Annotated in this window: 52 protein-coding genes; 29 read left to right on the top strand and 23 right to left on the bottom strand. The window is 64.2% G+C overall.

What is annotated here, in order from left to right; genetic code table 11:
- Positions 1-299: 299 nt before the first annotated feature.
- Positions 300-1,070 (top strand): response regulator transcription factor, encoded by a 771-nt coding sequence (locus tag B0G81_RS12995; RefSeq protein WP_134136009.1) that lies wholly within the window; start codon positions 300-302, stop codon positions 1,068-1,070.
- Between the two features lie 108 nt (positions 1,071-1,178).
- On the opposite strand, the gene B0G81_RS13000 is transcribed toward B0G81_RS12995, so the two are convergent.
- A complete protein-coding gene (locus tag B0G81_RS13000; RefSeq protein WP_134143096.1) occupies positions 1,179-3,158 on the bottom strand; it encodes a hybrid sensor histidine kinase/response regulator in 1,980 nt (659 codons plus the stop codon).
- A gap of 366 nt (positions 3,159-3,524) precedes the next feature.
- Here B0G81_RS13000 and B0G81_RS13005 point away from each other — a divergent pair, with 366 nt between their 5' ends.
- Together B0G81_RS13005 and B0G81_RS13010 are read left to right on the top strand one after the other, a co-directional pair.
- Entirely contained in the window at positions 3,525-4,316 is a 792-nt protein-coding gene (locus tag B0G81_RS13005) for a hypothetical protein (RefSeq protein WP_116121283.1), read from the top strand.
- Between the two features lie 204 nt (positions 4,317-4,520).
- Positions 4,521-7,979, top strand: coding sequence for an alpha/beta fold hydrolase (locus B0G81_RS13010; protein ID WP_134136011.1), 3,459 nt, complete (start codon positions 4,521-4,523; stop codon positions 7,977-7,979).
- A gap of 65 nt (positions 7,980-8,044) precedes the next feature.
- On the opposite strand, the gene B0G81_RS13015 is transcribed toward B0G81_RS13010, so the two are convergent.
- Positions 8,045-9,457 carry an FAD-binding oxidoreductase gene (locus B0G81_RS13015; RefSeq protein WP_134136013.1) on the bottom strand — a complete coding sequence of 471 codons (1,413 nt, stop codon included), beginning with the start codon at positions 9,455-9,457 and terminating at the stop codon, positions 8,045-8,047.
- Positions 9,454-10,443, bottom strand: a complete 990-nt coding sequence (locus tag B0G81_RS13020; protein ID WP_134136015.1) for a 2-oxoglutarate and iron-dependent oxygenase domain-containing protein — start codon at positions 10,441-10,443, stop codon at positions 9,454-9,456. The genes B0G81_RS13015 and B0G81_RS13020 overlap by 4 nt, the downstream gene beginning before the upstream one ends.
- Positions 10,444-10,749: 306 nt before the next feature.
- Here B0G81_RS13020 and B0G81_RS13025 point away from each other — a divergent pair, with 306 nt between their 5' ends.
- The 5 genes from B0G81_RS13025 to hutC (B0G81_RS13045) all read left to right on the top strand — a co-directional run bounded on the left by B0G81_RS13025 (position 10,750) and on the right by hutC (B0G81_RS13045) (position 14,755).
- On the top strand, positions 10,750-11,577 hold the full coding sequence (locus B0G81_RS13025; RefSeq protein WP_116144084.1) for a transporter substrate-binding domain-containing protein: 828 nt from the start codon (positions 10,750-10,752) through the stop codon (positions 11,575-11,577).
- A gap of 96 nt (positions 11,578-11,673) precedes the next feature.
- The gene (locus B0G81_RS13030; RefSeq protein ID WP_134136017.1) at positions 11,674-12,324 is read left to right on the top strand and encodes an amino acid ABC transporter permease; all 651 of its coding nucleotides are present in this window, start codon (positions 11,674-11,676) and stop codon (positions 12,322-12,324) included.
- 21 nt (positions 12,325-12,345) lie between these two features.
- Positions 12,346-13,008, top strand: a complete 663-nt coding sequence (locus B0G81_RS13035) for an amino acid ABC transporter permease (protein ID WP_106280542.1) — start codon at positions 12,346-12,348, stop codon at positions 13,006-13,008.
- Between the two features lie 19 nt (positions 13,009-13,027).
- Positions 13,028-13,897, top strand: coding sequence for an amino acid ABC transporter ATP-binding protein (locus B0G81_RS13040; RefSeq protein ID WP_134136019.1), 870 nt, complete (start codon positions 13,028-13,030; stop codon positions 13,895-13,897).
- A gap of 54 nt (positions 13,898-13,951) precedes the next feature.
- Positions 13,952-14,755, top strand: a complete 804-nt coding sequence (gene hutC, locus B0G81_RS13045) for a histidine utilization repressor (protein ID WP_134136021.1) — start codon at positions 13,952-13,954, stop codon at positions 14,753-14,755.
- Between the two features lie 23 nt (positions 14,756-14,778).
- Here hutC (B0G81_RS13045) and hutC (B0G81_RS13050) read toward each other — a convergent pair whose 3' ends face one another.
- The 8 genes from hutC (B0G81_RS13050) to B0G81_RS13085 all read right to left on the bottom strand — a co-directional run bounded on the left by hutC (B0G81_RS13050) (position 14,779) and on the right by B0G81_RS13085 (position 22,420).
- Complete coding sequence (gene hutC / locus B0G81_RS13050; protein WP_181196532.1) at positions 14,779-15,507, bottom strand: histidine utilization repressor; 729 nt, start codon at positions 15,505-15,507, stop codon at positions 14,779-14,781.
- A 124-nt stretch (positions 15,508-15,631) separates the two neighbouring features.
- Positions 15,632-17,281, bottom strand: a complete 1,650-nt coding sequence (gene hutH / locus B0G81_RS13055) for a histidine ammonia-lyase (RefSeq protein ID WP_134136023.1) — start codon at positions 17,279-17,281, stop codon at positions 15,632-15,634.
- Positions 17,282-17,319: 38 nt separating this feature from the next.
- The gene (locus B0G81_RS13060; RefSeq protein WP_012426714.1) at positions 17,320-18,111 is read right to left on the bottom strand and encodes an ATP-binding cassette domain-containing protein; all 792 of its coding nucleotides are present in this window, start codon (positions 18,109-18,111) and stop codon (positions 17,320-17,322) included.
- 35 nt (positions 18,112-18,146) lie between these two features.
- Positions 18,147-18,902 carry an ABC transporter permease subunit gene (locus tag B0G81_RS13065; RefSeq protein ID WP_106280534.1) on the bottom strand — a complete coding sequence of 252 codons (756 nt, stop codon included), beginning with the start codon at positions 18,900-18,902 and terminating at the stop codon, positions 18,147-18,149.
- A gap of 14 nt (positions 18,903-18,916) precedes the next feature.
- Positions 18,917-19,639 carry an ABC transporter permease subunit gene (locus tag B0G81_RS13070; protein ID WP_106280532.1) on the bottom strand — a complete coding sequence of 241 codons (723 nt, stop codon included), beginning with the start codon at positions 19,637-19,639 and terminating at the stop codon, positions 18,917-18,919.
- 95 nt (positions 19,640-19,734) lie between these two features.
- On the bottom strand, positions 19,735-20,595 hold the full coding sequence (locus B0G81_RS13075) for a transporter substrate-binding domain-containing protein (protein ID WP_106280530.1): 861 nt from the start codon (positions 20,593-20,595) through the stop codon (positions 19,735-19,737).
- 294 nt (positions 20,596-20,889) lie between these two features.
- The gene (locus B0G81_RS13080) at positions 20,890-21,570 is read right to left on the bottom strand and encodes an isoprenylcysteine carboxylmethyltransferase family protein (protein WP_134136025.1); all 681 of its coding nucleotides are present in this window, start codon (positions 21,568-21,570) and stop codon (positions 20,890-20,892) included.
- A 13-nt stretch (positions 21,571-21,583) separates the two neighbouring features.
- Positions 21,584-22,420 (bottom strand): arylamine N-acetyltransferase, encoded by an 837-nt coding sequence (locus tag B0G81_RS13085; protein ID WP_134136027.1) that lies wholly within the window; start codon positions 22,418-22,420, stop codon positions 21,584-21,586.
- A gap of 479 nt (positions 22,421-22,899) precedes the next feature.
- Between B0G81_RS13085 and B0G81_RS13090 the strand changes: the two genes are divergently transcribed.
- From B0G81_RS13090 to B0G81_RS13115, 6 genes are all read left to right on the top strand, one after another.
- Entirely contained in the window at positions 22,900-24,423 is a 1,524-nt protein-coding gene (locus B0G81_RS13090) for a carbohydrate porin (protein ID WP_134136029.1), read from the top strand.
- 101 nt (positions 24,424-24,524) lie between these two features.
- Positions 24,525-25,688 (top strand): hypothetical protein, encoded by a 1,164-nt coding sequence (locus tag B0G81_RS13095; protein ID WP_134136031.1) that lies wholly within the window; start codon positions 24,525-24,527, stop codon positions 25,686-25,688.
- 37 nt (positions 25,689-25,725) lie between these two features.
- Entirely contained in the window at positions 25,726-27,033 is a 1,308-nt protein-coding gene (gene efeB / locus B0G81_RS13100; protein ID WP_134136033.1) for an iron uptake transporter deferrochelatase/peroxidase subunit, read from the top strand.
- 57 nt (positions 27,034-27,090) lie between these two features.
- Positions 27,091-28,134, top strand: coding sequence for an iron ABC transporter substrate-binding protein (locus B0G81_RS13105; protein WP_134136035.1), 1,044 nt, complete (start codon positions 27,091-27,093; stop codon positions 28,132-28,134).
- Entirely contained in the window at positions 28,134-29,738 is a 1,605-nt protein-coding gene (locus B0G81_RS13110) for an iron ABC transporter permease (protein WP_134136037.1), read from the top strand. Before B0G81_RS13105 ends, B0G81_RS13110 begins: the two co-directional genes overlap by 1 nt.
- Positions 29,739-29,766: 28 nt before the next feature.
- Positions 29,767-30,825, top strand: a complete 1,059-nt coding sequence (locus B0G81_RS13115) for an ABC transporter ATP-binding protein (protein WP_134136039.1) — start codon at positions 29,767-29,769, stop codon at positions 30,823-30,825.
- Here B0G81_RS13115 and B0G81_RS13120 read toward each other — a convergent pair.
- A complete protein-coding gene (locus B0G81_RS13120; RefSeq protein ID WP_116121266.1) occupies positions 30,810-31,688 on the bottom strand; it encodes a LysR substrate-binding domain-containing protein in 879 nt (292 codons plus the stop codon). The two genes, B0G81_RS13115 and B0G81_RS13120, sit on opposite strands and share 16 nt — an antisense overlap.
- Positions 31,689-31,802: 114 nt before the next feature.
- Between B0G81_RS13120 and B0G81_RS13125 the strand changes: the two genes are divergently transcribed.
- Positions 31,803-32,723, top strand: a complete 921-nt coding sequence (locus B0G81_RS13125) for a DMT family transporter (protein WP_134136041.1) — start codon at positions 31,803-31,805, stop codon at positions 32,721-32,723.
- 66 nt (positions 32,724-32,789) lie between these two features.
- Here B0G81_RS13125 and B0G81_RS13130 read toward each other — a convergent pair whose 3' ends face one another.
- The 3 genes from B0G81_RS13130 to B0G81_RS13140 form a co-directional block, all read right to left on the bottom strand.
- Positions 32,790-33,041 (bottom strand): Txe/YoeB family addiction module toxin, encoded by a 252-nt coding sequence (locus B0G81_RS13130; RefSeq protein ID WP_116121265.1) that lies wholly within the window; start codon positions 33,039-33,041, stop codon positions 32,790-32,792.
- A gap of 10 nt (positions 33,042-33,051) precedes the next feature.
- Positions 33,052-33,345: a type II toxin-antitoxin system prevent-host-death family antitoxin gene (locus B0G81_RS13135; protein WP_106280509.1), complete on the bottom strand. Its 294-nt coding sequence runs from the start codon at positions 33,343-33,345 to the stop codon at positions 33,052-33,054.
- A gap of 261 nt (positions 33,346-33,606) precedes the next feature.
- The gene (locus B0G81_RS13140; RefSeq protein WP_208328608.1) at positions 33,607-34,905 is read right to left on the bottom strand and encodes an MFS transporter; all 1,299 of its coding nucleotides are present in this window, start codon (positions 34,903-34,905) and stop codon (positions 33,607-33,609) included.
- A 177-nt stretch (positions 34,906-35,082) separates the two neighbouring features.
- Here B0G81_RS13140 and B0G81_RS13145 point away from each other — a divergent pair, with 177 nt between their 5' ends.
- From B0G81_RS13145 to mdcH, 8 genes are read left to right on the top strand one after another with little or no spacing between them, the layout of a single operon-like run.
- The gene (locus B0G81_RS13145) at positions 35,083-35,856 is read left to right on the top strand and encodes a GntR family transcriptional regulator (RefSeq protein ID WP_134136045.1); all 774 of its coding nucleotides are present in this window, start codon (positions 35,083-35,085) and stop codon (positions 35,854-35,856) included.
- A gap of 8 nt (positions 35,857-35,864) precedes the next feature.
- The gene (mdcA, locus tag B0G81_RS13150) at positions 35,865-37,547 is read left to right on the top strand and encodes a malonate decarboxylase subunit alpha (RefSeq protein ID WP_134136047.1); all 1,683 of its coding nucleotides are present in this window, start codon (positions 35,865-35,867) and stop codon (positions 37,545-37,547) included.
- Between the two features lie 2 nt (positions 37,548-37,549).
- The gene (locus B0G81_RS13155) at positions 37,550-38,473 is read left to right on the top strand and encodes a triphosphoribosyl-dephospho-CoA synthase (RefSeq protein WP_134136049.1); all 924 of its coding nucleotides are present in this window, start codon (positions 37,550-37,552) and stop codon (positions 38,471-38,473) included.
- The gene (locus B0G81_RS13160) at positions 38,461-38,784 is read left to right on the top strand and encodes a malonate decarboxylase subunit delta (RefSeq protein WP_116144048.1); all 324 of its coding nucleotides are present in this window, start codon (positions 38,461-38,463) and stop codon (positions 38,782-38,784) included. The genes B0G81_RS13155 and B0G81_RS13160 overlap by 13 nt, the downstream gene beginning before the upstream one ends.
- Complete coding sequence (locus tag B0G81_RS13165) at positions 38,781-39,665, top strand: biotin-independent malonate decarboxylase subunit beta (RefSeq protein WP_134136050.1); 885 nt, start codon at positions 38,781-38,783, stop codon at positions 39,663-39,665. Before B0G81_RS13160 ends, B0G81_RS13165 begins: the two co-directional genes overlap by 4 nt.
- Positions 39,662-40,480 (top strand): biotin-independent malonate decarboxylase subunit gamma, encoded by an 819-nt coding sequence (gene mdcE, locus B0G81_RS13170; protein ID WP_134136052.1) that lies wholly within the window; start codon positions 39,662-39,664, stop codon positions 40,478-40,480. Before B0G81_RS13165 ends, mdcE begins: the two co-directional genes overlap by 4 nt.
- Positions 40,480-41,178, top strand: coding sequence for a malonate decarboxylase holo-ACP synthase (locus B0G81_RS13175; protein WP_134136054.1), 699 nt, complete (start codon positions 40,480-40,482; stop codon positions 41,176-41,178). The genes mdcE and B0G81_RS13175 overlap by 1 nt, the downstream gene beginning before the upstream one ends.
- Positions 41,178-42,110, top strand: coding sequence for a malonate decarboxylase subunit epsilon (gene mdcH, locus B0G81_RS13180; protein ID WP_134136056.1), 933 nt, complete (start codon positions 41,178-41,180; stop codon positions 42,108-42,110). Before B0G81_RS13175 ends, mdcH begins: the two co-directional genes overlap by 1 nt.
- A gap of 30 nt (positions 42,111-42,140) precedes the next feature.
- Here the strand turns inward: mdcH and B0G81_RS13185 are convergent, their stop codons facing one another.
- Positions 42,141-43,079, bottom strand: a complete 939-nt coding sequence (locus tag B0G81_RS13185) for a LysR family transcriptional regulator (protein WP_134136058.1) — start codon at positions 43,077-43,079, stop codon at positions 42,141-42,143.
- 185 nt (positions 43,080-43,264) lie between these two features.
- Between B0G81_RS13185 and B0G81_RS13190 the strand changes: the two genes are divergently transcribed.
- The gene (locus tag B0G81_RS13190; protein WP_134136060.1) at positions 43,265-44,044 is read left to right on the top strand and encodes a putative hydro-lyase; all 780 of its coding nucleotides are present in this window, start codon (positions 43,265-43,267) and stop codon (positions 44,042-44,044) included.
- A gap of 65 nt (positions 44,045-44,109) precedes the next feature.
- On the top strand, positions 44,110-45,411 hold the full coding sequence (locus tag B0G81_RS13195) for an MFS transporter (protein WP_134136062.1): 1,302 nt from the start codon (positions 44,110-44,112) through the stop codon (positions 45,409-45,411).
- 23 nt (positions 45,412-45,434) lie between these two features.
- On the opposite strand, the gene yjfF is transcribed toward B0G81_RS13195, so the two are convergent.
- The 5 genes from yjfF to B0G81_RS13220 all read right to left on the bottom strand — a co-directional run bounded on the left by yjfF (position 45,435) and on the right by B0G81_RS13220 (position 51,311).
- Complete coding sequence (gene yjfF, locus B0G81_RS13200) at positions 45,435-46,538, bottom strand: galactofuranose ABC transporter, permease protein YjfF (protein WP_134136064.1); 1,104 nt, start codon at positions 46,536-46,538, stop codon at positions 45,435-45,437.
- Positions 46,535-47,566 carry an ABC transporter permease gene (locus tag B0G81_RS13205; protein ID WP_134136066.1) on the bottom strand — a complete coding sequence of 344 codons (1,032 nt, stop codon included), beginning with the start codon at positions 47,564-47,566 and terminating at the stop codon, positions 46,535-46,537. The genes yjfF and B0G81_RS13205 overlap by 4 nt, the downstream gene beginning before the upstream one ends.
- Positions 47,563-49,170 (bottom strand): sugar ABC transporter ATP-binding protein, encoded by a 1,608-nt coding sequence (locus B0G81_RS13210; RefSeq protein WP_134136068.1) that lies wholly within the window; start codon positions 49,168-49,170, stop codon positions 47,563-47,565. Before B0G81_RS13210 ends, B0G81_RS13205 begins: the two co-directional genes overlap by 4 nt.
- Before the next feature lie 211 nt (positions 49,171-49,381).
- Positions 49,382-50,368, bottom strand: coding sequence for an ABC transporter substrate-binding protein (locus B0G81_RS13215; RefSeq protein ID WP_116121252.1), 987 nt, complete (start codon positions 50,366-50,368; stop codon positions 49,382-49,384).
- A 331-nt stretch (positions 50,369-50,699) separates the two neighbouring features.
- Positions 50,700-51,311: an alpha-ketoglutarate-dependent dioxygenase AlkB gene (locus B0G81_RS13220; protein ID WP_134136070.1), complete on the bottom strand. Its 612-nt coding sequence runs from the start codon at positions 51,309-51,311 to the stop codon at positions 50,700-50,702.
- Between the two features lie 156 nt (positions 51,312-51,467).
- Between B0G81_RS13220 and B0G81_RS13225 the strand changes: the two genes are divergently transcribed.
- The gene (locus tag B0G81_RS13225) at positions 51,468-52,052 is read left to right on the top strand and encodes a malonic semialdehyde reductase (RefSeq protein WP_134136072.1); all 585 of its coding nucleotides are present in this window, start codon (positions 51,468-51,470) and stop codon (positions 52,050-52,052) included.
- Positions 52,053-52,081: 29 nt separating this feature from the next.
- Here B0G81_RS13225 and B0G81_RS13230 read toward each other — a convergent pair whose 3' ends face one another.
- A complete protein-coding gene (locus B0G81_RS13230; RefSeq protein WP_121310224.1) occupies positions 52,082-52,402 on the bottom strand; it encodes a hypothetical protein in 321 nt (106 codons plus the stop codon).
- Positions 52,403-52,792: 390 nt separating this feature from the next.
- On the opposite strand from B0G81_RS13230, the gene B0G81_RS13235 reads away from it, so the two are divergent.
- Positions 52,793-53,956: a metallophosphoesterase gene (locus B0G81_RS13235; RefSeq protein ID WP_134143097.1), complete on the top strand. Its 1,164-nt coding sequence runs from the start codon at positions 52,793-52,795 to the stop codon at positions 53,954-53,956.
- A 28-nt stretch (positions 53,957-53,984) separates the two neighbouring features.
- Here B0G81_RS13235 and B0G81_RS13240 read toward each other — a convergent pair whose 3' ends face one another.
- Complete coding sequence (locus B0G81_RS13240) at positions 53,985-54,509, bottom strand: hypothetical protein (RefSeq protein WP_121310990.1); 525 nt, start codon at positions 54,507-54,509, stop codon at positions 53,985-53,987.
- Between the two features lie 662 nt (positions 54,510-55,171).
- Here B0G81_RS13240 and B0G81_RS13245 point away from each other — a divergent pair.
- Both B0G81_RS13245 and B0G81_RS13250 read left to right on the top strand, forming a co-directional pair.
- Positions 55,172-55,879: an MgtC/SapB family protein gene (locus B0G81_RS13245; protein WP_106280470.1), complete on the top strand. Its 708-nt coding sequence runs from the start codon at positions 55,172-55,174 to the stop codon at positions 55,877-55,879.
- 161 nt (positions 55,880-56,040) lie between these two features.
- Positions 56,041-56,295 (top strand): GlsB/YeaQ/YmgE family stress response membrane protein, encoded by a 255-nt coding sequence (locus B0G81_RS13250; RefSeq protein ID WP_007176844.1) that lies wholly within the window; start codon positions 56,041-56,043, stop codon positions 56,293-56,295.
- Positions 56,296-56,321: the final 26 nt, after the last annotated feature.

A 56,321-nucleotide genomic window follows, 5' to 3' on the forward strand; every position in this document is an offset into this window, starting at 1 on the left:
GCATAACCTTCGGAATCCTTGATGGATGCCTTCAAAAAAGGGCCGTTCCGCTCGTCTACCATGCAAGCCGGAACCTATGCGCGGGAGACCTGCCTTACAGATCATGCGGCGCATCGGACCAATCGGCGATTTAACGAATACACGGTTATATAAGCGGCCGCCGGAAGGTGCGCCGCGCCACCGATCAGGCATATGATCGCGGGGTGGGCGGCAATGATGCGATTCACGAGGCTAGAAGTAAAACGAGACCCTATAACGGCGGTAGCCCACATCGGGCAGGCCCGACTCGCGGAGACATCATGAAGTTTCTTGTAGCCGACGACCATGAACTGATCCGGCAAGGTGTCAAAGGCATGCTGCGCGGCCTCGATCCCGACGCCCAGTTCGACGAAGCCGATAACTGGGAGACGCTTGCCCTGCTCGCGCGTCCCGACGCCGATCACGATCTCGCCATTGTCGATCTGCATATGCCGGGCATGAGCGGCGCTTCATCGCTCGAAGTGCTGTTGAAGGCGAATCCCGCGTTGCCGCTCGTCGTTCTCTCCGCCGAAGAATCGCCCGACGAAATGCGCGCCGTGCTGGCCGCCGGCGCGCTCGGTTTCGTGCCGAAGCGCCAGCCCGCCAGCGTCATGCTCAAGGCGATCGAGCTGGTGCTCTCAGGCGGCGCCTATGTGCCGATGGAAGCGCTCAGCCTGCTGGGCTCGCGCGACGCGCAGGCCGCGCCCGCGCGTGCCGAAGCGCTCGCCGAACCGGCGCCGCAGCATGTGGCTCCGGTCGGCGCGCACTCGCCCAGCCAGGGCGGCGCCACGCTTACCGAACCCCTTACGCAGATCCAGGCGTTGCAGCCGCACCAGCAGCATTTGCTGGAGAATCTGTCGCCGCGTCAGCAGGACATCATGCGGCTCGTGCATCGTGGCTGGACCAACAAGATGATCGCGCGCGACCTGGGCGTCGCGGAAGGCACGGTGAAAGTGCATCTGTCGGTGATCTTCCGGGCGCTCGGCGTGCATAACCGGTCGACGGCGATCGCCGTCATCAACGGCTGGCTGGAAGCCGGGAAAACCCTGTAGCACGAGATCGGCGGCGGAAGGCGTGCGCGCCGCCCTGTGCAGCAGGCGCGCCTTTACTTTTGCGGTTCGCCCGTCCTTTTGCCCCGGCCTCTCCTTCCCGATTCGCCTCTACTTCTGCGGTTCGCTTTGCGACTGGATGCTTTGGGTTAGAGTGCTTTGCGGCTCGCTCTTCGATCCCAGTCTCGCGTCCCCTTGCGCCGCGCTCCCAGCAGCCGCCATCGCGCCATGCATCACCTGGCCGCTCGCTTCATTTCCCGCTTCATGTCCCGTTTCATCTACCGTTTGACCCACGCGTAATGCCAGCGCGGCGGCTGCCCGCCCCTTGTCCAGTTCTGCCTGCTGCCACAGCATCTCCAGCGTGCGCCGCAAGCGCGCCGGCGTGACCGGTTTATGAAGTACCGGAATCCCCTGCAAGGCGAGCGCCGCCAGTTCGGCCGACGCCATGTCGCCCGTGATCAGCAGCGTCACCACATTGTCGTGCCCCGCGCGCGCGAGCACGTTGCGCACGGCCGTGAGCGCCTGCGCACCGGTCCGGTGATTCGCCAACTGGTAGTCGCACAGCACGGCATCCGGCACGAAGCCGCCTTCGAGCGCCGCGAGCGCATTGGCTTCGTCGCGCGCGCCGAGCACGCTGCAACCCCAGCGGCCCAGCAGACTGACAAGGCCTTCGAGTATCGACGGATCGTCGTCGATGCACAGCACGTGCCGCCCTTGGGCCGACGGACCGCCGGCTACGGCTTCGTTCAGGCTCGCCACGATGCCGCCGGGGTCGCCCGCCTGCACCGGAAAGCGGAACACCGACCCGCGGCCCGGCGCCGAGCGCAGTTGCAACTCGCCGCCGAGCATCTCGACCAGCCGCTTCACCGTCGGCAAGCCGAGGCCGTGCCCCTGGCGCGCGTCGCGTTGCGGATTGGCGACCTGATAGAACTCCTCGAAGATGCGCGCGTGCTCCTCCGCGGGAATGCCGATGCCCGAGTCGCGCACTTCGATAAAGCCGCCCGTCTGCCGCCCGGCGCGGCGCAAGCCCAGCCAGATCGCGCCGTCTTCGGTGTAGCGCACCGCGTTCGACAGCAGATTGCTCAGCACGCGTTCGAGCAGCACCGGGTCGTCGTGCACCACCATCGCGGTCGGCGCGATGCGCAACGCCAGCCCTTTCGCGGCCGCCTGCGGACGGTACTGGCTGCCGACCCGCTCGAACAGTTCGGACAGCCGGAAATGCAGCCGGATCACCTGGGTCACACCGCTTTCGAGCCGCGCCAGATCGAGCACCTGGTTGAACAACTGGTTCAATGCCTCGACGTTATAGACGATGTGTTCGGCGGTTTTCGCGTGCTGCACGGGCGTCGCCGCCGCGTCGTTCAGCGAGGCCGCGAGCAGGCCGATCGCATGCAGCGGCTGGCGCAAGTCGTGGCTGGCGGCCGCAAAAAAGCGCGTCTTGGCGAGACTCGCTTCTTCGGCGACCCGTTTTTGCGCGGCCAGCGATTCCGCCAGATACTGCTGATCGACACGCGCCTGCACGACCTGCTGGAACAGCTTGCGATAACTCAGCGCATAGACGTTGATCGCGCAGAAGAAAAACGCGAGGACAATGGCGAGCAGCGTGCGGTCGAACGTATGCGTGCCGAAATGCATGACGATCGATGGAAACAGCAGAAACGGAATCGAGGTCGAGAAATTCAGCAGGTCGAAGCCGTTCGACATGAACACGCCGGCGGCCAGCGTGACGAGCATGACCGTGTGCAGCAGCGGCAGGTCGGACTGCGGGCTCTGGAACGCGAACCACACCGCGATGCCCGGCCCGCTGTAGAGCAGCATGCCGCGCACCGCGTGAAGCACGATCCAGCCGCGCGGCGAGACGAGCTGCGGGTAACGGCGGTTGACGAGCCACAGCGCGAGGCTCGCGCAATTGGCCGCGGCATAGAAACCGAAGCACGCGATAAAGAGCGGCGGCGACGGTATGTTCGGCCAGTAAATCGACACCAGCACCGCGATCGAAAACCAGTGCGAAAAGAAAGCAATCGGATCTTGCGCGTACAGCACACGCACCAGGTCTTCGTCGATGGCACGCTGGATCGGGTCGGCCCGCATCACGCGGTCTCCTCGGACTCGGCAAATTCGGTTATGTGGATCGAAGCGCGGCGACGCAAGCGGCGCAAACCGCATCGGACTCTTCGGATACGGCGTGGCTCTACGTCTGCGATGCAACTGCGTAGCCGCAGTGCGATGCAATTTTCCGGTGCAAGCCCGTTTTACTTCAGACGAATAAGATGCGCTTTGCCGGATGGTTTACCCGGCAGTTTACCCATCAGCTACCACTTAATCCATATAGGCGAAGCCGCCGCTGGAAACCATACTGGCTTCACATTCCAGCGCGGCCTCAAAGCTTCAACATCCACACCCCGCCTGCAGTTCAGGCTCACCGCGCTCCTTGCCTTTCCCCTTATGGAGGTTTTCATGGGCGCAGTTCCGAGCCACGAGTTCGTCCGCAATCTCGACGATGCAATCCTGCCGGATTTGTGGCGCCGGCGCACCCGGTTGTCCGGCGACGAAATGGTGTCGATGGTCGAACTGGTCAAGCGGGCTTTGCGGACCTATCACCCGCTCGAACTGCAGGCGCTCGGCGAGGACAAGGAAGAACTGGTCGCCCAGTTCATCTACGCGAAGGTGCTGCGTCTCGCGCCCGGCCACACCGAAACCCACGCCTGCGCCGACAGCGCGCCGTCCAACGGCTACGCATTGTGCGCGTATTTCCGCCGCTATCTGATCGACTGCCTGCGCAGCGCCGGCCATCAGCGCAACGTATCGATGGAAAACGACGGCATGGCGCAGGAAATCGATCTGCACGCGCAGGCGCTGGAAGATCCGGTGGAAAGCGTGCTGCTGCAATACGGCCTCGACGAACAGCGCGTGCGGTTCTCGGCGCGCGCCTTTATCGAAAGCCTCGACGAACCGGAGCGGATCGTGCTGGCCGGCAGCCTCGGCTGGTGCTCGGAAGGCAAAGGCGGTTTGTCGGCAGTCGCAGCGCAGCATCGTGTGCCCTCGTATCACTATCGCGCCGTCAAGCTCGGCGTCACCATGAAGAAGACGGCTGGCGCGGAGGATTTTTCGAACACGAAGATCGGCCGCTGGCTCACGGACGCGCTCGGCATCGAGATCGACGTCGACAATCGCCCGGCGATCCTGCTCGCGCTGAACCTGCTCGCCGCCGAATCGAGCGACAGCGAAATGAATGAAGCGGCCGCGTAATAGCACGCGGCCATGCGCCCGCTGGGCCTCGGCACCCTCTCACGACGTCCCGGACGCGGCACAGCCGACCCGCGCGCCACCTACGATGCGCCTTTTTTTGTGAGCGCGCACCGCCTAGGATAAAAAAGCTGTCGCCGCACGCCGTCTTGCTTCCGAAGTCCTGGTTGTCTTTCCCCGCATTCCATTCCAGACGAGGTGGTCGTGATGAACCGCTTATCGAGCGTCGTGACTGCAATCCAATCGCATTACGACGTGGTTGTGGTGGGTTCCGGCTATGGCGGCGGGATCGCCGCAAGCCGTATGGCGCGTGCCGGGCGCCGCGTGTGCGTGCTCGAACGCGGACGCGAATTCATGGCCGGCGAATTTCCCCGCACGCCGTTTCAGGGCACCGAAGAAGTGCAATACAACACGGCGCTGGCGCATATCGGCTCACCGCTGGCGCTGCTCGAAGTGCATGTGAACGACGATGTGAACGCGGTAGTGGGCTGCGGTCTCGGCGGCACCTCGCTGATCAACGCGAACGTCGCGCTCGAAGCCGACCCGCGCCTGTGGGACGACCCGCGCTGGCCGGCCGCGTTGCGCGCCGACAAGGCTGGACGCGACAAAGGGTATGCGGACGCGCGAGCGATGCTGCAACCGTCGCCGGTGCCGCTGAGCTATCCGGCCTTGCCGAAACTGCAGGCTCTCGAAAAGTCGGCGCAGGCGCTCGGCATGGAAGACCAGTTCTCGCGTCCGGAGATCACCGTCACCTTCGAGGACCGCACGAATGCCGCGGGCGTCGAGCAGAAGGCTTGCGTCGGCTGCGGCGACTGCAATTCCGGCTGCAATTACCACGCGAAGAATTCGACGCACATGAACTATCTGCCCGACGCCGTCGCGCACGGCGCGCAGATTTTCACGGGCACCGCCGTCCATTCGGTGCTGCGCGACGCGGCCACGGGGAAATGGATCGTGGGTTATCAGCTGGTGAGCCTCGGCCGCGAAAGCTTTAGCGCGCCCGATCTGTTCGTGAGCGCCGATATCGTCATCGTGTCGGCCGGCACGATCGGCTCGACCGCCTTGCTGCTGCGCTCGCGCAAGCAGGGCTTGAGCGTCTCCAACATGCTCGGCAAACACTTTACCGGCAATGGCGACGTGCTCGCCTTCGCCTACAACACCGAGCCGGTAATCAACGGCGTCGGCTGGGGTGCGCATGAAAAGGGCGAGATTCCTCCGGTCGGGCCGACGATCACCGGCCTCATCGATCATCGCGGCACGCCCAACGTCAGAGACGGCTACGTGATCGAAGAAGGCTCGCTCGCCGGTCCGGTGGGCGCGGCGCTGGTCGGCCTGCTCGGCGCCGCCGCGCCGATAGAAGGCGTGGATGTCGCGCCGCGCTCTTTCGAGGAACAACTTGCCTACGACGCCCGCGTGGCCACCAGCTTTCTGCGCGGCCCGTATCACGGCGCGCTGCATCACACGCAAAGCTATCTCGTCATGGCGCACGACGACGAAAACGGCGAGATCGATGTGGACGACAAAGGCCAGCCGCGCATCGTGTGGGAGAACGCGGGCAAGCAGCCGATCTTCCAGGCGGTCGAAGAGGTGCTCAAGCAGGCGACGGTGCCGCTTGGCGGCAAATACATGCGCAATCCGATTTCCACCGATATTCTCGGCAACCGCACCGTCACCGTGCACCCCCTCGGCGGCTGCGGCATGGGCGAAGATGCGGAGCACGGCGTGGTCGATCACATGGGCCGCGTGTTCAGCGGCGCCACGGGCAACGCGGTGCACGACGGCCTGTACGTGATGGACGGCGCCGTCATGCCGATGTCGCTCGGCGTCAATCCGCTTCTGACGATTTCCGCGCTGGCCGAACGCAATTGCGAGTTGCTGCTCGCCACGCATCCGCTGAACGCCGCGCCGGCAGAAGGCGCGGCCGCTACGCCGACCTTGCCGCCTCCGCCGACGCCCGAGGCCGCGTCCTCGTCATTGACGCCCTCCTCGCCGCAGAAGATCGGCCTGCACTTCACCGAGACGATGGTCGGCACCTATACGCCGGTCGTGGCGGGCGAAGCGGCCACGAGCCCGATGGAGTTCACGCTGACCGTCGAATCGGAAGACCTCGCCGATATGATCAGCAATCCGCAGCATCTGGCGCAAACGGCCGGCACGCTGACCTGCCCCGCGCTCTCCGCGCAGCCAATGACGATCTCCAACGGCACCTTCAATCTGTTCGTGGTCAACGAGTCGGATGTGGATGAGCGCAACATGAATTACCGCATGACGCTCAACGCCACCGAAGGCAAGACGTACTTCCTGAGCGGCAAGAAGATCATCACGCGCACTTCGCCGATCAATCTGTGGGAGCAGACCAACACCCTCTATGCGGAGGTCCGCGAGTCGGCGCAAGCCGATGCGCCGCTGCTCGGCAAGGCGACGTTGATCATCACGCCGGAAAATTTCCTCAAGCAGCAGCGCACGCTCGAAGTCACCCACGCACCCGATCTGAAGACGCGTCTCGAATGGACCCTGAAGTTCGGCAAGTTTTTCGCGGGCGTGCTGTTCACCGAATACGGCGGCGTAGCGGCACCCTTGCAGTATTTCGACCCGAAAGCGGAGCCGCGTCTGAAGCGCGCATTACGCGCGCCGGCGCCGCAAATCGTTTTCTTCGATACGCCCGACGGCACGAAGCTCAGGCTCACCCGCTATCACGACCCCGCGCGCAAAGCGGCGCGTCCGGTGCTGCTGATTCACGGCTCGGGCGTATCGAGCCGCATCTATTCCACCGACCTGATTGCGACCAATATGGTCGAGTACCTGTTCGCCGCCGGCTACGACGTGTGGCTCGTGGATCTGCGCGTCAGCATCGAAATGCCGAGCGTGTTCGTGCCGACCAACGTCGACAAGGTGGCGCGCGAGGACATTCCGTCCGCGGTCGCCAAGATCCGCGAATTGACCGGCGTGCCGGAGATTCAGGCGCTCGGGCATTGCATGGGCGGCGTGGCGCTGACCATGTCGCTGCTGTACGGACTCGAAGGCGTGCGCTCGGTATTCATTTCGCAGGTGTCGGCGCATCCGGTGCCGGGCACGCTGGAGAAGATCAAGGCCGGCCTGCATATTCCCGACTTCATGGAACATCTCGGCCTGCTCGACGTCACCGCCTATACGGAACACAAGTCGTGGCCGCAGAACCTTCTCGACGAAGCGCTCAAGTTCTACCCGCTCAATCACAAGGAAGGTTGCGGCAATCCGATCTGCCATCGCGCCACCTTCCTGTATGGCCTGCTCTACGAACATGAGCAGTTGAACCAGACGCTGCACTCGAACCTGCAGGAAATTCTCGGTGTGCACGACGTCGGCGTATTCAAGCATCTGGCCACGATGGTGAGAGCACACAAGGTGGTCGATGCCGAAGGCAAGGATGTCTATCTCGCCGGCACCGACGGCATGAAAGGACTGGAGGGCATGCGCCGGCCGATCGGGTTCATCCACGGCGATAAAAACGAAACCTATCTGCCGATCAGTACGCAACTCACCTATGACATGCTGGTCAAGCAATTTCCCGAGCAGCCGTACGAGCGGACCATCATTCCCGGCTATGGGCATATCGACTGCATCTTCGGGAAGAATGCCGCGGTGGACGTCTACCCCGTGATCGTGAAGTACCTGGACGCGCATTGACGCGGCACGTTTTGGCGGTACATGAAAGGCGCGCGCAGGCTTTGCGCGCCTTCCTTTCGTGTCGCTCAGAACAGCTTGCCCGGATTCAGAATGCCGTGCGGGTCGAGCGCATGTTTGATCGCGGCCATTGCCGCCAATTCCGCCGGCGAGCGCGAGATCGGCAGGAACTCGCGCTTGAGCAAACCAATACCGTGTTCCGCCGACACCGAACCGTGCAGCGGTCCCAGCATGTCATAGACAAACGCGTACACCGCATGATGATCGACGCCGGGAATCGAATGGCCGTCCACGGTGACATGCAGATTCGAATCGCCGATATGCCCGAAGAAATACGACGCGTTGCCCGGCCAGCGCTGATCGAGCGCCGCACGGCAGCGGTCCACGAAGACGCCGATCTCGCCGATCGGCAGGCTCACGTCGAAGTTGATCGCATCGAGCCGCACCGGAAACTCCGCGGTGCATTCGCGAATCGCCCAAAGCGCGCGCACGTCGGCCACTGACTGCGCGATCACCGCGTCGCGGATCGCACCCGCGTCGAGCGCTTCGGTCAGCGCGGCGGAGAAACGCTCGCCGTCGTCGGTCGAATCGAAGCTGGCGTGTTCGATCAGCGCATAGAGCGGATGCGCGTCGGCGAATGGCGAGCGCGTGCCGGTCAGCTTCACGCCGAAGTCGTAGAAGTCCGGCCACATGATTTCGAACGCGCCGATATCGTTGCCGAAGCGTGTCGTCAAACGGCGCAGCAGGCTCACGGCGGCATCGTAGCCGTCGAGCGCGACCAGCGCCGTATGACGCGCGGCGCGTTGCGGATGCAGTCGCAGCACCGCGCGCGTGATTACGCCGAGCGTGCCCTCCGAGCCGATGAACCAGTGCTTCAGGTCATAGCCGGTATTGTTCTTGACCATCTTGCCGAGCGACGTCAGCACGTCGCCATTGGCGAGCACGACTTCGAGACCGAGCACCTGATCGCGTGCGGTGCCCGACTGGATCACCCGGTTGCCGCCCGCGTTGGTCGCGAGATTGCCGCCGATCTGGCAGGACCCGCGCGCGCCGAGATCGAGCGCGAGTTCGAAGCCGGCCTCAGCGGCGGCTTCCTGCGCGGTTTGCAACGTGGTGCCGGCGCGCACGGTCAGCGTGGCCGACGCACTATCGACCTCCTCGACACCGGCGAGCCGTTCGAGCGACAACGCAATATCCGTGGCGCGCGCAATCGCGCCGCCTGCGAGGCCGGTCATGCCCCCTTGCGGCACCACCGGCTGATGAGCCGCGTGGCAAATAGCGAGCGCGCGCGAGACCTCTTCCGTGGTGCGCGGCAGCAGCAAGGCGGCGGGTCGCGTCGGTTGATGGCGCGTCCAGTCCGTCATGGCGTGTTCGCCGATCTGCTCGCCCACGCGTACGCTGTCTTCACCGAGCACGGCACGCAATGCGTCGAGTGTCGCCGAAAGCGGCGCGGCTTGATTCGCCGTGCTGTTGTCTGTCATGCGGTGGTTCCTTGCGCGCCTTGAACGGCGTGTTTCTTCCGATAACCCATCGAGTCGTTGATACGCCCGAGAATATAGTCACCCGCGGCGACCGGCTGATACTTGAGATCGGCGTCGCTGGTACCGAGATCACGCGGATCGACCAGTGCGCCGTAAGTCGGATCATAAAACGTCGCGATCGAATAGCGCTCGCGCCCCGATGCATTGATCACACGATGCAAGGTGGAGCGGAAGCGGTCGTTGGTCCAGCGCGCCAGCAGATCGCCGACGTTGACCACGAAGCTGCCATCGACCGGCGGCGCCTCCACCCACGTATCGTTGGCGATCTCCCGCACCTGCAGGCCGCCCACCTGATCCTGCCACAACAGCGTGATGCAGCCGTAGTCGGTATGCGGCGCGACGCCGAACTGGTCTTCATCCGATTGGGGCGGCTGCGGCGGATAGTAGACCATCTGGGTGCGCTGCATCCGTTTGGTGTAACGCGGCGCGAAGAAGTGTTCGTCGACGCCGAGGCTCACCGCCACCGCGCGCAGCAGATCGGCGCCGCATGCCGCGACCGCCTCGTAGTAGCCATACAGCGCGGGACGCAGCTCCGGCATGAAGTCCGGCCAGTTGTTCGGCCCGCGCAGCGCCTGGCCGGCCAGCACGTCGGGGTCGTCTTCCGGCAATTCGAGGCCGATGCTGAAGAACTCCTTGTAGTCGGGACGTTTGGCCTGATACATGGTCGCGTCGCCGAGCGCATTGAAACCGCGATGCCGCTGATTCACCGCCGCGCGCCGCTTGGTATCCACCGGAAACGCGAAGAAGCGCCGCGCCGCTTGCGCGGCGGCATCGATCGAGGCTTGCGGCACGCCGTGATTGACGATGTAGAAGAAGCCGATCGTCGTGCACGCTTCACGGATTTCTTGCGCCACGCGCTGCAAAGCTTGCGGGTCGCCCGCGCGAACGCCGGCGAGATCGATGATCGGAATGCGGGTCACGGGCATCGTGCTGCTCCTGGGTGGGCGGCTCAATCGGCTCAATCGGCCGAATCGGCTGATGAAAATGGCGGTTCAAGCGTCTGCGTGAAGACGCCTTCCCGTCTCGTGCATTGCAGTTGTATATACCGCCAAAAGCACACCTGCAAGGTGCTTCGCAGCGCTTTGCGTAAGGGCTTCTCTCTACTCGCCTGTTTATTTATTTCGTGCGAAAACTGCGGTATATACTGCCTCGCATGACTCGCGCCGAGTTCGCACTGGACTCGTTTCATGCAGCACTTTCGCGCGACACCGCTTTGCCAACCGGAGAATCTCATGAGCATCCTTGCAGGCTGGAAGTGCCGTTTGGTCATGCTGGCGTTGTGCGCGGCAAGCGTCACCGCCCACGCGGAAGACCAGCTCGCCAAAGTGAAGAAAGCCGGCGAACTGGTGGTCGGCACCGAGATGCAGTTCGCGCCCTTCGACTTCCTCGAAAACGGTCAGCAGGCAGGCTTCAACAAGGACCTGTTCGCCGAAGTCGGCAAGGAAATGGGCGTAAAGGTGCGCTTTATCGACTTGCCGTGGCCGAGCGTGCTGCCGGGTCTCGAAGCCGGCAAGTTCGACATGGTGGGCGGCCCGCTCACCGTCACCAAGGCGCGCATGGAGCGCTATACGTACACGCTGCCCGTCGCGGACGCCACCGACGCGCTGCTCAAACGCGCGAACGATACCTCCGTGAAACAATCGTCGGATATCGCGGGCAAGACGGTCGGCGCGGGCAAGGGCTCGGCGCAACTCGACCAGTTGAAAGCCTATGTCGCCACGCTGCCGAAGCCCCCTGAAATCCGCGAATACGTCGACAACAATCAGGCTTACGCCGATCTTGCCGCCGGCCGGATCGCGGCGGTCGCGAACTCCATGACGAACATCGCGTACGTGGCCAAGCAGCGCCCGGAAACCTTCGCCGTGGTGCAGCCGCCGTTCGGCGCGAAGGTGTACTTCGCCTACTGTCTGCGTAAAGACGCGGACAGCAAACCGCTCGCCGATGCGTTCAACGCCGCGCTCGTGAAAATGCACAACGACGGACGTCTCGCCACGTTGCAGAAGAAATGGTTCGGCGTCGCGATGGATGCGCCGACCACCATGCCCACGCCGAACTATTGATCGGCGCTCTGATGTCGATGCACATGTCCTGATGCACGCGATGCGGGCGTCTCAACGGCCCGCATCGCCCTCCCCGTTCCAGCGAGTGCGACGCTTATGTTCAGCACGACCGTCTTTCTCCAGGGCATGCCGCTGCTGCTGCACGCGGCGCTCGCCACCATCGGCATTTCGCTGACGGGCCTCCTGATCGGCTTCTTCGTCGCGATCGGCGTGTGCGCGGCGCGCCTCTCGCCGAACCGCGCCGCGCGCATGTTCGGCGGCACCTATGTATTTTTCTTTCGCGGCGTGCCGATGCTGGTGCAGCTGCTGCTCGTGTATTACCTGTTGCCGTTTGCGGGCATCAACGTGTCGCCGATCGTGGCGGCGCTCAGCGCTGTGTCGTTATGCTCCGCCTCGTATATCGCCGAGATCCTGCGCGGCGGTTTTCTCAGCGTTCCGCCGGGTCACCTCGAAGCCGCGCGCATGCTCGGGCTTTCACCGTTCGACATGCTGCGCCGCATTCTCGTGCCGCAAGCGTTCCGTTTGACGCTGCCGTCGCTCGTCAATGAAATGGTGCTGCTCATCAAGGCTTCGTCGCTGATCTCGGTGGTGGGCGTGGCCGAGTTGACGCGCACCGCGCAGAACATTGCGGCCAGCACGTATCGTCCACTCGAAGCGTACGTCGCGGCCGGGCTGATCTACTTCGTGATCTGCGGCGCGCTCGCGCTCGTCGCGCACGCCGCCGAATACCGCTTGCAGCACGCCTGAGCCCGACATCGACATCACGCCATGCAAACGCTCGATCCCGCCGTCATTACCCACAACCTGCAGCCGATAGCCGCAGGCCTCGCCACGACGCTCGGCACGTGGGCGGCGGGTGTCGCGATCGGCATCCTGATCGGCTTTCTGATCGCCGTGCTGCAACTCTTTTGCGGACGCTGGGTGCGCGGCGTGTTGCGCGTCTATATCGAACTGTTTCGCGGTACGCCGTTTCTCGTGCAACTCTTTTTGCTGTATTACGGCGGCCCGTCTTTCGGCCTCACGCTCGAACCGATGACCGCCGGCGTGCTCGGTTTGGGCCTCTACGGCAGCGCGTATTTCGCCGAAGCCTTTCGCTCCGGCTTTCAATCGGTGCCGCCGGGTCATCTCGAAGCGGCCTCGTGTCTTGGCCTCACGCGCTGGCAAGCGGTCCTGCGCATTCAGGTGCCGCAAATGCTCGTGCTGATCGTGCCCGCGCTGACCAATCTGATTATCGTGTTGAGCAAGGAAACGGCCGTGTTGTCCATCGTCACCGTGCCCGAACTCACGTTCGTGCTGACCGGCATCGGCTCGGCCACGTTTGCTTTCGTCGAAACGCTGCTGGTGCTGTGCGTGTGCTATCTCGCGCTGGTCGAACTGACTTCGCGCGCGGGCATGTGGGCCGAAACCCGCATCGCGCGCTTCATGGCATAAACGGAAAGAGGACTCTCTTATGAACGCTATCGCCGACATGCCCTCCTCCGCGTCCTCCACCAGCGTCGGACTTTCGTCCGGCGCGCCGCTGATCGAAGTGCGCGACCTGCGCAAACGCTTCGGCGAAGTCGAAGTGCTGCGCGGCGTCGATCTCGAGATTGCGCGCTCGGAAGTGGTGTGCATCATCGGGCCATCGGGCTCAGGCAAGAGCACGCTGCTGCGCTGTCTCGCCGCGCTCGAAACCTACGATCAGGGCGACGTGCGCATCGAAGGCGAACTGCTCGGCTACAGCGAGCGCAACGGCAAACGCGTGCGCGCGTCGCAAAGCGAAATCAATCGCGTGCGGCGCAACGTCGGCATGGTGTTTCAGCAGTTCAACTTGTGGCCGCATATGACGGCGCTCGGCAACGTGATGGAATCGCTGCTGCGTGTGCGCCATCTGTCGCGCGACGAAGCACGCCGCCGCGCCAACGCGATGCTCGAAACAGTCGGCCTTGCGCACAAGGGCGACGCGTATCCGGCCAAGCTTTCCGGCGGCCAGCAGCAGCGCGTGGCGATCGCACGAGCCCTGGCAATGGAGCCGCACATCATGCTATTCGACGAGCCCACTTCGGCGCTCGATCCGGAACTGGTCGGCGAAGTGCTGCAAGTCATGAAGCAGCTCGCGCGCGACGGCATGACGATGGCGGTGGTCACACACGAAATGGGCTTCGCCGCGCAGGTCGCGGACAAAGTCATGTTCATCGATCAAGGCCGGATCGCCGTGCAAGGCAAACCGCGCGATGTCTTTCACGACGCGGGACAACCGCGCTTGCGGCAGTTCCTGCAAAACTACTTCGACCGCAACGCATTCTGGACGCGTGGTCCCAACGACGCACAGCCGCTATGAACGCGCGCCGCCGGCTTCTTCCTGCCTTATGCGGACACTGACGCAAGAGCCGCCATGTCCTCCACAGCCCGCAGCCGCGCCCACGACAAGCCGCTTTCCGCGCCGGCGCTGAAAGCGGCGCGCGCCGCGGCCGACGCGCCGGCGGCGCGCTACGAACAGGTCAAGAGCCATATCCGGCAGATCATCGAGTCGGGCGAGCGCCGCGCGGGCGACCGTCTGCCGTCGGAACTCGATCTGGTTGCGACGCTTGGCGTGTCGCGCATGACGGTCAATCGCGCGCTGCGCGAACTTGCCGAAGAAGGACTCGTGACGCGCGTCTCGGGCGTCGGCACTTTCGTCGCGCAAAGCAAGCCGCAATCCACGCTGCTGATGATCGCCCATATCGGCGACGAGATCCGCTCGCGAGGCCACGAATACCGCTGCGACACGGTCCTGTCGCAACGCGAAACGGCGTCCGTGATGGTGTCGAATGCGTTAGGCCTCGCGCCGGGCGCTTCGGTATTTCATGTGATTTGCGTGCATCGCGAGAACGGCTTGCCGGTGCAGCTCGAAGATCGCTATGTGAATCCGGCCATCGCGCCGGATTTTCTGCTGCAGGATTTTTCGGCGATGCGGCCGTCGGAATATCTGTTCGAGATCGTACCGGCGCACGACGTCGAGCACGTGGTCGACGCCGGCCTGCCCACCCGCGCCGAAGCGGAACTGCTCGAAATTCGCGCGGAGGAACCCTGTCTCACGCTGATGCGCCGCACGTGGACGAGCGGCGTGGCGGTCACGTTCGCGCGTTTCGTGCACCCTGGGTCGCGCTACCGGCTCGGCTGCCGCTTCTCGCCGGAGTTGTCGCAACGCCAGGGGTGAAACGCGTTGCGTGTCGAATCGCGTTAGACGTTCCCCGCCAAATGAAAACGCGACGCCGGATGCCACAACTGCACCGACGTCGCCACGTCGTCGCCCACCCACGTGCGGCGCCAGAGTTGCAGACACGGCTCGCCGATATCCATCAGCAGATGCCGGCGCACATAGGCGTCAGGCTTCTGCGCATAGATGCGAAACTCGGCGCGCTGAATCGGCGCGAGCCGCACCATGTAGTGATTCGGCGTCTCGATCGTGAAATCCTGGTTCAGATAATCCGGGAACACCTTCGGGTTGACGTAGCGATCCTCGTACTGGATCGGCTCGCCCTCCTCGCTGTGCACGATGCATGAATGAAAGGCCGGGCCGCTGGCGAGACCGAGCGCTTCCAGCGCCTGCGGGTCGTCGCTCGGTTCGAGCGTCAGCACGCGTGCCGAATGGCGATGGCCGCGCGCGGCGATTTCGTCGGCGATATTGCGGATTTCCAGCACCGTCGATTCGTAGCGCTGCGGCGCGACGAACGTGCCGGAACCTTGCACGCGTGTGAGCACGCGTTCGGTAGTCAATTCGCGCAACGCGCGCGACACCGTCATGCGTGCGACGCCGAACTCCTTCACCAGTTCAGTCTCAGAGGGAATCAGTCCGCCGGGTTTCCAGTCCCCTTCGCTGATGCGCCTGATTACATAGCGCTTGATCTGCTCATAGGCCGGCATGGCTTTCGCCGGTGTCTCCTGGCTGCGATCAGGGCGGCCCTGCATCTCCGCGGTTCGCGTGCTTGTAGTTGTGTTCACTCCGACCTCGTGGGTGGTACGCCGGTTGTACCTGGTTGGTACACCATGGCCGGCTTGCCGGCGGATAGCCCGCTCACCGGCATCGTCTGCGTCATGCGATGTGCGCGGCAGCCTGGCCGTCGTTGACGGCGACGCCCGCCGCCGCACGCACGTGACCCGCGGCCGCCAGATTCACTAGCGTGCCAGGTGTCGCCAGATCCGCGCCGTCGGCGGACCTGAGCGGCCGGGGGCCAATCTTACCAGGGTTCGGCAACGGTGGCGGCGCCTCGTCGGCGATCATGCGAAAGGCCACGCTCATGTCGTCCGCGAGCGGACGGTCGTCGCGGTAAGTCGGCACGACGCGGCGCACGCGCTGCCAGAGCGCGCCGGTGTGCGGCGCGCGTGGCGCGTCGATACTTTGCAGGTCGTAGGCTTGCGCGGCCGCCAGCAATTCGATCGCGACGATGCGCCCGGCGTTGTCGATGATTTCCAGCGCCTTCAACGCGGCGGGCGTGGCATGGCAGAGGTGATCTTCCTGCAAGGCCGAGGTGATGCCGCCGTCGAGACTCGCGGGCAGCGCGAGCCGCCGGTTCTGCGCGACCAGCGACGCCGCCGTGTACTGCGCGATCATGAAGCCGGAACAGGTGCCGCCCGGCTCGGCGAGAAACGCCGGCAAGCCGCTCACCAACGGATTGACAAGACGGTCGAGGCGCCGCTCGGCCATCGCGGCGACTTGTGCGATCGCGGTGGCGAGGCTGTCCATGGCCAGCGCGATCGAGGCGCCCACTGCGTGCGCCTGCGAATAGACGCGCGGCTCCTCCGGCGTGCCGGCGACGATCGGGTTGTCGGTGATCGACGCGAGTTCGCGATTGACCACGTCGGAGGTCGCAATGAGCACGTCGCGCGCCGCGCCGTGCACGTGCGGAATGGTCCGCATGCTCAGCGGGTCTTGCGTGCGTTGACCGACTACCGCCGCGAGAATGCCGCTGTCGGCCAGCGCGGCGCGCATCCGTCCGCCGACCAGGTTCAGGCCCGGCGAGATACGCAAGGCCAGCGACTCTTCATCGAAAGCGGCAAGCTGACCACGCAGATTCTCGAAGCTCATCGAGGCGACCATATCGGTCCAATCGAGCAGGCGTTCGGCGCGCGCAAGCGCCAACGCGGCGAGGCCCGTGACGCACGGCGTGCCGTTGACGAGACTCAGTCCTTCCTTGGCTTCGAGCACGAGCGGTTCGAGTCCGAGGCGCTGCAGCGCGTCGCGTCCTTTGATCCGCTCGCCGCGATAGCGCGCGTAGCCCTCGCCGATGCAAACGAGCGCGATATGCGCCATATGGCTCAGATACCCGACCGAGCCGAACGCCGGCACTTCCGGCAGGCAATCCGCGTTGAGCAGCGCCACCAGTTGGTCCGCGACTTCGAGGCGAATCCCCGAATGTCCGTGCGCGAAGTTGTTGACGGCCGCGGCCATGACCGCGCGCGTTTCGGCGGCGCCGAGCGGCGCGCCGACGCCGACCGCGTGGCTCATCAGAATGTTGCGCGACAGCGTGCGCTGCTCGCCCGGCGAGACGACGACATCGCACAGCGCGCCGACGCCGGTATTCACGCCATACGCGCGAATCCCGCGCTCGACGATCTGTTCGACCAGCACGCGCGCCGCCGCGATGCGCGCGCGGGCGTCGGCGGAAAGTTCGAGCGGCTCGCCGGCGGCAACCGCTGCCACCTGAGCCCAGTCGAGAGGACGATTGGAACGGATTACGGCCATGTCAGTGCTCTGCTTGGTAGATTACCTGGTGATGCTGATCAGTTGGTGGTGCGGTCCTGATGGCTCGAAACGAATTGCCGGAAGCGATCGGACTTGCATTCGACGAACACTTCGTCGGGTGTGCCGTCGGCTTCCACTTGCCCCTGATGCAGGAACATCACACGATTCGATACATGGCGCGCGAAACCCATCTCGTGCGTCACCACCAGCATGGTGCGGCCCTCTTCGGCCAGCGAGCGCATCACGCGCAGCACTTCGCCCACCAGTTCGGGGTCGAGCGCCGAGGTCGGCTCGTCGAACAGCATCACTTTCGGATGCATGGCCAACGCGCGCGCAATCGCCACGCGTTGCTGCTGACCGCCCGACAGATGCGCCGGATAGTGGCCGCGTTTTTCCGCGAGGCCGACTTTCGCCAGCAGCGCTTCCGCCTCTTCCACCGATTCGGCACGGCTGCGCTTTTGCACACGCATCGGCCCTTCGATCAGATTTTCCAGCACGGTCATGTGCGACCAGAGATTGAAGTTCTGAAACACCATGCCGAGTTGCGAGCGCACCCGGTCCACCTGGCGACGGTCGCTCGGTTGCAGTTTGCCGTCGCCGCGACGCTTCATTTTCAGCTCTTCGCCGGCGAGCGAGACCGAACCATCGTCCGGTGTTTCGAGCAGATTCAGACAGCGCAGGAACGTGCTCTTGCCCGAACCGCTCGCGCCGAGAATCGAGATCACGTCGCCCTGATGGGCGTCGAGCGAAATGCCTTTGAGCACGTGGTGATCGCCGAACGATTTGTGAATGTTCTTGACCGACAGTGCAACGGGTGCCGTAGCGTTCATGGGATTCTCCAGATTCATCCAGGATGGGTGGCCGTTCAAGGCGCGGCGCGGCGTGCTTCGGTGGTGGCGGAAACCGGGCGGTTCGCCGCGGCCTGCGGACGCGCCGCGCGAAGATGGCGCGACAGACGCGTTTCGAGCATGCCGAGCAGCCGCACGATGACGAAATTCAGGAACAGATAGATCAGCGCGGCGCAGATGAAGACTTCCGTCGTGCGATAGGTTTGCTGAATGATCTGCTGCGCGACGCCGGTGACTTCCCACACGGTGACGAGGCTCGCGAGCGCCGTCGATTTGACGAGCAGCACCGCTTCAGTCGAATACGCGGGCAAACACTGGCGCAAGGCGATCGGGCCGATCACACGGCGCAGCAGCGCGAAGCCCGACAGGCCGATCGAATAACCGGCTTCGATCTGACCGACCGGCACGGCCATCAAACCGCCGCGAATAATCTCAGCGGTATAGCCCGCCGTGCATAGCGCGAGCGACAACACCGCGCACATGTAGGGCTCGCGCAGCACCGGCCAGAGGAAGCTCTCGCGGATCACGCCGAACTGGCCCATGCCGTAGTACACGAGGAACATCTGGATCAGCAGCGGCGAGCCGCGAAACACGAGGATATAAGCGCGTGCGAAGCGATTCGGCAGCCAGTGCGGCGACACGCGCATCGTGACGATCACGAGCGAAAGCAGGCCACCGAGAATCAGCGAGCAGAAGAACAGGCCGAGCGTGGTCGGCACGGCCCCGAGCAATTGCTTGATCGTGTCGAACAGAAAGTCGAAGTCGAAATGCATGATGGCCGCCCTTGTCAGTTACGCGCGAAGTTGCGCTTGAAGGACCGGCCCACGTGCGCTTCGGCACGGTTGAAGACGCGGTTCGAGATGCTGGTCATGAGCAGATAGAGCGCGCCGCCCACGACGAAGAACGTGAAGTATTGATGCGTGGAACCCGCCGCCACCTGGCTCGTGCGCAGCAATTCGGCGAGCCCCGTCACCGAGATCAGCGCCGAGTCCTTCAGGCTCAGTTGCCACACGTTGCCGATGCCCGGCAATGCGAAACGCAGCACTTGCGGAATCAGGATGCGGCGCGCCATGGTCAGCGTCGGCATGCCGATCGAGCGCGCGGCTTCGAGTTCGCCGCGCGACACCGCCAGCACCGCCGAGCGGTACACCTCGGCCTGATAGGCGCCCGAAATCATGCCCACGGCCAGCGCGCCGACCACGAACGGCGGCACGCCGACGAAGCCCTCCGCGCCGAACCACTGGCCGACGGTCGTAACGAGCGTCGAGCCGCCGAAATAGAACAGATAGATGACGAGCAGTTCAGGCACGCCGCGAAACACCGTGGTGTAGATATCGCCGATCACGCGCAGCGTGCGAAAGCGCGACAGCTTGGCGGCCGCCACCAGCGCGCCGAACACCGCGCCGACCGCGAGCGCCGCGAGCGTGAGCGCCACCGTCATCAGCGCTGCGAGCAGCAATACGCCGCCCCAGCCTTCCGGCCCGAAGCCGAGCATCTGTATCAGAGCCATTTCCTACCTCTTATCCGTTACGGCGGATCGAACCGGCCGGCGCGCGCAGGTTGTCGCCACGCGCGCCTGCCGTTACCTCTTAACGTGAAGGCGAATCAAGGCGTGACGTCGGTTTTGAACCACTTGTCGGAGAGCTTCTTGACGGTGCCGTCGGCGAGCGCGGCGCTGATCGCGGTGTCGAACTTCGCTTTCAGGTCGGCGTCCTGCTTGCGGAACGCGAGGCCTTCGCCCGGGCCCCAGATCGGGCCGCCGATCTTCGGGCCGGCCATCACGATCGACGCGGTTTCTTTCTTGTCGATGTTGGCGGCGTAGTACGTCACGTCGTCGAACGAGGCGTCGATGCGGCCGTTGGCCAGATCCAGATCGCGCTCGGGCGAGGTCTTGTAGACGCGGATCGTGGCGATGTCCTTGAAGCCGTCATTGATGAACTTGGTGTAGACCGTGCCCGACTGGATGCCGATGGTCTTGCCCTTCAACTGCTTGCGCAAGGCGTCGACGGTCGGCTGGTCGGCCTTCGGGTCGCCCGACAGCTTGACGACGCCGGCGCCCGGCGCGGCCTTGGGCAGCACCTTCGCGTCGGCCACGGCGAACGTGGCGGGCGTGGCGGCGTACGGCTTCGAGAAGGCGATGATCTTTTCACGCTCCGGCGTGATCGAGATCGCGTCCATCAGAACGTCGAACTTGCCCGCTTGCAAACCGGGAATCATGCCGTCCCAGTCTTGCGCCACCAGATTGCATTGCAGCTTGATGCGCTCGCACAGGTTGGCGACCAGTTCGGGTTCGAAGCCGCCCAGCTTGCCGCCCGGCAAGGTCAGATTCCACGGCGCGTAGCCGCCTTCGAGCGCGATCGTCACCGTCTTCCAGTCTTTGGCCTGCACCGGTGCCGCGAAAATCGCCGCGGCGCCGAGCACGGCGCCGATCAATGCTTTTGCTGCCGTTGAGCGCTTCACTTTCACGTCGAAACTCCTTTGATTGAGGAAACCGTCGAACCGGATGTTTAATCGCTGCTTAATTTGTATAGACAAGTCTGCATGAGTCAAAAAGCGGTCGCAAGAGAATTTGCGGGAAAATGGCGGAATCATCGGGTAAGCCCCTAGTCGACACTGCGCGGCGCGGCTTTGCGGGGAGTTCTTAATGCGGGGAAGATGATTGGCGTGCGTCGCGGCGCGAGCGAGCACAATCCATTTTGTCTAGACAGGTTGGTGCAAGCTGAGCCAATACGCGCGAGCGCGCCTCAGGCCCGGCGCGCCCTACCAGATGAACGGCACGAAGCGATAACGCACGCGCGTCATGTAGTCCGCGTAACCGTCGAGTTGCGCGGCCAATACGCGCTCTTCGCGCACCGCGCGCCAGCCGACGCCGAACACCATGACGGGCACGAAAGCCAGGCCCCACCACGAGCCGAGCAGCAAGGGCGTGCCGACGAACAGCAGCAGCGCGGCGGAATACATAGGGTGACGGACGTGCGCGTAAAGCCCGGTGTCGATCAACTTATGTCCGCGGCTCGCCTGGATCTTCACAACCGGCGCGGCGTAGCTATTGGCCTGGAACACGAAGCGGCACATGAAGAGGCAGAGCGCCACGCAGAGCGAGCCGAGGCTGACCAGCGCGACGGGCAATGGTGCAGTCCAGTGAAAGCGCATCGCGTCGAACGCCATCAGGACCAGCCAGGCGCACCATGCCACTGAGACGCTCACCATGAAAATGCGGTCCCAGCGGCTTTGCTGCGCCTGCACGAATGGCGACAGTCGCTCGGCGAGCAGCCCGGGATCATGACGCGCCAGCCACAAACCGATCCACAGGCTCAGCACACCCAGCTCGATCACATACCACCACGCGGCCGGCCACGCAAAGGTGCCCGCCGCGCCGAACAGCAGCGCGCCCATCCCGAACAGCCAGACCGCCGTTTGAAAGATGAGGCGCGCGACCATGGCGTTGTGACTGCTACGTTTGCGCCGGCGTGCGCACACGCTCGAATATCTCGGCAATGTCGAGGTCGCCGGTGTTGATGCCGAACTGATCGCGCAGACACGCCGCCAGTTCGCCGGCGCTCTTGAGTTGCCGTTCGCTGATGAGCCGTCCATCGGCCGCGCGCTCGCTCAGTTGGTCGTTGAGTAGCGCGAGCCGCGCTTCGGGCAACACACGGCACACGATCAGCGTGCTCGCGAAAATCGCTTCCGGCGAAGTCGACGTGTACCAGTTCGAGGTTTCGTAATCGATCCACTCGACCGGATGCAGATGGAAGCGATACACCCGCGCCCAGCTTTCGTCGCGCGCCTGGACTTCAAGATAAAGCGCCCCGCGCGCTGCGTCGGCGAGACGGAACGTGCCGAGTTCCGTGGGCTGCGCGAGACCGGCGGTCAGGCGCAGCGGCGCGGTCAGCGTCACGCTGCCGAAGCCCACATCCGCAATCCAGGCTTCATTGTCGATGTCGAGGCGCAACACCATATGCGTGCGCGGCGGCGGCGGCGTGTCCGATTCCCGGCCCCACAGCACGCGCGCAAGCAACGGCGTGACCGTGAAGCCTAACTGCATCAGCACGTCGGCGAACAGGGCGTTCTGTTCGAAACAGTAGCCGCCGCGGTGTTCGGTGACGAGTTTGCGTTCGACCGATTCGAGGTCCAGTTTCACCGGACGCCGCGTGAGCGGATTCAGGTTCTCGAACGGGATCGCGCGCGGGTGCAAACGGTGAAGCGCCTGAAGCACTTCCAGCGTTGCCGCGCGCGGCCCTTCGTAGCCGATGCGGGCGAAGTAGTTGTCCAGATTCACTGTGTGCGACATCGGCAGGGTTCCGGTGTGGGTTTGCGCGCGGGACGCTTACTGGTCACGCGTGTCTGTGCGGTTTGGGAGTCGATCATAGCTGCTTTTGCGGTCAACTCGCAGCGGCGGCCTTGACCGGTTTTCGTAGTCGCTGTTCGAAGCCGCCAACACTCTGCGTTTTGTCATATCGCCTCCCCTGCATGCCCGTCGTGGTTCGCTCGGCCGCCTTGGATATGACCGCTTCCATTCGTTTTCATTACGCCGATATTCACAGCAAATTACGTGCAAATGCCGTTTAGTAGCAGCCCGTAAAGAGCAAAGTTATATGTCAGTAATATTGATGCGAATCGTTCTCATTTGTGTTGACTCCCCAAGGTCGCATGCGTACGATCTCGCCATCTACCGTGCCGGGCGTCGCGACCCGATATGGCACATCGCGGGCAGGCGGCGACGCGCCGCGATGGTTTCAATCAGTCGATACAACACCAATAAGGATTTCGATGAAGTTCGCCCATTTCAACGGACCTGGCGCAGCAGCGCGTCCGTTTCGCGATTTCGCGACGCGCGCCGATCTCACGCGCCGTTCGCGTTTGCCCTCGATGCGGCGTGCCGCGCTCTGCACGGCGTTCGCGTGGGCGTCGCTGACAGCCGGCGTCGCCATGGCCGAAGCCAATCCCGATGCCGCGCCGGAAGCGCCCGAGGCCGACCTGAAGATTCAGGCGACCCAGACGAACCAGTGGACCGGTTTCTGGAATCGCCAGCAGATGCTCGGCGACATCGGCGGCCTGCGCCCTTGGCTCGGCAAATACGGCGTGACCTTCACGCTCACCGAGACCAGCGAAGTACTCGCCAACCTGCGCGGCGGTCTCGCGAAAGGCGCCGACTACGACGGCCTGACGACCGGCACCGTGCAATTGGACACGCAAAAAGCGTTCGGCCTGCCGGGCGGCCTGTTCAACGTCAGCGCGTTGCAGATTCATGGCGCCAATCTTAGCGCCAACAAGCTCGGTACGTTGAACACGGCGAGCGGCATCGAAGCCGACGACGCGACCCGTCTGTGGGAATTGTGGTACCAGCAATCGTTCCTGAACAAACGCATCGACGTGAAGATCGGTCAGCAAAGTATCGACCAGGAATTCATCACGAGCCAGTACTCGGCGCTGTTCGTCAACACGATGTTCGGCTGGCCCGCCCTGCCTTCGTACGACATGCCGTCCGGCGGCCCGGCGTACCCGCTGTCGGACCTCGGCGTGCGCGTGCGCGGCCAGATCACGCCTTCATTGACGGCGCTGGCCGGCGTGTACGATGGCGATCCGCTCGGCAACAACCCGAACAACAAGAGCGGCACCAACTTCAACCTGCACAACGGCACGCTGTTCATCGGCGAGTTGCAGTACGCGATCAACCAGCCGGCCGACGGCGAAATGGTCGGCGCGGGCGGCGGCGGTTTGCCCGGCACCTACAAACTCGGCGTCTGGTACAACAACGGCAGCTTCGCGGACCAACGCTACGACAACACCGGCTTGTCGCTCGCGAATCCGGCGACGAGCGGCATCGCCCAGAATCATCACGGCGACTACAGCATTTACGCGGTGGCCGACCAGATGATCTGGCGCCCCGACCCTGACGAGCCGCGCAGCATCGGCGTATTCGCGCGAGTGATGGGCGCGCCCGGCGACCGCAACCTGGTGAGCCTCGCCGCCAACCTCGGCGTGGTGATGAAGGCGCCGTTCGCCGGACGCGACAACGACAGCGTGGGCCTCGCGCTCACCTACATCAAGGTCGGCAACCACGTGAATGGGCTCGACGCCGATACCCGCGCATTCAGCAACGGCCCGTACGGCGTGCGCACCAGCGAAACCGCGCTCGAGGCGACCTATCAGTACCAGGTCAATCCGTGGTGGCAAGTGCAAGCCGACGCGCAATACACGTTCAACGCCGGTGCCGGCCAGAATCCGAACGATCCGACGCAGCCGCTGCGCAACACGTTCGTCATCGGCGTGCGGACCAACATCAACTTCTGATGACGTTCGCGCCCAACTCACACGCTACCGACAATATCGAATCCCATGCTTTCGATCATGACCGCAATCACCGCTTTGTGCGCAGGCACGGAGGCCAAATCGTGAACACTCCCACGCGCAGGTTTTCGCCGCGCGCCGCGCGGGCCCTCGCATGGCCCCTGTTTGCCGCCGCCCTCGGTGCGGCCGCATTCGCGACGGCCGGCAGCGCGCAGGCCGAGCCGCAAGGTTTCCTTGAAACCGTCAAGCACCACACCACACTGATCAATACCGTGCCCAGCAATGGCGACCAGAATCCGTACGCGGTGGTGGTCGCGCCGGTCTCGGCCGGCACGGTCAAGCAAGGCGACGTGCTGGTCGGCAACTTCAATAACTCCACCAATCTGCAGGGCACCGGCAGCACGATCATCGACTATCACCCGGACACCAGGGAGATGACGGTGTTCGCGACGGTGCCGCGCGATCTGAAGGAATGCCCGGGCGGCATCGGCCTGTCGACCGCGATGACGATGCTCAAGTCCGGCTATGTGATTATCGGCAGCACGCCGAGCAACGACGGCACCACCGGCACCAAGGGCGCCGGCTGCCTGATCGTGATCGATCCGCAAGGCAAGGTCGCCTCGACCATCAGCAGCCCGAACATCAACGATCCGTGGGGCAACATGGCGGTCGTCGACAACGGCAGCAGCGCGACGCTGTTCGTCAGCATGGCCGGCTTCGGCGTGGGCGGTGCGGACGGCAATCCGCCGGTGTTCAAGCAGGCCACCGTGTTGCGTCTGGACCTCGACGTGCCGGCCGGCAAGCCGCCGGTCGTGAAGAAGGAAACGGTGGTGGGCAGCGGCTTCGGCGCGCAGGCGGACAAGGGCGTGTTCCTCGTCGGTCCGACCGGACTCGCGCTCTCGGCCGATCAGAAACTGCTGTACGTGTCCGATGCGATCGGCAACCGCATCACTGAAATCGACGAACCGATGACGCGCGACACGAGCGCGGGCGTCGGCCGTCAACTGACCGCCGACGGCCTGCTGCACCGGCCGCTCGCGATGGTAACCGCACCCAACGGCCACCTGCTCGTGACCAACGCGCTGAACGGCCAGATCGTCGAAATCGACCCGGCCAGCGGCAAGCAGATCTACGCGCGCTGGATCGACACGGACAAGGCGCAATCGCCTCCGGGCAACGGCGACCTGTTCGGCCTCGCATTGACGCCTGAAGGCGACGGTTTCTACTACGTGCAGGACGACGTGAACACGCTGGTGCTCGCGAAATAAGCTGACTGTTCCAAAGCCGAACCAAGGTGAAGTAACCATGGCAAACGATCAACCCCCGCAGCCGTCACGACGCGGGTTTCTCAAGGCCGGCGGCGCCGCGGTCGCGGCGGGCGCGAGCCTCGGCGCGGGTCTGGCGACATCGCAGAACGCGCTCGGCAAAACCCAGCCGCATGCTCTTGCCGATCCGCAGATGGCCGTCGAGCCGTTCTACGGCGTGCATCAGGGCGGCATCGTCACGCCGCAGCAGAGTCATACCTATGTCGCCGCGCTCGACCTGACCACGGAGAAGCGCGAGGACGTGATCGCACTCCTGCGCGCCTGGACCGACGCCGCCGCGCGCCTCACGCAAGGCGGCACGGCCGCGCCGCTGCCGACCGGCGATGCGGACCAGAATAGAGCCGCGCCCGATTCCGGCGACGTGCTCGGTCTTGGCCCCAACGGACTGACGATCACGTTCGGCTTCGGCCCCGGTCTCTTCACGCACGAAGGCAAGGATCGCTACGGCCTCGCCGCGCGCCGCCCCGCCGCGCTCGTCGATCTGCCGCGCTTTAACGGCGACCAGTTGATCAAGGAAAAGACCGGCGGCGATCTGTACATCCAGGCCTGTGCGAACGACGCGCAAGTGGCGTTTCACGCGGTGCGCCAATTGTCGCGCATGGCGTACGGCACGGCGGCGATGCGCTGGGGCCAGGCCGGTTTTCTGTCGGGTCCGCGCGGTCAGACGCCGCGTAACCTGATGGGCTTCAAGGACGGCACCAACAATCCGTCCACTGCCAAGCCGCCGTTGATGAACCAGTTCGTGTGGGCCGGCGCCAGCGCCGACGCGCCGTGGATGGAAGGCGGCACCTACACCGTCGTGCGGCGCATCCGCATCACGCTGGAGCACTGGGACAACACCGAACTGGACTTCCAGGAACAGGTGTTCGGGCGCCATAAGTACAGCGGCGCGCCGATCGGCAAGAAGAACGAGTTCGACGCCGTCGACCTGAAGGAAGAAGACAAGGACGGCAATCCGGTGATTCCGGAGAACTCGCACGTGCGTCTGTCGAATCAGGCGAGCAACAACGGCGCGCAGATTCTGCGCCGTTCGTACTCGTATAACGACGGCACGAACTTCTACATCGAGCGCTGGCCGCCATGGCGCCAGGAAACCGAGTACGACGCGGGCTTGATTTTTATCGCGCATCAAAGCGACCCGCGTACCGGCTTCATTCCGATCAACGACAGGCTCGCCAAGTTCGACATGATGAACCAGTTCACCACGCACGTCGGCAGCGCGATCTTCGCCGTGCCGCCGGGCGCGAAGCCGGGTTCGTATATCGGAGCGGGCTTGTTCGAGACGTAAAGCAGACGCAGTCGACAAAACACAGATCAAAACAACATCACAACGGACTTCAGGATCATGGCTTACAACTCGTTTGGCACGCGTCTGCGTGTCCTGGCCAACACGCTAGGCAGGGCGGTCGCCCTCACGCTGGCCGCTGTCGCGACGGTGCCGTCCGCGGCCGAGGCCGCGTCGATCACGCTGTATAACGCGCAGCACGAGCAGGTCGTCAATCTGCTCGCCAAGGACTTCGAAAAGCAGTCGGGCATCTCCGTGAAGATCCGCAACGGCGAAGGCCCGGCCATGGCCGCGCAGATCGTCGCCGAAGGCGCCGCCACGCCCGCCGACGTGTACTTCACGGAGAACTCGCCGGAGCTCATGCTGCTCGAAGAGAAGGGTCTGCTGAACAAGGTGGACCCCTCGACGCTCGCCACCGTGCCGACGCGTTTTAACTCGCCGAGCGGCGCATGGGTCGCGGTGACCGCGCGTGAAAACGTGCTCGCCTACAACACGACCAAGGTCCAGCCATCGCAACTGCCGCAATCGCTGTTCGATCTGGCCAAACCGGAATGGAAAGGCAAGATCGGCATTGCCCCGAGCGATGGCGACTTCCTGCCGCTCGTGAGCGCCGTGCTCGCACTGAAGGGCGAAGCGCAAACGGTGCAATGGCTCAAGGGCCTGAAAGCCAACGCGCAGATTTTCGACGACGACGAAGGCGTGGTCGCCGCCGTGAACCGCGGCGGTGTCGCGACCGGTCTGATCAACAACTACTACTGGGCGCGCCTGCACGCCGAACTCGGCGACGGCAAGACCCGCAGCGCGATCTATCACTTCGGCAACGGCGACGCCGGCGCTGCTGTGAACGTGTCGGGCGCGGCGGTGCTGAAGTCCGCGCACAACACGGACGGCGCGCAGAAGTTTCTCGCGTATCTGGTGAGCGAGCGCGCGCAGGAGCTGATGGCGAAGAGCCACGTGATGTTCGAGTATCCGCTGCACGCAGGCGTCGCACCGGACCCGATCCTCAAGCCGTTCGCCGAACTGAGCCCGCCGCCGCTGACGATCCAGCAACTCGGCGACGATAGCCAGGCCGGCAAACTGCTGCGCCAGGCAGGCCTGCTGTAATGAGCGAAGCTTTGTCAGCCGGGCCACCGGCTGTCCCCACCGTCCCGGCGCGCGTCCGTTCGCGCGCGCCGCGCGGTCTGTTCGCGGCGGCAGCACTCAGCGCTTTGCTGGTGTTGCTGCCGATTGCGTTTACGTTCTGGCGCGCCGCGAGCTTCGGCGCCGGCGAGGCGCTCGACCTGATCTTCCGGCCGCTGGTCGGCGAACTGCTGATCAATACGTTGATGATCACCGTCTCGACTACGCTAGTGTCGGCCGTGATCGGCACGGCGACTGCGTGGTTCGTCGAACGCACGCATTTGCCAGGGCGCCGCGCGTGGGCCGTGTTGAGCGCCGCGCCGCTCGCCATGCCGGCGTTTATCTCGAGCTATGCGTGGGTCTCGCTAAGCCAGGACTTGCAGGACTTCAACGGCGCATTGCTGGTGCTGACGTGCGCGTATTTTCCGCTCGTCTATCTGCCGGTCGCCGCCGCGTTGCGCGGCATGGATCCCGCGCTCGAAGAAAGCGCGCGCGCACTGGGCTGCAACCGTTGGACCACGTTTATTCGCGTGGTGCTGCCGCAACTGCGCCCCGCGTTGCTCGGCGGCATGCTGCTGGTCGCGCTCGGTGTATTGTCCGAGTTCGGTGCATTTACGCTGCTGCGCTTTCGCACGTTCACCACGCAGATCTACGCGGAATTCCGCACCAGTTTCGATGGCGGCGGCGCCTCGTTGTTCGCCTGTCTGCTGATCGTGATCTGCCTGATCGTGCTGGCCTTCGAGTTTCGCGTGCGCGGCGCGGCGCGTTATGAACGCGTCGATCGCGGGACACGTCGCGCGGTTTTGCGCTACGAGTTGGGCGTATGGCGCTGGGTCGTCGTCGCCGGCTTTGGGTTGCTCTCGATCACGACGCTCGGCGTGCCGCTCGGCATGATCGGCTACTGGCTCACGCAGCCTGGCGCCGCGGCCGTCACACCGGCTGACGTCTCACCTGAATTGCTGTTCAATGCCACGGTCTCGTCGCTCGGTTTCGGGCTTGCCGCGGCGTTGCTGACCACCTTGCTCGTGGTGCCGCTTGCGTTTCTGCTGGTGCGCTATCCGACGCGTTTCGCGACCTTGTTCGAACGCACCGTGTTTCTCGCGCAAGGCGTGCCGGGTCTGGTGATCGCGCTGGCGATCGTGTCGCTCGCGGTGCATGCGCTGCAACCGCTCTATCAGAGCGCGACGCTGCTGGTGATCGCCTACGCCATGCTCTTCATGCCGCTTGCGCTGGTCAGTGTGCGCGCCGCCTTCATGCAGGCGCAGCCGCGCCTCGAGGAGACCGCGCGCGCGCTCGGCCTGAGCTGGTCGCAGACGCTGTTCCGCGTGGTCTTGCCGCTCGCCGGACCTGGACTCGGCGCGGCTGCGGCGATGGTGTTCATCTCGGTCGTCACCGAACTGAACGCCACGCTGCTGCTCTCCCCGCTCGACACGCAAACGCTCGCCACCCAGGTCTGGGCCGACACCTCGACGATGGCGTTCGCCGCCGCGGCGCCCTATGCCGCGTTGCTCACCGGCATCTCGCTGTTCGCCTCGGGCCTTCTTTTCGCGTTGCTCGGTAAATCGGCACTACTCGGCGAACGCAGCTAATGCGCCGCGCTTTTACCATCGGATTTTCATGAGCGAACTTCGTATCCGCGGGCTGCAAAAATCATTCGACGGCACGCCTGTGCTGCACGGCATCGATCTGTCCGTCGAGCGCGGCGCGCTGCTGGCGCTGCTGGGTCCGTCGGGCAGCGGCAAGACCACTTTATTGCGTTTGCTTTGCGGTTTCGAACGCGCCGATAGCGGCAGTGTGGAAATCGACGGCCGGCGCGTGGTCGGCGACGGTCTGCATGTGCCTTCCGAACAACGGCGCATTGGCTATGTGCCGCAGGAAGGCGCGCTGTTTCCGCATCTGTCGGTGGCGGACAACATCGTGTTCGGCCTGCCGCGCGCCCAGCGGCGCGCGCGGCATCGCGTGGCCGAGTTGCTGGAACTGGTCGGCTTGCCGGCGAACTTCGGCGAACGCGCGCCGCAGCAGTTGTCGGGCGGCCAGCAGCAACGCGTCGCGCTGGCGCGCGCGCTCGCGCCCTCGCCCACACTCGTAATGCTGGACGAACCCTTCTCGTCGCTCGATGCCGCGTTGCGGCTCGAAACGCGGCAAGCCGTGGCAAGCGCGCTGGCCGCGACCGGCGCGACGGCCGTGCTGGTCACGCACGATCAGTCCGAGGCGTTGTCGCTTGGGCATGAAGTGGCGGTGTTGTGGAACGGCCGGCTGATCCAGACGGCGACGCCAGAGACGCTTTATCGCCGGCCCGTGACGCGCGAGCTTGCATCGTTCGTCGGCGAGGCGGTGTTGTTGCCGGGCATGGCCACGCAGGATCGCGTGAGTTGCGAACTGGGTGAATTGCCATTGTCCGGGCCGATTGGCCAGGGCGCTGTGGACGTGATGGTGCGGCCCGAGCAGATCCGTCTGCTGCGTGCTGATGAAACAATGCCCAACGGGGCGGCATCTTATGACGCTGTTGTCACGGAAGTGATCTTTCAGGGGCAGGACGCGGGCGTCGCGCTGCAATTGCGCTCCGAGACACGGACGATGGTCCGTGCGCGGGTGCCGGGCTATCTTTGCCCGCGGCCGGGCGAGCAGGTGCGGCTCGCGGTGGACGGCGAAGTGACGGCCTACGCGCGCGCCTGAGCCTGCGGCCGCTGCGACAGATCCTGCATCATCTGCGCGGCCAGATAGTCGCAGGTCGGACGATCCGACTTGGCGCTGCGCGCCACCACGATTTCGAGCGGCGCGATTTTCGGCAAGCCCTGCGCCTCGCCGAGAATCGCGAACCGCGGCGGCACGCTGCAACGCGTGAGCGCGATCACCGATAAACCCGCATCCACGGTCGCCACCAGTCCCATCAGGCTCGCGCTGCTGAACGCGGCGCGATAACGAATCCGCGCGCCGTCGAGCGCAGCGAGCGTGTGCTGGCGCGCCACGCAGCCGGGCTCATAGAGTCCCACCGGCAGCGGCGAGGCCGCCAGAACCGGCGTATCCACCGACGCCCCCACCCACACCATCGGCTCGCTGCGCACGAATTCGCCGCGCAGCTTGCGGTCGCGCGTGACAAAGGCGAGATCGATCTTGTTGTCGGCGAGCATCGGCGCGAGCGACGTGCTCTGCGCGCAGACGATCTCGATCTCCACGTGCGGATACAGATTCGAAAAGCGCCGCAACACGGGAGACAGCAGCGACGACACGTAGTCGTCCGGCGCGCCGAGCACCACGCGTCCGGTCACCTCCGGCCGCACGATCGCCGACCACGCCTCCTCGTGCAACGCCAGCACGCGCCGCGCGTATTCGAGCAACGTATTGCCTGGCCGCGTGAGCGATAGATTGCGTGTGTTGCGGGCGAACAGCGTCGTGCCGAGCATGGTTTCGAGCCGCTTGATCTGCATGCTGACCGCCGCCTGCGAACGATGCACGGTCGTCGATGCCTTCGTGAAGCTGCCCGTTTCCACCACCGCGACGAAGGTGCGCAGCAGATCGACGTCGAATTCGGGGTGCATGATTTATCAATCCAGCTTATGGAATTGCTCAATTTAATTCGTTTGTCCGCGCCATGCAAGACGCGTAATACTCGGGACATCACCTCATCGCATCCATTCACGGAGCCGTTGCGCATGTCCCTCACCCAACGTCAACAAGGCGCCATCACGCTGGCCAGCGGCGGGCTTCTGATGGGTACGCTCGGGATCTTCGTCGAGGAAGCGCGGCTCGGCGCGCTGACGCTGGTCTTCTTTCGCTGCCTGTTCGGCTTTCTCTCGCTCGCCGCGTATTGCGCGTGGAAAGGCTTCTTCACGCGCGCGCATTTCACGCGGCGCACCGTCACGCTGGCGCTGATCACGGGCGTGCTGATGGTCACGCAGTGGGTCGGTTTCTTCGATGCGATTCATCGCACCAGCATCGCGGTGGCCACCGTGGTGTTTCATGTGCAGCCGTTCTGGGTCGTGCTGATTGGCGCGGCGTTGTTCAACGAGCGGCTCGGCGTGGACCGGCTCGGCTGGATTGCGACCGCTTTCGTCGGGCTCGTGCTCGCGTCGGGCGTCGCGGCCACGGAGAATCTGCAGGGTCATACGAGCTATCTGATCGGCATCGGCGAAGCGCTGGTGGGGTCGGTGCTGTATGCGAGCGTCACGTTGATCGCAAAAGGGCTCGGTAATCTGCGGCCGCATCTGCTAACGCTCGCGCAGTGCGCGGTCGGCGTGGTGTGCCTGCCGTTCATCGCGCCGCTGACCGCCGTGCATATCGGGCCGATGCAGTGGTTCTGGCTGGTCGGCATGGGCGTACTGCATACGGGGCTCTCGTATGTGTTGATTTACGGCGCGCTGCCCAAGCTGAGCACGCCGATCATCGCCGTGTTGCTGTTCGTGTATCCGCTGACGGCGATCCTGGTCGATGCGCTCGTGTATGGACGGGCGCTGTCGATGCCGCAACTGGCGGGCATGGTGCTGATCGTGGTGGCGAGTCTTGGAGTGAATCTGGGGTGGCCGCTGCTTTCGTTGTTGCGGCCCGGCGGACGGGTGCGGCGGCAGGTGGATTGAGAGTCCGGCGCATCCGGCCGTCAGTCGAAACGTTGAACAAAACCGGGCACATGCGCCCGGTTTCTCTCAGCGGTCGTAGTGGAAGCGACAGGCGATCACGTAGATCTTTCCTTCTCGCGGCAAGTAGACGAGTCGGTCGGCAAGTGTGATACGGCGCGACCACAATCCGCTCAAACTTCCAAGCAGCGCCTCCGGTTTCCCCGTGCCACGATAAGGATCGCGCCGGCATTCCTCCAGCAGCGTATTGATCTTGCGCAAAACCTGTCGGTCGGTCTCCTGCCAGTACAGGTAGTCGTCCCACGCGTCGTCGGTGAACATAAAAATGCTGTCAGCCTTTGCGGCCTCCTCGTTGCGGCTTTTCTGTTTGTTCATCGTTCAGCAGTTCGCGAGCAGTCGCACTGCCGGCATTCAACTGGGCGATAGACCTGGCGAGCCGCTGGGCATTCTTCGACGAACTCAACAGATACAGGGTCTCCTGCATCGCATTGAAATCCTCGAGTGAAACCATGACCACGTTTTCGCCGGTCTGCCTCGTGATCAGCATGGGTGTGTGATCGCGGCAGACGTCGTCCATCGCTTGCTTAAAGCCGGCACGCGCCTCGCTGTAAGTAAGGACGTTCATTCGTTTCTCGACCTGAGAGGTTGCCCTCCAGTCGCTCCTGTCAAAAGTTAGGGACGATTCCACCGCCGAACGGATGGCCGCACTGCGGGACCGCGGGGTGAGCCGATGGCACGGAGCGGAAACGCCTCGAAGCCATCGGCAATCATTGTACGGAGTTCTGTACAAATCAGCAAACTCAGAACAGCGGAAAAATACGTCGTCTAACGGATGAAAAGGATGCCCGTTCGTCACCCCGCCCGCCACTCAGCCAAACGGCCAACCTCACTGCGGCAACACTTCGCCCTTCGTCTCCGGCGCAAACGGAATCACGAACAGCCCGACGATAAAAGCGATCGCCGTCAACGCCACCGGCACCCCGAGCGTATGCATATGCAGCACCGCTGCGCCGAGTAAAAAGTTGACGCCCGCGCCGACGAATCGCCCGAACGACGTGCAGAATGCGAACGCCGTCGCCCGCACGCGGGTTTCGAACTGCTCCGGCAGCCACAAGCTGAACAGCGCGAAATTGCCGCCGAAGAAACCCAGCACGAACAGCCACGCGATGAACGGCGCAAGCCCATTAGGCAAGTAAAACGCCCAGCCGAAACTGCCGACGATCGCCACGGCCATGCCGAGAAAGTAAATCGCCAGCGTCTTCTTGCGGCCGATGCGCTCGGCAAGCGGCGGTAACGCGAGACAACCGAGGATCGTCGCGATCGACAGCAACCCCGTGGCCAGCGAAGCGGTTTTGATCGCATCGTTCTTCGCCATGCCGGCTTTGGTCGCCAGTTGGATCACGGCGGACGGCTCGTACACCGCGCCCGCCCACAACCCGATGATGGCGATGGTCAGCAGAATGCACGCGACCCAGGTGCGGCGTCGATAAGCCGGTCCCATGATCTCGCGCAACGGCTTGGTGCGCACGGTGCGCGCCTCGGCCTTCTCCCATTTCTCCGACTCCTTCACCCGCAGCAGGATCAGAATCGCGACCACCACCGGAACCGCGCCGGTCAGGAACATCGCGCGCCAGCCGTAATGCACGCCAACCGTGTAATTCAGCGCCGCGGCGAGGAAGAACCCGGCGTAGTAGCCCGTTTGCAGATAACCGGCGCCCATCTTGCGGCGATCCTCCGGCCACGCTTCGGCCACATAGGTCCCGGCCAGCGCCCACTCGCCGCCAATGCCGACGCCCGCAATGAAGCGATAGATGCCGAGTTCCCACACGTTATGCGAGGTCGCCGCGAGTCCCGTGAAAATGGCGAACGTAAAAATTGTGCCGGCCAATACCTTGGTGCGGCCGTAGCGGTCGGCGAGCGGCCCCCAGATGAACGACAGGCCCCACCCGACCAGGAACAGCGCAAACAGGATCGAGCCGGCGAGACCGACGTTCGCCGGCGTCGCCGCATAACCCGAGCGCGGCAGCAGCTCGGTCAGGGCCGGCGTTAACACGAGCGCGTAGATGAACGAGTCCATCCCGTCGAGCGTCCAGCCAGCCCACGCTCCCCAAAAACCTGCGATCTGCGAACGATTGAGCGGCGTGCGGCGCCGCGTGACCGACGTGCGGTCGGTGAGTGAATTCATCATGCTCCTCCGGTCCAACAGTTGGCGTACGTAACAGGAACGACGAGATAGCGCGTTAGTGATGAACCGGAGTGTCCTTGCACCACCGGTCAGCGGACTTCGCGGACAGAACGGGGAGTTTTTTTCCGGGTTTGTCCGCGTTTAATTCGCGTCTTTTCATATATAATATTTGATATCATGAACGACGCAATAGATGGTTTTCCCCTGGACGCCCCGGCGCGCACCCCGCTTTTACCCGCGGCGGCGCCGCGTGAAAGCACGTCCCGCGTGATCGCGGAGGCGTTGCGCGCGGCGATTGTCGACGGCACGCTGGCGCCCGGCGCGCCGCTGCGGCAGGACGCGATCGCGCGGCATTTTTCAGTCAGCGCAATTCCCGTGCGCGAAGCGCTGCGGCAGTTGGAGAGCGAAGGCTGGGCCAAAGCCGCCGTGCATAAGGGCGCGACCGTCGCGCCCCTGTCGGCGGAAGAAGCGCGCGAAATCTACGAGATCCGTTCCGCGCTGGAGAGTCTCGCCATCGGACTCGCCATACCCAGGCACACGGCCGCCACGTTGCGCGAGTCCGCCAGCCTGTGCCGCGCCGCCGAACGCGAGTCGAACCCGTCGCTGTATGTCGAGCGCAATGTCGCATTTCACATGAGCCTGTACGCGCCCGCCGGCCGTCCGCAACTCGAGGACATGATCGGCACGCTGCACCGGCGCGGGGAAAGATATCTGCGCCTGAAATTCGGCTTGCCGTCGTACAAGGGCGAGTCCGACAATGAACACGCCGCGCTGCTCGACGCCGTGGAACGCCACGACATTCCCGCCGCACAGAAACTGGTCGTCGCGCATCTGCTGGGCACGGGCGAACTGCTTTATCGTTTCCTCACCGAACGCGCGCAGGCCGAAGCCGCGCTTGCGAATCAACCCAAGCCGCGCGGCAGACGCCCGCGCGCCACCACCGGGACCTGACTAAGCCGATGAACCGACCCGCCGAAGCCGCCGCGTCCGCAGTATCGACACCCACCGCCGCCCGTTCGTGGACCACGCGCCGCGACGAAAAGAACCGCCGCCTCGCCGCCATTGCCCCGTGGCTCAAAGACGGCGTGCTGCGGCCGGAGCGCATTGTCGACGCGCTCGAAACGCTGATTCAGCCGGGCGATCGTGTCGCTCTCGAAGGCGACAACCAGAAGCAGGCCGATTTCCTCTCCCGCTCGTTCGCCAACGTCGATCCGCAGAAGATTCACGACGTGCATCTGCTGATTTCGAGCATCGGCCGGCCCGAGCATCTGACGCTGTTCGAGCGCGGCATCGCGCATAAGGTCGACTTTTCGTTTGCCGGCCCGCAGAGTCTGCGGGTCGCGCAACTGCTCGAAGACGGCCAGCTGGAAATCGGTGCGATCTATACCTACGTCGAGTTGTACGCGCGCATGTTTGTGGATCTGACGCCGCACGTCGCGCTGCTGTGCGCGGAAAAGGCGGACCGTCACGGCAATCTGTACACCGGCGCGAATACCGAAGACACGCCCACCATCGCCGAGGCCGCCGCGTTTCGTCATGGCATCGTGATCGTGCAGGTCAACGAGATCGTCGACGAACTGCCGCGTGTCGATATTCCGGGTTCATGGGTCGACGTGGTCGTGCAGGCGGACCGGCCGTTCGCCGTCGAGCCGCTGTTCACGCGCGATCCGCGCCACATCGGCGACCTGCAGGTGCTGACCGCGATGATGGTGATTCGCGGCATTTATGAGCCCTATGGCGTGACGTCGCTGAACCACGGCATTGGCTTCGATACGGCCGCGATCGAATTGCTGCTGCCCACCTACGGCGAGTCGCTCGGCCTGAAGGGCAAGATCTGCCGCAACTGGACACTCAATCCGCATCCCACCATGATTCCCGCGATCGAATCGGGCTGGGTCGACAGCATCCATTGTTTCGGCAGCGAAGTCGGCATGGAAGCGTATATCGAGGCGCGTCCGGACGTGTTCTTCACGGGCAACGACGGCAGCCTGCGCTCGAACCGCGTGCTGTGCCAGTTGGCCGGGCAATACGGCGTCGATCTGTTCATCGGCTCGACCTTGCAGATCGATGCCGACGCCAATTCGTCCACCGTCACGCGCGGGCGTCTCGCCGGCTTCGGCGGCGCGCCGAACATGGGCCACGATCCGCGCGGACGGCGTCATTCGAGCGAAGCGTGGCTCAAGCTGCTGCGCGACGAGGGTCCGGTGTCGCGTGGCCACAAGCTGGTCGTGCAGATGGCCGAGACCTACAAGAAAGGCGGCGAGCCGACCTTCGTCGATGAACTCGACGCCGTCGCGGTCGGCGCGAAAAGCGGCATGCCGGTTGCGCCCGTGATGATCTACGGCGACGACGTCAGCCATGTGGTCACCGAGGAAGGCATCGCGCATCTGCACAAGGCCGAGGGCATCGACGAACGGCGCGCGGCGATCGCCGCCGTGGCCGGCGTGACGCCGATCGGTCTGCGTGCGAAGCCGGAAAAAACGGCGGAGTTGCGCCGCCGCGGTATCGTCGCGTATCCCGAGGATCTCGGCATCCGGCGCGGCGAGGCCAAGCGCTCGCTGCTGGCGGCACGCAGCATCGACGATCTGGTGACGTGGTCGGGCGGCCTGTACGAACCGCCGGCACGCTTCAGGAGCTGGTGAGCATGGCTCCCGTTGCTTTGCTCGCGCGAGAAGAAGCGCAGGCGCGCTGCGCTAACGCTGTACCTACGCTTTCCGACGCGCAACTCGCCGATTACGCCATCACCGCGCTGATCGACGAAGCCCAACTCACGCCCAAGCCCGCGCTGGTCGACCGGCGCGGCAGCGGCGCGCATCGTGACCTCGATCTCGACACCATGCTACGCTCGGCGCACGCGCTCGAGCCGACGTTCGCGGCGCTCGCCCGCGCGGCGCGCCGCCGCGGGGAGCCGTCCGCGTTGCTGCGCGCCGAACTCGCGCAGATCGGCCGCGCCGGCGAGCTCGACATGCTGCACGCCACGGGCGGCAGCAATGCGCATCGCGGCGCGATCTGGATCGTCGGCCTGCTGATCGCGGGGGCGTCACTGCGCGCCGGCGCCAGGCGCGCGAACCCATCGCAGATCTGCACGCGTGCCGCGCAGATCGCCTGCTTCCCGGATCGCTTCGCCGCGCCTTCCGACAGCCACGGCGAACGCGCGCGTCAGCGCTACCAGGTCGGTGGCGCGCGCCGTGAAGCGCAGGACGGCTTCCCGCATGTGATCGACGTAGGCCTGCCCGCGTTGCTCGCGGCGCGTCAGCGAGGCATCGACGAAAACGCCGCGCGCGTCGACACCCTGCTCGCGATCATGGCCACGCTCGACGACACCTGCCTGCTGCATCGCGCGGGCTTGCCCGGTTTGCATGCCGGACAACACGGCGCGCAACGCGTGCTGGACGCGGGCGGCAGTTCGACGCGCGCAGGCAGCGCCGCGCTCGCCGCGCTCGAACACGACTTGCTGACGCTGAACGCATCGCCCGGCGGCGCAGCCGATCTGCTCGCCGCCACCCTCTTTCTCGACATGCTGGCGCATCACGACGCCGACAGGAGCCCCGACTCATGGAACATCTGACCTTCGACTATCCGGCGCAACGCGCCGTCACGACCCGCGCGCATGTCGGCGTGGTGGGCTCGGGCGATCTGGAAGTGCTGCTCTCGCCCGCCGACCAGGCTGGCGCGCTGAGCGCACACGTGGTCGTGCGCACCAGCGTCGATGGTTACAGCCACATCTGGAAGAGCGTGTTCGATCGCTTTTTCACGCGCTATGACGGCGCCGCGCAAATCGAAATCAACGACTTCGGGGCGACGCCCGGCGTGGTCGCGTTGCGCCTCGCGGAAGCGGTCGAAGCCGCCGAAGCCGCCGAACGGGGAGACGACGCATGACTACGGTTGCGACCGCTCATCCCGCGCCGATGCTGCGCGAGAGTTTCATCGAACTGCCGGCGCGTGAGCGCGCCCGCTCGCTGCTGGACGCGGGCACCTTCCGCGAACTGCTCGGCCCGTTCGACAAGATCGAATCGCCGTGGCTGCCGCTGCAGGGCGTGGTCTGCCAGGCGGATGACGGCTGCGTGATCGCGCGCGGCACCATCGGCGGCGAGCCCGCCGTGGTCGCCGCGATCGAATCCGCGTTCCAGGGCGGCAGCATCGGCGAAGTGTCGGGCAGCAAGATCGCCGCGGCGCTCGAGCTGGCCTTGCGCGACTGCGAACGCGGCAAGACCGTGCGGCCGGTCGTGCTGTTCGAAACCGGCGGCGTGCGGCTTCAGGAAGCCAACCTCGGCCTCGCGGTGATCGCGGAGATTCAGGCGGCGATCGTCGCACTGCGGCGGCATGTGCCGGTGGTCGGCGTGATCGCGGGCATGGTGGGCTGCTTCGGCGGCATGTCGCTGGCGGCTGCCTTGTGCTCGTACCTGGTCGTCACGAAGCAAGGGCGGCTCGGCATGAATGGGCCCGAAGTGATCGAACAGGAAGCAGGCATCGACGAACTCGACGCCAGCGATCGCCGCCGCGTATGGCAACTGATCGGCGGCGAACAGCGTACGGCGACGGCGCTCGCCGATCGACTGGTCGACGACGATTCCGAGGCGGTGCGCACCGCCGTGCGTTCCGCCTTCGAGCAAGGCGTGCCCGCCGCGCATCGCAGCGAACAGGTCGACATGTTCCTCGACCGGCTCGCGCGGATCGATCCCGCCAGCGTCACGCCCGAAACCATGCGTGACGTGTTCAACCGTCAAATGCAAAACGATTCGCGCAAGGAGCAAGCATGAGCGACGCAAAACTCAGCCGCGGCGCGCGCTGGTTCCAGGCACTGGCCGGCGAATCGACCAGCCAGGCGCCTGTGTTGAGCGGCGACGCACCGCTCGGCGGAGAGACCGCGCACTTCTTCTCAGTCGTGCCGGACCCCGTCAACCGCTTTCCGCGCGCCACCGACAACGTGGTCGGACTCGAACAGGGCTGGCGGCTCGCGCGCGCCGTGCGCGACGCCATTGCGCGGGACGAAGCGAGCGGCACGCGCCGCCCGATCGTCGCGATCGTCGACGTGAAAAGCCAGGCGTACGGCTATCGCGAGGAGATGCTCGGCATTCACCTGGCGTGCGCCGCGGCCGTGGACGCCTACGCCGCCGCGCGCGATGCCGGTCATCCGGTAATCGCGCTGATCGTCGGGCCGGCGATGTCGGGCGCTTTCCTCGCGCACGGCTATCAAGGCAACCGCATCGTCGCGCTCGACGCGCCCGGCACCATGGTTCACGCGATGGGCAAGGAAGCCGCCGCGCGCGTCACGCGCCGCACGGTCGAAGAACTCGACGCGCTCGGCGAAACCATCGTGCCGATGTCGTACTCGATGGCGTCGTTCGCCAAGCTCGGCTTGCTCGATCAGTTGATCGACGGCGTCGATGCCGATGCGCCGGACGCCGCGCAGATCGAGCGCGTGCGCCAGGTGTTGGCCGAGCAGATCCGCAGCGTGCGCGACGATGGCCGCCGCAATCTCGCGCATCGGCTGGAATCCGAGGCGGCGCGGAAGAATCGCGCGGCGTCGATCGAAGTGCGCCGGCGTCTCGCCGAACAGTGGGATGCGGTGTGATGCAAGTCTGTGCCGCGCCGCCGTTTGCAATCGACCACGCGCTCTCGTGCGATGTGCGATGGCGGCCGCACGACTTGTTGCGACTGCAACGCCTGGAAGCGTTCGACAATGAACCGTCGTGGGTGCGCGAGGCTTTCGGGCGCGCGCCGTATGCGGTCGTACGGCGCGCGCTGGCGGCGGATGGGTTCGTCGCGATCGGGATGCGCGGTATTGGACGTTCGGAGCGTTATGGCACGTGGGCATCGTCGGCGGATGTGGTGAGCGCCGTGTCGCCGGAAGCTCTTTCACGCCCACCGCTCGCCGGCCGTGATGCATTGCCCGCGTTCGCCGCACTCGCCGCATTGCAAAACGATGCGACCGGCCCGTTGCATGCATTCGCCTGGGGACCGACCGGCAGCGCCGGTTTCGAACTGGCCACACACGTGCCGACAGTGACGGCATCAAGCGATCTCGATCTGCTCATCCGAACGTACGATACACCGCTCACGTCGGATATTGCGGCGGAATTGCTTCACTATCTGCAAGCGCTCGCACAACGCATCGGCGTTCGCGTGGACGCGCAACTCGATACGCCCGCCGGCGGTGTGGCGCTGATTGAATGGGCCGCGGGCAAACCACGTGTGCTGGCACGCCACGCGCGCGGCCCGCAACTGGTCGCCGATCCGTGGGGCTCCGCGTCTCATGGCGACGACACCTGATGCTCGCGCTGCTTTTCCCCGGGCAGGGCGCGCAGAGCGATGGCTTCCTGCATCGTTTGCCGGAGCATCATGCGGTGCGCGACACGCTCGACGAAGCGTCACACGTGCTCGGCGTCGATGTGCTCACACTGGACACGCCGGACGCCTTGCGCTCGACCGTCGCCGTGCAGATCGGCCTGACGGTCGCGGGCGTGGCGCTTACACGCGCGCTGGCTGCCGAACGTTTCGTGCCGGAGATCAGCGCGGGCTTGTCGGTCGGCGCGTATCCGGCGGCAGTGAGCTGCGGCGCGATTCACTTCGAAGACGCGTTGAAAATGGTTCGCCGCCGGGCCGAGCTGATGGAGACAGCGTACCCATCCGGCTACGGGCTTGCCGTGATAGCGGGCTTGACCGAGTATCAAGTGGAAACGCTCGCTGCGCGACATTCGGATGAAGTCCAGCAACATGTCTACATCGGCAATGTCAACGCGCCGCGCCAGATCGTCATAGCGGGCGCAAATGATGCACTGGACGCCTTCATCAAACGCGCACTGGCTGCGGGCGCGCGCAAGGCCACTCGCCTCGCGGTGAGCGTGCCGTCGCATTGCGAATTGCTCGCGCAAGCCACGGACGAACTGATCGCCTACGCGAAGGACGTGCCGTTTTACACGCCGCGAAGCATCTATGTCGGCAATCGCGGTGGCCGTCCGTTGTATACGGCGGATGCGATCCGCGACGACCTCGCCACCAATATGCGTTACACCGTGCGCTGGTTCGACGCGCTCACGGTCATGCAGGAAATGGGCGCACATGTGCTGATCGAAGCGCCGCCGGGCCAGGTCTTGACCGACATTGCGCGCGAATACTTGCCGGAGACCGCCGCGCTCGCCGCCAGCACTTTCTCGTTCGATCGACTCGTGGCCACCGCACGACGGCGTCTCGACGCGCATTGAATGATGGACGGCATGTTCCTCATGCTTGCCTCAGCGTTTCTCGATCAACTGCCGCCCCATCGCCTTCGCATACTGATCGAGCGCGTTTCGCGCGACACGTGATGCCGCGAGCACGCCGACATCGGCGTCGTCGCGGTAATACATCGCGACGTCGATCGGCGGCGGCAGCGGACGCACCTGCAATTGCCCCAGTTCGCCGCTGCTCAGATAGGGCTCGACAAATAGCGCGGGCACTGCGGCAATCCCATAGCCGTCGCGCAGCAGTTTCACGATCACCGCGACCGATGGCATGCAGGTCACCTGAGTCTGCGCGAGCGGCATACCGGCGCGTTTGGCGAGCGCGTGCACGATCGCCTCGACGGCGACTTGCGGCGCGGTGCCACGGCCAAACGTCAGCACGGGCTTGCTCAACACGGTCTGCACGTGTTTCGCGCGGCTGGCCGGAATCAGATCGCTGCGCGCGATCCAGCGCACGGGGTAGCTCGCCAATAAGGTCGACACGATCGACGCTTCAGGCTCCGCGGTTTCTTCCACTTGAATCACCAGATCCAGGTCGCCCGCGCGCAAGCGCGGCCCGAGTATCGCGCTCGAATCGACCGTGAGATCCACGACGATACGGTTGTACTCGAGGTTCAGCAGGCGGATGTAGTCCGGCAGCCAGCTATGCACCACCGTCTCGATCACGCCGAGGCGCAAACGCGTCGCCACTTGTGTCTCGTCCTGCGCGGCCAGTTGCAGCGAGCGCGTAGCCTGCACCACCGAGCGCGCATGCGCGAGCAGCCGCTCGCCATTCGCTGTGAGCTGAAATTCAGCCGCATCGCGCTCGATCAACTCGACGCCCAACTCCGCTTCGAGCGTTTTGATGCGCAGCGAAATCGCCGCGGGCGTCGCGTGCATGGCGGCGGCCGTCGCGCGAAAACTGCCTAGACGGGCGAGCGTCAGAAACGTTTCGACAAAGCGGGTATTCATGGCGGAGCTCTCTTAACAGCGGCGGGTTGCACGCGATCATCGCCGTGGACGGGCAACGGCGCTGTTAAGTTTAATTTAACGAAATCCAATAAAAACTCGCTGGATGGATATTTTTGACGTTACTAATCTGGGTTGCATCCGCGACAGTTTTTCAGCCACGCGATCCACCTGGAGTCGAGCAGTCCATGTCCTACACGCCGTCCGAGTTTCGTCAGCAGATACGCAGCCGTCGCCTGTCCGGCCCCACCGCGGGTTATTGCGGCGACTATGCGCAAGCCAATCTCGCCATCCTGCCCAAACAGCACGCCGACGATTTCCTGCGCTTCTGTACGCTGAATCCGAAAGCCTGTCCGCTGCTCGGCATCGGTGAACCGGGCGACTGGCGCGTGCCCGCGCTCGGCGCCGATCTCGACATCCGCAATGACGTGCCGGCGTTTTACGTGTACCGGCATGGCGAGCGCGCCGAAGAAGTGCGCAGCCTCGACGAATTGTGGCGCGACGATCTGGTGGTGTTCGCGATCGGCTGCTCGTTTTCCTTCGAAGAGATGTTGCGGCGTGAAGGCATCGCGCTGCGTCATATCGAACAGCAGGTCAACGTGCCGATGTATCGCACCCGCGAGCGTAACGTGGCGGCCGGCGTGTTCGGCGGCAATCGCGTCGTGTCGATGCGGCCGATGAAAGCCGCCGACGCCATCCGCGCGATCCAGATCACCAGCCGCTTTCCCGCCGTGCACGGCGGGCCGGTTCATATTGGCGATCCGTCGCTGATCGGCATTCGCGATCTGGCGCATCCCGATTTCGGTGACGCCGTCGAAGTACGCGGCGACGAGCTGCCCGTGTTCTGGGCTTGCGGAGTCACACCGCAAGCCGCCATCGAAAGCGCGCGTCTGCCGTTCGCGATCGCTCACAAGCCGGGGCACATGCTCGTTACCGATATTCCCAACACCACGCTGGCGGTACTGTAGCCGCAGCGTTTGTGCCCTCACCCGCCGTGCGACGAGACACGGCCAACGACGACCGGAGTACAAGCATGGAAACCGAAGCGCAGTTGACCGCCGACGCCGAGCATTATGCCGAGTCCGGTACAGGACAAGGCCCGTTCGCGTGGTATCGGCAGATCTCCGCCAGCGAGAAGCGCGCCTTCTGGAGTTGCAAGATCGGCTACGTGCTCGACGCCATGGACACGCAGTTCCTGAGCTTCGTGATTCCGACGCTGATCGCGACGTGGGGCATCACGCGCGGCGACGCCGGTCTGATCGGCACCGTCACGCTGCTGAGTTCAGCGCTCGGCGGCTGGGGTGCCGGCGTGCTGTCGGATCGCATCGGCCGGGTGAAGACCTTGCAGATCACGATTCTCTGGTTCGCGGTCTTCACGCTGGCTTGCGCGCTGGCGCAGAATTTCTCGCAGCTGTTGTGGGCGCGCGGGCTGATGGGCCTCGGCTTTGGCGGCGAGTGGACGGCCGGCGCGGTGCTGATCGGCGAAGTGATCCGCGCGCGCGATCGCGGCAAGGCGGTCGGACTCGTGCAGGCGGGCTGGGCGATAGGCTGGGGTATCTCGACGCTGCTCTTCATGGCCGTGTTCTCGCTGGTGCCGGCCGATTACGCGTGGCGCGTGCTGTTCGCGATCGGCATTGCGCCGGCGCCGTTCGTGATCTGGATCCGCCGCTTCGTCGACGAGCCCGAGGTGCATCGGGCGCAGAAAGCGGCGCAGGCCGCCACGCAAACGCGCACTTCGCTGCTCGATATTTTCCGTGGCGAGATCGTCTGGACGACGCTGCGCGCGTCCGTGCTGGCAACCGGCGTGCAAGGCGGCTACTACGCGGTAACCACGTGGCTGCCGACGTATCTGAAGACCGAACGGCATCTGAGCGTGATCGGCACCGGCAGCTATCTGGGCGTGGTGATCGTCGGTTCGTATTGCGGCTACCTGACGGGCGCTTATGTCAGCGACAGAATCGGCCGCAAGCGCGCCTTCATCGCGTTCGCTCTGGCGTCGTGCGCGATTGCGCTGATCTACACGCAACTGCCGCTCGATAACCTTTCGATGCTCGCGCTCGGTTTCCCGCTCGGCTTCTGCGCGTCCGGCATTTTCTCGGGCATGGGGGCGTTCCTCACCGAGCTGTTTCCCACGCGGATTCGCGGCTCCGGTCAGGGCTTCTGCTACAACTTCGGGCGGGCGGTCGGCGCGACGTTTCCGTTCCTGATCGGCTACGTGTCGCAAACGACGACGCTCGGCCATGCGATCGGCGTGTTCGCTGCGGCGGCGTACGGCATAGTGATCCTCGCCGCGTTGACGCTGCCTGAAACCAGGGGACGGCAGCTCAGCGCGTGAGCCGCCGCGACGCGCGTGTGTGTTCAAGCCTGTTCAGGCGCGCGTCCGATTACATGCGAATCCGACGCCGCCGATCCGTCCGCGTGCCCGCGTTCACGTCCCGCGGTCACGACCGCGCCGGTACCGCCCGGTCGGCCCACCGACTTCGCATGACGCTCGATCAGCCGTTGCAGTAAGCAGAACGCGCACAGCAAGGCGCCGATCACGATGCGGGTCCACCACGAACTGAGCGTGCCGTCGAACGTGATCAGCGTCTGGATCGTGCCCAGAATGCCGACGCCGAACAGCGATCCGATCACATAGCCGACGCCTCCCGTCAGCAGCGTGCCGCCGATCACCGTCGCGGCGATGGCATCGAGCTCCATGCCCTGCCCTTGCAAGCCGTAACCCGACAGCACATAGAACGTGAAGACCGCGCCGCCGAGCGCCGAACAGAAGCCGCTCAGCGCATACACGCCGATGCGCGTGTGCGCCACCGGCAAGCCCATCAGCAAAGCCGAACGCGCGTTGCCGCCGATCGCGTAGACGTTGCGCCCGAAGCGCGTGAAATGCGCCACGTAGATCGCGGCCAGCAGCGTGACGAATGCGATCAGCACATTCGCCGTCACCGAGCCGATGCCGATGTCGATGTCGAGGCGAAACGCCGAGATCTTCTGGAACGTCGGATCGGTGATAGTGATCGACTGTGTCGTGATCAGAAAGCACAAGCCGCGCGCGAAGAACATGCCTGCCAACGTGACGATAAAGGCCTGCAAGCGGAAGAAGTGAATCAACGCGCCCTGCACCGCGCCGAACACCGTGCCCATCAGCAGCACGATCGGCAGGATCACCCAGACCGGCCAATGCAGATGTTCGGAGAGCACCGCCTCGGCGATGGTCGTCAGCGCGACGACCGAACCCACCGACAGGTCGATGCCGCCGGACACGATCACGAACGTCATGCCGATCGCCACGATCAGCAGGAACGCGTTGTCGACCAGCAGATCGAGCAACACTTGCCACGAGAAGAATCCGGTGTACATGACCGAGCCGAATCCGAACAGCGCGCAGAACAACAGGATCGTCACGGCGATCGGCAGCGTGCGCGGATCGACAATATGAGCCCAGGCTTCGAGGATGCGTCTCATCGCGCCACCCTCCGTTGCGTGACAAGCGCCATGCCGAGCGCGCGCGCCGACGGCGACTGGATCACGCTCACCGCGAGCACGACGGCCGCCTTGACGACGAGCGTCGCTTCCGGCGGTACGCCGATCGAATAGGTGGTGTACGTGAGCGTCTGAATGATGAGCGCGCCCAGCACCGTGCCCGCGAGACTGAAGCGGCCGCCGAGCAGTGAGGTGCCGCCGAGCGTCACCGCGAGGATCGCATCGAGTTCGAGCAGCAGGCCGGCATTGTTGCCGTCGGCGCTGCGTACGTTCGAGCTGATGAGAATGCCCGCCATCGCCGCGGTCAGTCCAGAGAAGCCGTACACCGCGAAAACGAGCGCCTTGGAGCGCAAGCCGACCAGACGCGTGGCGACCGGATTGACGCCGATCGCGCGAATGAACAGCCCGAGCGCGGTGCCTTCGACGAGCGCCGCGGTTGCCTGCACCGACACCGTAGCGATCCACACCGAACACGGCACGCCGAGCCAGTAACCGCCGCCTACAAACAGATAGCCCGGCGCGCCGATCGGGATGATCTGCCCCGCCGTCAGCAATTGCGCGATGCCGCGCCCGGCGACCATCAGGATCAAGGTGGCGATGATCGGCTGCATCCCGACGAACGACACCAGCAAGCCGTTCCACATGCCGCTCAGCACGCCGACGATCAAAGCCGCCAGCAGTGCCTGCGCGATCAGTCCGCCAGTCGGTACCGGCTGCGTGGCGAGTATCGTGGCCGCGGCGGCGCCCGCGATCGCCACGACCGCGCCGACCGAAATATCGATGCCGCGCGTCGCGATCACGAGCGTCATGCCGGTCGCGACGAGCACCAGTGGCGCGGCACGATTCAGCACATCGATCGGCGCGCCGAACAGATGGCCGTCGAGCATGCGTAGCGACAGGAAATGCGGATTGACCCACAGGTTCAGTCCGCACAACAACACCAGCGTGACGCACGGCCAGATCAAAGGACGCTCGGCGCCGTCGCGTACGAACCAGTTAGATAGCTTCATTCGCCGCTCCCCGCGATGAGTCGATAGATATTGTCTTCGTTCGACGCCTTGCCGGCCACTTCGGCGATCTTGCGACGATCGCGCAACACCACCACGCGATGGCTCACGCGCAGCACCTCGCTGATCTCCGACGAAATGAACAGGATGCTCAGACCGCTCGCGCATAGCGCCAGCAGACGATCCATGATGTCGAACTTGGCTGCAACGTCGATGCCGCGCGTGGGTTCGTCGAGGATCAGCAGTTTGGGATCGGTGGCGAGCCAGCGCGCCAGCAGCGCTTTCTGCTGATTGCCGCCGGACAGCAGGCCGATCGGCTGTTCCGCATCCGCGGCCTTAATGCCGAGCCGCTCGATCCATAGATCGGCCAGTTCGCGCGCGCGCTGCCGGCTGATCTTGCGCCACCAGCCGCGCCGCGCCTGCAACGCCAGCAGAATGTTTTCGCGGATCGACAGTTCCGCGACGATGCCCTCTTTCTTGCGGTCTTCCGCGCAATAGCCGATGCCGTGGCGCACCGCGTCGCGCGGCGAACGCAGCCGCACCGGGCGCCCTTTCACCAGGATCGTGCCGCTGTCGGCGCGGTCCGCACCGAACAGCAGCCGTGCGGTTTCCGTGCGGCCCGAGCCGAGCAAACCAGCAAGACCGAGAATCTGGCCGGGCTGCACGTCGAGATCGATCGGCTGCAGCGTGCCGCGCCGTCCGACGCCGCGCAACTCGACGAACGGCTGGCCGGTCTGCGCGGCTTGTTTTTCTTCCGTGTCGTGCCCTTCCTGCGCGGCTTCGCGCAAACGTGCGCTCATCCGCTCGTGGCCGACCATCTTCGATACCAGTTGATCGGCCGGCAGATCGCGCGCGAGATATTCACCTTCGCGCTCGCCGTTGCGCATTACCGTGATGCGATCGGAGATGGCGTACGTCTGTTCGATGAAATGCGTGACGAACAGAATTGCAATGCCAGATTGCTTAAGATGCCGAAGGATTTTGAAAAGCTGGCTGACCTCACCGTCGTCGAGGCTCGAGGTCGGTTCGTCGAGGATCAGCACGCGCGCGTCGACCGAAAGCGCTCGCGCGATGGCCACCATCTGCTGCACGGCGATCGGATAGGCGTCAAGCGATCGCGTGACGTCGAGACTCACGTCGAGGCGCGCCAGCGCGGCTTGGGCGCGCCGCTTGATATCGGGCCAATCTATCGCGCCGAAGCGCCGTGGCTGCCGCCCCGCAAAAATGTTCTCCGCAACGGAGAGGTTCGGGCACAGATTCACTTCCTGGTACAGCGTGCGCACGCCGGCCGCTTCAGCTTCCTGCGGCGAGGCGAACGCCACTACCTGGCCACCGAGGCTGATCGTGCCGGCGTCCGGCGCTAACACACCGGTAAGCACATTGATCAAAGTGGATTTGCCCGCGCCGTTCTGCCCCATCAACGTGTGGATCTCGCCGGGGAACAGGCGGAAGTCGACCCGCTGCAGCGCCTTCACGCCAGGAAATGTCTTGCTGATGCCGGCGGTCGCGAGAATCGGCTCGACGCGGTTCGTGGCGCCGTCGGCATGGGTTGCGGCGGCGCCGATGATGCCGGCCGGCGGGTTCGGTTCAGATGCGGGATGCGTCATAGGCCTCGCTCGATCGGCGGTGCGTGGTTCGGCGGCCTCCAGCGGCCTCAAGTCGGCAGTGCGCGGAAAAGAGGCCGCCGCTGCCCAAGCAGTCGGACGGCCAGGCACCACTGGAGAAACCTTTTTTCGTGTGTCGGTACCGCGCTTCCCGTCGCGCTTGTCCGCGTTTCTATGCCCGCTCTTGACAGTCAGGAAGCCTTATCAATTGCCGTCAGTACTTGCGCGTCGGCAGTGTCTGCGCGGCGACACTCATCGGGAAGACCGTCTCTTCCGTCAGGATGCGCTTAGGCAGTTGCTTGCCGGCCACGACATCTTTCACCGCCGACATCAATTGCGGACCCAGCAGCGGACTGCACTCCACATCGACATTCATCTTGCCCGCGGCCATGGCCTGGAAGCCGCCCTTGGTCGCATCGAACGAAACGACGATGATGTCCTTGCCCGGATGCATGCCGGCTTCTTCCATCGCCTGGATGGCGCCGAGCGCCATATCGTCGTTATGCGCATAAACTACATTTATCTTATTTCCATATGTCTTTATAAACGCTTCCATGACCTGCTTGCCGCCGGCGAGCGTGAAGTCGCCGCTTTGCGACGCAATGATCTTGAACTTGGGATCGTTCTTGATCACTTCGAGGAGACCCGAGTGCCGGTCGTTGGCGGGCGCCGATCCGACCGTGCCCTGAAGTTCAGCGATGTTGACCGGGCCTTGGTCGTTCTTGTAGTGATCCGCGAGCCAATGACCACCGCGCCGGCCTTCTTCCAGGAAGTCCGATCCGATCATCGTCACATAGAGCGAAGGGTCTTTCGTATCGATGTTCCGGTCGGTGAGAATCACCGGAATTTTTGCGGCTTTAGCCTCGCGCAATACTGGTTCCCAGCCCGACTCGACGACCGGCGAAAACGCGATGACGTCGACTTTCTGCGCGATGTAGGAGCGGATCGCCTTGATCTGGTTTTCCTGCTTCTGCTGGGCGTCGGAGAATTTGAGCTTGATCTTCGCGTCGGCCGCCGCGGACTTGACCGACTCGGTGTTGGCGGTGCGCCATGCGCTTTCCGCGCCGACCTGCGCAAAACCCAGCGTGATCTGTTTGTCCTGCGCGTAAGCGCCCGGCGTGGCCAGCGTCAGCGCACCGAAGCCCGCGCAAAGTGCGAGCGCGCCCAACGCACGACATGCGGCGCGTCGTGTATTCGCCATGACTGTCTCCTGATCGTTGTTGTGTAGGCGACCCATCGAATCCGCCCAGCCGTTGCGGCCCTCACGGTGCGTGGATCGTGATGTAGCGTAGTGTGTAGGGCGTTAACCGTCCAATCATATGATTCGCGTCGGCGATATCAATTTTGGTATAGGGCGTCTGGCGGTTGTGGGTGGTCGCTCGCGTGGTGCTGGGGTGGCTCGGGAGCGTTGCCTGGCGTTGGTGCGTTGCGCTTTTTTATGCGCTTACGTGTTCTGTGGCTTGGTGGCTTCGGGTTTGGTCGGCTTGGTCAGCTCCGCGGCGCAACCGCCCTCGCCCAATGCACGCCACACATTAGCGAACACCAGCACGCGGCGTCACCCATCGAAACGTCAGGTTGATGCGCTCGCCCGCCACTCGCGGCTCTTTGGGCGCCCGATGCCGCCAATCCGCCTGCGTGTCGCCCTTCATCACCAGCAAGCTGCCGCCTTTCAGTGAAAAAGACTGCACGACGCCGGTCTTGTTATGCCGCAGATCAAACGTGCGAGCGACACCCAGGCTCACCGAGGCAATCACCGGATGCGCGCCGAGTTCGGGCTCGCGATCCGCATGCCAGCCCATGCTGTCCGTACCGCTTCGGTAGCGGTTGATCAGCACGCTATTAAAATGCGCGTCGCAAATCGACTCCACAGCAGACTTCAGTTCGGCGACGGTCGGCGTCCAGGCTTGTGGCACGTTGCGGATACCCGAGTAGACATAGACGGCGTCAGGCTCGCCTTGCCAGGCGGTCAGCCGTGGCAACGGCACACGCCCGGCAGGCGTGCCCATCATGTCCTGACGCCATTCGACTTCGTCGACGAGGTGCGTCAAGGCCCGTGCCGCCGCTTCAGGCGACAACCAATCGGGATACCAGTCGACGTCGGGCGTCGGCAGAGCATCGGAAAAATCCGCAAAAAGATCCGTCATGAGAATGCCTGAGTACAATCGCGCGCACAAAGCGCGACTGGATGAGAACCTTGGCTATTATGGCGGCAACGATAACGACGCTACTACGCGTAGCTTGCGGTTTGATCCGGCGCCGTCCTTTTCATTTCGCCCACGTCACCTTCAAGGAACCATCAAATGCTTCTTTCCGACCAGGCGCTCGATCAGCTTTTCCGCGAAGCGCGCACGCATAACGGCTGGCAGCAAAATCCGGTCGACGACGCCGTGCTCAAGCAACTCATCGAACTCGTGCTGCTCGGCCCGACATCGGCCAATTCGAGTCCGGGCCGCTTCGTCTTTGTCAGAACGCAGGAGGGCAAGGAAAAACTGCGCCCGGCTTTGTCGCCAGGCAATCTCGATAAGACGATGGCAGCGCCGGTCACGGCGATCGTCGGCATGGATATGGCGTTTTACGAGCACCTGCCGAAGCTGTTTCCGCATGCCGATGCACGCAGCTGGTTTGCCGGTAACGAGAAGGCGATCGCCGACACGGCATTTCGCAATTCGACGCTGCAAGGCGGCTATCTGATTCTCGCCGCGCGCGCACTTGGCCTGGACACGGGCCCAATGTCAGGATTTGATGCCGCCAAGGTCGACGAAGCGTTCTTTGCCGGCACCACCGTGAAGTCGAACTTTCTGATCAACCTGGGCTACGGCGACCCATCGAAACTGTTCCCGCGCAGCCCGCGCTTCGCTTTCGACGAGGCCGCGCGGATCGTCTGATGCACGGTGCCCGGCACGTCCTTGCGTGGTCAAGTCAAGATCGCCACGTAGAAGACCACGGCGCCGATCAAGGCGCCGATGAAGCAGAAGCCCTCTTCGGCTTCGTCGCCGTTGGACCGCACCCAGGCCCCCACGACGCCGAACAATCCCGCGATGCCGAGAGCGACGCTAAGCATGACGACATAGAACAGCGCGCTTTTGCCCAACTCGGAAAAATCGATGTTGCGCACGCCGAAGTACAAGCCGATCGCCATTACCGAAATGACCACGAGCGGCAGCATGACGTGGCTGCCCTCATATCCGACGTGATGCGCGTGGCGGAACGGGTTGCCTGATCTGAGCAGCTTCATATGTGCCTCCTGCTTTGCCCTCTGCCGGCGACTGTACGAACCGCGAGCGGACTGCGCGGGCCCTCGCTGTGGCCTTTGCACTGACTGCGATACAAGCCGGTTCTATTTGAGAATAGTCCACGCCCGACCACAATTCAAAGCCCATTTAATTCGAACATATCGGCAGCCTGAGCGGCCTACCCTCAGCCGCTTGGGTTGCTGCAATGCAATACCGTGCGCGTGCCTGTTAGCCTTGGACGGTTCGCCATAGCAGCGTCAATTTGGCGCGGCCGGCAGGCCGTTGCACATCTCGGTAGAATGGATCGGCTCGTTCGCCACGGCATTGCCGCGCTCGGCGAGCCGCCGCCGCTCCGCCGTCTGTGCCGGCCCCTTCCCGCCCTGATCCTCTCTATGCGCCGCTCATCGTTTCTTGTTCGCTTCATCCTGATTGGCATTCTCCTGCATATCTACGTGGGCTTGCGTCTGATTCCGGACATGCCGATCGATATGACCGGCCGCTGGCTGTGCGCGTTGTGGCTCGTGCTGTCGATCTTTTTGATTCCGCTCGGCATGCTGGCGCGCACGATCAAACAACAACCGCTCGGCGACCGGCTCGCATGGGTCGGCCTGCTGGCGATGGGCTTCTTCTCGTCGCTGCTGGTCCTGACATTCGCGCGCGACCTCGTGCTCGCTTCGCTCCTTACCGTCGATGCAATCTGGCCGAACACCATTGCCATCCCGCACTGGCGAACCGGCTCCGCCGCGGCTGTGCCGCTGCTCGCGCTGCTTTCCACGCTCGTCGGCCTGTTCAACGCTCGCCGCCGCGCCAAGGTGGTGACGATCGAAGTGCCGATCGACGATTTGCCCGCCGCGCTCGACGGTTTCACGATCGTGCAGATCAGCGATATTCACGTCGGCCCGACTATCAAACGACGCTATGTCGATGCAATCGTCGACGCGGTGAATCGCCTCAAGCCGGATCTGATCGCTGTCACCGGCGATGTCGTGGACGGCAGCGTGCCGCAACTGACCAACCATACGCAACCGCTGTCACGGTTGAGCGCACGCCATGGCACCTTTCTCGTTACCGGCAATCACGAGTATTACGCCGGCGCCAACGCCTGGATCGACGAATTCCGGCGCCTGGGATTGAACGTCCTGCTGAACGAGCACGTGATCGTGGATCACGACGGCGCACGTGCCGTGATCGCCGGCGTGACCGATTATTCAGCGGGCCATCACGATCCGGCGCACCGCAGTGACCCAGTCGCGGCGCTGGCCGGCGCACCCGGCGACGTACTGATCAAGGTGCTGCTCGCCCACCAGCCGCGCTCAGCCGAAGCCGCCGCCGCAGCCGGCTTCACGCTGCAGCTATCCGGCCACACGCATGGCGGCCAGTTCTTTCCGTGGAATTTCTTCGTGCGCCTTCAGCAGCCGTTCACCGCCGGCCTCGCGCGGCTGAATGGACTCTGGGTGTACACGAGCCGCGGCACGGGCTACTGGGGACCGCCGAAGCGCCTGGGCGCACCTTCCGAAATCACGCGCTTGCGCCTCGTACCCGGCGAACCCGATTAAGGCCCGACAGGTCCGATTAAGCCGCCCGTTACTGCGCGGGCGCCACAGCCACGCTCACTTGCGGCGCGAACGCCACCACCACTTGCATACCCGGCGTCACGCCGGTGATCTTGGCGGGATCGCGGCCCTGGATATGAAACAGAGACCCATTCGGGTCTTTGAGCGCCATGATGCCGGAAACGTGGTCGATGGACTCGACCCGGGCGTGCACGCTCTGCACCGTGTTCGACTGGGCAATCTGAGCCGCTGCCGCTTGACCGTTCGCGCTCTGCGTGACGCTGATCACGGCATTGCGCATCATGCGGATGTGAACCTTGCCGCCTTGCCTGATCTGCGCGAGATTGCGCGTGTCGGTAATGGTGAATGACGCCTCACCGCCTTGCGCGTCGAGCACAGTGACCGAATGGTTAGCCTGATCGACCGACTTCACGACACCGTCTGCCTGCAGCGTGCTGCTGCCTTCGAACGGCGCCGGCAGAGCTGCGGCTGACGACACGAGCGGAGCGGCAGCGATCAACGCGCCGGCGATGACGCCAAGAGCTTTAACTTTCATAGATTCCTCGATTCGGATGAGCGGCGGAAATAACGACGTCGTGCGGATCACGGCGCAACGCTGCAAGAGCGAAAAGCCCGACAAATAAGACCGCGCATTTGAGCGCCAAGGCCGCGCGACGTGTTACGGATGATGCAGACAGTGTGTTTTCCGGGACGGCTACCGTCAATATTCGGAGTCCGTATTTATGTAGGAATAGCTCTCCCATGCATGCGGAAACTTCCCCAAAGATGGCATGCAATTCATTCGCAGCCTCGCTCCGTCGCGACTTGACTTACCTTTGCAGAGATGCCTAAAATCCGCCCAGTTCATTTACCCGGAATCACGATCTTGGACAGTAGCAGTAGTACCCGTCGAGCTTCGATTCGCCCGATCGCCTGATCGGCAAGATTTCCGCGCCAGTGTTTGTCTGTCGCCGTCTTGCCTTCGGGCCGGCGGTGCACGTCGTTGATACCCACTTTTTACCAGCGAAATTGCCAGTAAGTTGCAGTGAAGTGCCGCACGGCTCCATGCCGTGCCGACCTTGCTCGACTGTCGGCGCCGTGAACCGTTCGTTCGCGCTGCGCCACGCCTGAACGCGCCCGCGTCCCATCGAGACGGACGTGCTGCTGTCACGTGTACGGTTCACACTGTGCAGTTTTGCGCCTCAACCTTGCTTACCGATGACCATTGAATTCGTCTGGCGGCTTCTCGCCGCCTTCGCCTGCGGCGTCGCGATCGGCCTCGAACGGCAAATACGTCAGCGCAATGCCGGCCTGCGCACCATCACGCTGGTCGCGAGCGGCGCGTGCCTGTTCGTCACGCTCGGCGTACTGACCGGCAACGGCACGGCCGGCATCACCCAGATCGCCGCCTATGTGGTCTCCGGCGTCGGCTTTCTCGGCGGCGGCGTGATCATGCGCGACAAGGGTTCCATCCAGGGAATCAACACTGCGGCAACCTTGTGGTGCTCGGCCGCGGTGGGGGTTTTGTGCGGCGCGGGTCATTACGGGCCGGCGCTCGCCGGCACCCTCGTCGTGCTGTTGACCAATACCGTGCTGCGCGAAGTCAGCCGTACGATCAACGCGACGCCGGTATCGAACGCCGACCTGGTCCGCGAATATGTATTGACGATCGTCTGCCGGGAAGCCGACGAGATCCACATTCGTACCGCCGTCTCCAACTCCATGTATTCGACGCCGCTGTCGTTTCAAAGCCTGACGAGCGAGGACGTTGAAAACGACCCAGGACGCATTCGCGTTACGGCAACGTTAAAGATGCATCCCAAGGATCAGTCGAAGCTCGAACAGATGGCCAGCCGCCTCAGCATGGAAAAGAGCGTTTCCAGCGTCAGTTGGACGGCCAGAGAAGCGGAGCCGACGCCGGAGTAAGCGTGACGTGTAAGTTCCCTATCTGCGCGCGCATCGTCTACACTTGATCTGCAATAGATTTAGACAATGTTAATTCCGCGTCCTGAATATGGACTGTCCCATAACCATCGACTAAGCTCTGTCACCGTGAATTTTTCACACTCAACTAGGGAGTCTCGATTATGGAACACGGCATCATTGCATGGCTCATCATCGGCGCGATCGCTGGCTGGCTGGCAGGCGTGCTCGTCAAGGGCGGCGGCTTCGGCCTGATCGTGGACATCATCGTCGGGATTGTCGGCGCGTTCATCGGCGGCTGGCTCGCCGGCGTGCTGCACATTTCGCTGGGCGGCGGCTGGATCGGCTCGATCATCACGGCGGTGATCGGCGCGGTCATTCTATTGTTTCTTATCCGCCTCATTCGACGAGGTACCTGAGCGTAGCACCTGATGTCTTTCGGCGT

This window comes from Paraburkholderia sp. BL6665CI2N2 (assembly GCF_004366535.1).
Classification (GTDB): Bacteria; Pseudomonadota; Gammaproteobacteria; order Burkholderiales; family Burkholderiaceae; genus Paraburkholderia.

Excerpts from the sequence above, each read along its gene's own strand:
- B0G81_RS12995 (WP_134136009.1), top strand. The coding sequence starts at position 300 with ATGAAGTTTCTTGTAGCCGACGACCATGAACTGATCCGGCAAGGTGTC.
- B0G81_RS13000 (WP_134143096.1), bottom strand. The coding sequence starts at position 3,158 with ATGCGGGCCGACCCGATCCAGCGTGCCATCGACGAAGACCTGGTGCGT.
- B0G81_RS13005 (WP_116121283.1), top strand. The coding sequence starts at position 3,525 with ATGGGCGCAGTTCCGAGCCACGAGTTCGTCCGCAATCTCGACGATGCA.
- B0G81_RS13010 (WP_134136011.1), top strand. The coding sequence starts at position 4,521 with ATGAACCGCTTATCGAGCGTCGTGACTGCAATCCAATCGCATTACGAC.
- B0G81_RS13015 (WP_134136013.1), bottom strand. The coding sequence starts at position 9,457 with ATGACAGACAACAGCACGGCGAATCAAGCCGCGCCGCTTTCGGCGACA.
- B0G81_RS13020 (WP_134136015.1), bottom strand. The coding sequence starts at position 10,443 with ATGCCCGTGACCCGCATTCCGATCATCGATCTCGCCGGCGTTCGCGCG.
- B0G81_RS13025 (WP_116144084.1), top strand. The coding sequence starts at position 10,750 with ATGAGCATCCTTGCAGGCTGGAAGTGCCGTTTGGTCATGCTGGCGTTG.
- B0G81_RS13030 (WP_134136017.1), top strand. The coding sequence starts at position 11,674 with ATGTTCAGCACGACCGTCTTTCTCCAGGGCATGCCGCTGCTGCTGCAC.
- B0G81_RS13035 (WP_106280542.1), top strand. The coding sequence starts at position 12,346 with ATGCAAACGCTCGATCCCGCCGTCATTACCCACAACCTGCAGCCGATA.
- B0G81_RS13040 (WP_134136019.1), top strand. The coding sequence starts at position 13,028 with ATGAACGCTATCGCCGACATGCCCTCCTCCGCGTCCTCCACCAGCGTC.
- hutC (WP_134136021.1), top strand. The coding sequence starts at position 13,952 with ATGTCCTCCACAGCCCGCAGCCGCGCCCACGACAAGCCGCTTTCCGCG.
- hutC (WP_181196532.1), bottom strand. The coding sequence starts at position 15,507 with ATGCAGGGCCGCCCTGATCGCAGCCAGGAGACACCGGCGAAAGCCATG.
- hutH (WP_134136023.1), bottom strand. The coding sequence starts at position 17,281 with ATGGCCGTAATCCGTTCCAATCGTCCTCTCGACTGGGCTCAGGTGGCA.
- B0G81_RS13060 (WP_012426714.1), bottom strand. The coding sequence starts at position 18,111 with ATGAACGCTACGGCACCCGTTGCACTGTCGGTCAAGAACATTCACAAA.
- B0G81_RS13065 (WP_106280534.1), bottom strand. The coding sequence starts at position 18,902 with ATGCATTTCGACTTCGACTTTCTGTTCGACACGATCAAGCAATTGCTC.
- B0G81_RS13070 (WP_106280532.1), bottom strand. The coding sequence starts at position 19,639 with ATGGCTCTGATACAGATGCTCGGCTTCGGGCCGGAAGGCTGGGGCGGC.
- B0G81_RS13080 (WP_134136025.1), bottom strand. The coding sequence starts at position 21,570 with ATGGTCGCGCGCCTCATCTTTCAAACGGCGGTCTGGCTGTTCGGGATG.
- B0G81_RS13085 (WP_134136027.1), bottom strand. The coding sequence starts at position 22,420 with ATGTCGCACACAGTGAATCTGGACAACTACTTCGCCCGCATCGGCTAC.
- B0G81_RS13090 (WP_134136029.1), top strand. The coding sequence starts at position 22,900 with ATGAAGTTCGCCCATTTCAACGGACCTGGCGCAGCAGCGCGTCCGTTT.
- efeB (WP_134136033.1), top strand. The coding sequence starts at position 25,726 with ATGGCAAACGATCAACCCCCGCAGCCGTCACGACGCGGGTTTCTCAAG.
- B0G81_RS13105 (WP_134136035.1), top strand. The coding sequence starts at position 27,091 with ATGGCTTACAACTCGTTTGGCACGCGTCTGCGTGTCCTGGCCAACACG.
- B0G81_RS13110 (WP_134136037.1), top strand. The coding sequence starts at position 28,134 with ATGAGCGAAGCTTTGTCAGCCGGGCCACCGGCTGTCCCCACCGTCCCG.
- B0G81_RS13115 (WP_134136039.1), top strand. The coding sequence starts at position 29,767 with ATGAGCGAACTTCGTATCCGCGGGCTGCAAAAATCATTCGACGGCACG.
- B0G81_RS13120 (WP_116121266.1), bottom strand. The coding sequence starts at position 31,688 with ATGCACCCCGAATTCGACGTCGATCTGCTGCGCACCTTCGTCGCGGTG.
- B0G81_RS13125 (WP_134136041.1), top strand. The coding sequence starts at position 31,803 with ATGTCCCTCACCCAACGTCAACAAGGCGCCATCACGCTGGCCAGCGGC.
- B0G81_RS13130 (WP_116121265.1), bottom strand. The coding sequence starts at position 33,041 with ATGTTCACCGACGACGCGTGGGACGACTACCTGTACTGGCAGGAGACC.
- B0G81_RS13135 (WP_106280509.1), bottom strand. The coding sequence starts at position 33,345 with ATGAACGTCCTTACTTACAGCGAGGCGCGTGCCGGCTTTAAGCAAGCG.
- B0G81_RS13140 (WP_208328608.1), bottom strand. The coding sequence starts at position 34,905 with ATGAATTCACTCACCGACCGCACGTCGGTCACGCGGCGCCGCACGCCG.
- B0G81_RS13145 (WP_134136045.1), top strand. The coding sequence starts at position 35,083 with ATGAACGACGCAATAGATGGTTTTCCCCTGGACGCCCCGGCGCGCACC.
- mdcA (WP_134136047.1), top strand. The coding sequence starts at position 35,865 with ATGAACCGACCCGCCGAAGCCGCCGCGTCCGCAGTATCGACACCCACC.
- B0G81_RS13155 (WP_134136049.1), top strand. The coding sequence starts at position 37,550 with ATGGCTCCCGTTGCTTTGCTCGCGCGAGAAGAAGCGCAGGCGCGCTGC.
- B0G81_RS13160 (WP_116144048.1), top strand. The coding sequence starts at position 38,461 with ATGGAACATCTGACCTTCGACTATCCGGCGCAACGCGCCGTCACGACC.
- B0G81_RS13165 (WP_134136050.1), top strand. The coding sequence starts at position 38,781 with ATGACTACGGTTGCGACCGCTCATCCCGCGCCGATGCTGCGCGAGAGT.
- mdcE (WP_134136052.1), top strand. The coding sequence starts at position 39,662 with ATGAGCGACGCAAAACTCAGCCGCGGCGCGCGCTGGTTCCAGGCACTG.
- B0G81_RS13175 (WP_134136054.1), top strand. The coding sequence starts at position 40,480 with ATGCAAGTCTGTGCCGCGCCGCCGTTTGCAATCGACCACGCGCTCTCG.
- mdcH (WP_134136056.1), top strand. The coding sequence starts at position 41,178 with ATGCTCGCGCTGCTTTTCCCCGGGCAGGGCGCGCAGAGCGATGGCTTC.
- B0G81_RS13185 (WP_134136058.1), bottom strand. The coding sequence starts at position 43,079 with ATGAATACCCGCTTTGTCGAAACGTTTCTGACGCTCGCCCGTCTAGGC.
- B0G81_RS13190 (WP_134136060.1), top strand. The coding sequence starts at position 43,265 with ATGTCCTACACGCCGTCCGAGTTTCGTCAGCAGATACGCAGCCGTCGC.
- B0G81_RS13195 (WP_134136062.1), top strand. The coding sequence starts at position 44,110 with ATGGAAACCGAAGCGCAGTTGACCGCCGACGCCGAGCATTATGCCGAG.
- yjfF (WP_134136064.1), bottom strand. The coding sequence starts at position 46,538 with ATGAGACGCATCCTCGAAGCCTGGGCTCATATTGTCGATCCGCGCACG.
- B0G81_RS13205 (WP_134136066.1), bottom strand. The coding sequence starts at position 47,566 with ATGAAGCTATCTAACTGGTTCGTACGCGACGGCGCCGAGCGTCCTTTG.
- B0G81_RS13210 (WP_134136068.1), bottom strand. The coding sequence starts at position 49,170 with ATGACGCATCCCGCATCTGAACCGAACCCGCCGGCCGGCATCATCGGC.
- B0G81_RS13215 (WP_116121252.1), bottom strand. The coding sequence starts at position 50,368 with ATGGCGAATACACGACGCGCCGCATGTCGTGCGTTGGGCGCGCTCGCA.
- B0G81_RS13220 (WP_134136070.1), bottom strand. The coding sequence starts at position 51,311 with ATGACGGATCTTTTTGCGGATTTTTCCGATGCTCTGCCGACGCCCGAC.
- B0G81_RS13225 (WP_134136072.1), top strand. The coding sequence starts at position 51,468 with ATGCTTCTTTCCGACCAGGCGCTCGATCAGCTTTTCCGCGAAGCGCGC.
- B0G81_RS13230 (WP_121310224.1), bottom strand. The coding sequence starts at position 52,402 with ATGAAGCTGCTCAGATCAGGCAACCCGTTCCGCCACGCGCATCACGTC.
- B0G81_RS13235 (WP_134143097.1), top strand. The coding sequence starts at position 52,793 with ATGCGCCGCTCATCGTTTCTTGTTCGCTTCATCCTGATTGGCATTCTC.
- B0G81_RS13240 (WP_121310990.1), bottom strand. The coding sequence starts at position 54,509 with ATGAAAGTTAAAGCTCTTGGCGTCATCGCCGGCGCGTTGATCGCTGCC.
- B0G81_RS13245 (WP_106280470.1), top strand. The coding sequence starts at position 55,172 with ATGACCATTGAATTCGTCTGGCGGCTTCTCGCCGCCTTCGCCTGCGGC.
- B0G81_RS13250 (WP_007176844.1), top strand. The coding sequence starts at position 56,041 with ATGGAACACGGCATCATTGCATGGCTCATCATCGGCGCGATCGCTGGC.